The organism is Palleronia caenipelagi, assembly GCF_007004065.1.
Taxonomy (GTDB): Bacteria; Pseudomonadota; Alphaproteobacteria; order Rhodobacterales; family Rhodobacteraceae; genus Palleronia; species Palleronia caenipelagi.
On the sequence record NZ_VFSV01000017.1, the window covers coordinates 1 to 54200 of the forward strand.

At 62.7% G+C, this 54200-nt stretch carries 60 protein-coding genes, 3 tRNA genes and 5 pseudogenes (1 of these 68 running past the window's edge); 29 read left to right on the top strand and 39 right to left on the bottom strand.

The window, feature by feature from the left end:
- Nucleotides 1–175 (bottom strand): annotated as a pseudogene (locus tag FEV53_RS10855) (IS5/IS1182 family transposase); the annotation flags it as partial.
- A 114-nt stretch (nt 176–289) separates the two neighbouring features.
- Here FEV53_RS10855 and FEV53_RS10860 point away from each other — a divergent pair.
- A pseudogene (locus FEV53_RS10860) lies at nt 290–676 on the top strand (transposase); the annotation flags it as partial.
- Nucleotides 677–1099: 423 nt separating this feature from the next.
- Here FEV53_RS10860 and FEV53_RS10865 read toward each other — a convergent pair.
- A tRNA-Ile gene (locus tag FEV53_RS10865) sits at nt 1100–1176 on the bottom strand.
- 44 nt (nt 1177–1220) lie between these two features.
- Nucleotides 1221–1607: a hypothetical protein gene (locus FEV53_RS10870; RefSeq protein ID WP_142834837.1), complete on the bottom strand. Its 387-nt coding sequence runs from the start codon at nt 1605–1607 to the stop codon at nt 1221–1223.
- Between FEV53_RS10870 and purM the strand changes: the two genes are divergently transcribed.
- From purM to rnd, 3 genes are all read left to right on the top strand, one after another.
- On the top strand, nt 1600–2646 hold the full coding sequence (purM, locus tag FEV53_RS10875) for a phosphoribosylformylglycinamidine cyclo-ligase (RefSeq protein WP_142834838.1): 1047 nt from the start codon (nt 1600–1602) through the stop codon (nt 2644–2646). The two genes, FEV53_RS10870 and purM, sit on opposite strands and share 8 nt — an antisense overlap.
- Nucleotides 2643–3230, top strand: coding sequence for a phosphoribosylglycinamide formyltransferase (gene purN, locus FEV53_RS10880; RefSeq protein WP_142834839.1), 588 nt, complete (start codon nt 2643–2645; stop codon nt 3228–3230). The genes purM and purN overlap by 4 nt, the downstream gene beginning before the upstream one ends.
- Nucleotides 3231–3341: 111 nt before the next feature.
- Entirely contained in the window at nt 3342–4502 is a 1161-nt protein-coding gene (gene rnd / locus FEV53_RS10885) for a ribonuclease D (RefSeq protein ID WP_142834840.1), read from the top strand.
- Between the two features lie 14 nt (nt 4503–4516).
- On the opposite strand, the gene FEV53_RS10890 is transcribed toward rnd, so the two are convergent.
- Entirely contained in the window at nt 4517–4921 is a 405-nt protein-coding gene (locus tag FEV53_RS10890; protein WP_142834841.1) for a hypothetical protein, read from the bottom strand.
- A gap of 132 nt (nt 4922–5053) precedes the next feature.
- Here FEV53_RS10890 and FEV53_RS10895 point away from each other — a divergent pair, with 132 nt between their 5' ends.
- Complete coding sequence (locus FEV53_RS10895) at nt 5054–5458, top strand: SufE family protein (RefSeq protein ID WP_142834842.1); 405 nt, start codon at nt 5054–5056, stop codon at nt 5456–5458.
- A 3-nt stretch (nt 5459–5461) separates the two neighbouring features.
- Here the strand turns inward: FEV53_RS10895 and FEV53_RS10900 are convergent, their stop codons facing one another.
- From FEV53_RS10900 to FEV53_RS10905, 3 genes are all read right to left on the bottom strand, one after another.
- On the bottom strand, nt 5462–6034 hold the full coding sequence (locus FEV53_RS10900; RefSeq protein WP_246100787.1) for a DUF1638 domain-containing protein: 573 nt from the start codon (nt 6032–6034) through the stop codon (nt 5462–5464).
- A 62-nt stretch (nt 6035–6096) separates the two neighbouring features.
- Nucleotides 6097–6255 carry a hypothetical protein gene (locus FEV53_RS21500; protein WP_246100788.1) on the bottom strand — a complete coding sequence of 53 codons (159 nt, stop codon included), beginning with the start codon at nt 6253–6255 and terminating at the stop codon, nt 6097–6099.
- Nucleotides 6256–6419: 164 nt separating this feature from the next.
- Nucleotides 6420–7124, bottom strand: a complete 705-nt coding sequence (locus FEV53_RS10905) for a corrinoid protein (RefSeq protein ID WP_142834844.1) — start codon at nt 7122–7124, stop codon at nt 6420–6422.
- A 133-nt stretch (nt 7125–7257) separates the two neighbouring features.
- Here FEV53_RS10905 and FEV53_RS10910 point away from each other — a divergent pair, with 133 nt between their 5' ends.
- Nucleotides 7258–8343 carry a PA0069 family radical SAM protein gene (locus FEV53_RS10910; protein WP_142834845.1) on the top strand — a complete coding sequence of 362 codons (1086 nt, stop codon included), beginning with the start codon at nt 7258–7260 and terminating at the stop codon, nt 8341–8343.
- 19 nt (nt 8344–8362) lie between these two features.
- Here FEV53_RS10910 and bmt read toward each other — a convergent pair whose 3' ends face one another.
- The gene (gene bmt, locus FEV53_RS10915; protein ID WP_142834846.1) at nt 8363–9376 is read right to left on the bottom strand and encodes a betaine--homocysteine S-methyltransferase; all 1014 of its coding nucleotides are present in this window, start codon (nt 9374–9376) and stop codon (nt 8363–8365) included.
- Nucleotides 9377–9501: 125 nt separating this feature from the next.
- The gene (locus FEV53_RS10920; RefSeq protein ID WP_142834847.1) at nt 9502–9810 is read right to left on the bottom strand and encodes an ATPase inhibitor subunit zeta; all 309 of its coding nucleotides are present in this window, start codon (nt 9808–9810) and stop codon (nt 9502–9504) included.
- Nucleotides 9811–9928: 118 nt separating this feature from the next.
- On the opposite strand from FEV53_RS10920, the gene purC reads away from it, so the two are divergent.
- From purC to FEV53_RS10935, 3 genes are all read left to right on the top strand, one after another.
- Nucleotides 9929–10690, top strand: coding sequence for a phosphoribosylaminoimidazolesuccinocarboxamide synthase (gene purC / locus FEV53_RS10925; protein ID WP_142834848.1), 762 nt, complete (start codon nt 9929–9931; stop codon nt 10688–10690).
- Between the two features lie 58 nt (nt 10691–10748).
- Nucleotides 10749–12152: a UDP-N-acetylmuramoyl-L-alanine--D-glutamate ligase gene (murD, locus tag FEV53_RS10930; RefSeq protein ID WP_142834849.1), complete on the top strand. Its 1404-nt coding sequence runs from the start codon at nt 10749–10751 to the stop codon at nt 12150–12152.
- A gap of 137 nt (nt 12153–12289) precedes the next feature.
- Nucleotides 12290–12547 (top strand): hypothetical protein, encoded by a 258-nt coding sequence (locus tag FEV53_RS10935; RefSeq protein WP_142834850.1) that lies wholly within the window; start codon nt 12290–12292, stop codon nt 12545–12547.
- Nucleotides 12548–12784: 237 nt separating this feature from the next.
- Here the strand turns inward: FEV53_RS10935 and FEV53_RS10940 are convergent, their stop codons facing one another.
- Together FEV53_RS10940 and FEV53_RS21505 are read right to left on the bottom strand one after the other, a co-directional pair.
- Nucleotides 12785–13450, bottom strand: coding sequence for a DUF6338 family protein (locus FEV53_RS10940; RefSeq protein WP_142834851.1), 666 nt, complete (start codon nt 13448–13450; stop codon nt 12785–12787).
- Nucleotides 13451–13656: 206 nt separating this feature from the next.
- Nucleotides 13657–14049, bottom strand: a complete 393-nt coding sequence (locus FEV53_RS21505; protein ID WP_425465482.1) for an NAD(P)/FAD-dependent oxidoreductase — start codon at nt 14047–14049, stop codon at nt 13657–13659.
- On the opposite strand from FEV53_RS21505, the gene FEV53_RS20845 reads away from it, so the two are divergent.
- On the top strand, nt 14048–14197 hold the full coding sequence (locus tag FEV53_RS20845) for a hypothetical protein (protein ID WP_185962168.1): 150 nt from the start codon (nt 14048–14050) through the stop codon (nt 14195–14197). The genes FEV53_RS21505 and FEV53_RS20845 overlap by 2 nt on opposite strands.
- 12 nt (nt 14198–14209) lie before the next feature.
- A complete protein-coding gene (locus FEV53_RS10950; protein ID WP_142834852.1) occupies nt 14210–14437 on the top strand; it encodes an IS3 family transposase in 228 nt (75 codons plus the stop codon).
- A 96-nt stretch (nt 14438–14533) separates the two neighbouring features.
- On the opposite strand, the gene efp is transcribed toward FEV53_RS10950, so the two are convergent.
- Entirely contained in the window at nt 14534–15097 is a 564-nt protein-coding gene (efp, locus tag FEV53_RS10955) for an elongation factor P (protein WP_142834853.1), read from the bottom strand.
- A 213-nt stretch (nt 15098–15310) separates the two neighbouring features.
- On the opposite strand from efp, the gene FEV53_RS10960 reads away from it, so the two are divergent.
- Nucleotides 15311–15628 carry a DUF6280 family protein gene (locus FEV53_RS10960; protein WP_142834854.1) on the top strand — a complete coding sequence of 106 codons (318 nt, stop codon included), beginning with the start codon at nt 15311–15313 and terminating at the stop codon, nt 15626–15628.
- A gap of 95 nt (nt 15629–15723) precedes the next feature.
- Here the strand turns inward: FEV53_RS10960 and FEV53_RS10965 are convergent, their stop codons facing one another.
- Genes FEV53_RS10965 through FEV53_RS20850 form a run of 4 tightly spaced genes read right to left on the bottom strand, consistent with a single transcriptional unit; the run spans nt 15724 to nt 18677 of the window.
- Entirely contained in the window at nt 15724–16623 is a 900-nt protein-coding gene (locus FEV53_RS10965; protein WP_246100789.1) for an alpha/beta fold hydrolase, read from the bottom strand.
- 49 nt (nt 16624–16672) lie between these two features.
- Nucleotides 16673–17590 (bottom strand): homoserine O-acetyltransferase MetA, encoded by a 918-nt coding sequence (metA, locus tag FEV53_RS10970; RefSeq protein ID WP_142834856.1) that lies wholly within the window; start codon nt 17588–17590, stop codon nt 16673–16675.
- Nucleotides 17591–17646: 56 nt separating this feature from the next.
- Complete coding sequence (locus tag FEV53_RS10975; RefSeq protein ID WP_142834857.1) at nt 17647–18513, bottom strand: ATPase; 867 nt, start codon at nt 18511–18513, stop codon at nt 17647–17649.
- An 8-nt stretch (nt 18514–18521) separates the two neighbouring features.
- Nucleotides 18522–18677 carry a hypothetical protein gene (locus tag FEV53_RS20850; protein WP_185962169.1) on the bottom strand — a complete coding sequence of 52 codons (156 nt, stop codon included), beginning with the start codon at nt 18675–18677 and terminating at the stop codon, nt 18522–18524.
- Between the two features lie 236 nt (nt 18678–18913).
- Here FEV53_RS20850 and FEV53_RS10980 point away from each other — a divergent pair, with 236 nt between their 5' ends.
- Complete coding sequence (locus FEV53_RS10980) at nt 18914–19675, top strand: hypothetical protein (RefSeq protein ID WP_142834858.1); 762 nt, start codon at nt 18914–18916, stop codon at nt 19673–19675.
- On the opposite strand, the gene murC is transcribed toward FEV53_RS10980, so the two are convergent.
- From murC to ftsW, 3 genes are read right to left on the bottom strand one after another with little or no spacing between them, the layout of a single operon-like run.
- Nucleotides 19665–21068, bottom strand: a complete 1404-nt coding sequence (murC, locus tag FEV53_RS10985) for a UDP-N-acetylmuramate--L-alanine ligase (protein ID WP_142834893.1) — start codon at nt 21066–21068, stop codon at nt 19665–19667. The two genes, FEV53_RS10980 and murC, sit on opposite strands and share 11 nt — an antisense overlap.
- Nucleotides 21069–21097: 29 nt before the next feature.
- Complete coding sequence (locus FEV53_RS10990; RefSeq protein ID WP_142834859.1) at nt 21098–22216, bottom strand: UDP-N-acetylglucosamine--N-acetylmuramyl-(pentapeptide) pyrophosphoryl-undecaprenol N-acetylglucosamine transferase; 1119 nt, start codon at nt 22214–22216, stop codon at nt 21098–21100.
- A gap of 1 nt (nt 22217) precedes the next feature.
- Nucleotides 22218–23384, bottom strand: a complete 1167-nt coding sequence (gene ftsW / locus FEV53_RS10995; RefSeq protein ID WP_142834860.1) for a putative lipid II flippase FtsW — start codon at nt 23382–23384, stop codon at nt 22218–22220.
- Between the two features lie 150 nt (nt 23385–23534).
- Between ftsW and FEV53_RS11000 the strand changes: the two genes are divergently transcribed.
- Entirely contained in the window at nt 23535–24731 is a 1197-nt protein-coding gene (locus FEV53_RS11000) for a BaiN/RdsA family NAD(P)/FAD-dependent oxidoreductase (RefSeq protein WP_142834861.1), read from the top strand.
- Nucleotides 24732–24920: 189 nt separating this feature from the next.
- Nucleotides 24921–25749, top strand: a pseudogene (locus FEV53_RS11005) (IS5 family transposase).
- Nucleotides 25750–25843: 94 nt separating this feature from the next.
- Here the strand turns inward: FEV53_RS11005 and ygfZ are convergent.
- Nucleotides 25844–26596 (bottom strand): CAF17-like 4Fe-4S cluster assembly/insertion protein YgfZ, encoded by a 753-nt coding sequence (ygfZ, locus tag FEV53_RS11010; RefSeq protein WP_142834862.1) that lies wholly within the window; start codon nt 26594–26596, stop codon nt 25844–25846.
- A gap of 105 nt (nt 26597–26701) precedes the next feature.
- On the opposite strand from ygfZ, the gene FEV53_RS11015 reads away from it, so the two are divergent.
- The 3 genes from FEV53_RS11015 to FEV53_RS21885 all read left to right on the top strand — a co-directional run bounded on the left by FEV53_RS11015 (nt 26702) and on the right by FEV53_RS21885 (nt 28789).
- Nucleotides 26702–27892 (top strand): pyridoxal-phosphate-dependent aminotransferase family protein, encoded by a 1191-nt coding sequence (locus FEV53_RS11015; RefSeq protein ID WP_142834863.1) that lies wholly within the window; start codon nt 26702–26704, stop codon nt 27890–27892.
- A gap of 250 nt (nt 27893–28142) precedes the next feature.
- Nucleotides 28143–28475 (top strand): alcohol dehydrogenase catalytic domain-containing protein, encoded by a 333-nt coding sequence (locus FEV53_RS21880; RefSeq protein ID WP_425465483.1) that lies wholly within the window; start codon nt 28143–28145, stop codon nt 28473–28475.
- Between the two features lie 5 nt (nt 28476–28480).
- Nucleotides 28481–28789, top strand: coding sequence for an MDR/zinc-dependent alcohol dehydrogenase-like family protein (locus FEV53_RS21885; RefSeq protein WP_281283482.1), 309 nt, complete (start codon nt 28481–28483; stop codon nt 28787–28789).
- Nucleotides 28790–28826: 37 nt separating this feature from the next.
- Here FEV53_RS21885 and FEV53_RS11025 read toward each other — a convergent pair whose 3' ends face one another.
- On the bottom strand, nt 28827–29936 hold the full coding sequence (locus FEV53_RS11025; RefSeq protein ID WP_142834864.1) for a pyridoxal phosphate-dependent aminotransferase: 1110 nt from the start codon (nt 29934–29936) through the stop codon (nt 28827–28829).
- Nucleotides 29933–33091: a valine--tRNA ligase gene (locus tag FEV53_RS11030; RefSeq protein ID WP_142834865.1), complete on the bottom strand. Its 3159-nt coding sequence runs from the start codon at nt 33089–33091 to the stop codon at nt 29933–29935. Before FEV53_RS11030 ends, FEV53_RS11025 begins: the two co-directional genes overlap by 4 nt.
- A gap of 211 nt (nt 33092–33302) precedes the next feature.
- Here FEV53_RS11030 and FEV53_RS11035 point away from each other — a divergent pair, with 211 nt between their 5' ends.
- The gene (locus tag FEV53_RS11035) at nt 33303–34370 is read left to right on the top strand and encodes a DUF2235 domain-containing protein (RefSeq protein WP_221931609.1); all 1068 of its coding nucleotides are present in this window, start codon (nt 33303–33305) and stop codon (nt 34368–34370) included.
- Between the two features lie 2 nt (nt 34371–34372).
- Here FEV53_RS11035 and metF read toward each other — a convergent pair whose 3' ends face one another.
- Complete coding sequence (gene metF, locus FEV53_RS11040) at nt 34373–35230, bottom strand: methylenetetrahydrofolate reductase [NAD(P)H] (RefSeq protein WP_142834867.1); 858 nt, start codon at nt 35228–35230, stop codon at nt 34373–34375.
- 96 nt (nt 35231–35326) lie between these two features.
- Here metF and FEV53_RS11045 point away from each other — a divergent pair, with 96 nt between their 5' ends.
- Complete coding sequence (locus FEV53_RS11045; protein WP_142834868.1) at nt 35327–36232, top strand: LysR family transcriptional regulator; 906 nt, start codon at nt 35327–35329, stop codon at nt 36230–36232.
- 72 nt (nt 36233–36304) lie between these two features.
- Nucleotides 36305–37093, top strand: coding sequence for an inositol monophosphatase family protein (locus FEV53_RS11050; RefSeq protein WP_142834869.1), 789 nt, complete (start codon nt 36305–36307; stop codon nt 37091–37093).
- On the opposite strand, the gene FEV53_RS11055 is transcribed toward FEV53_RS11050, so the two are convergent.
- The 6 genes from FEV53_RS11055 to rpsF all read right to left on the bottom strand — a co-directional run bounded on the left by FEV53_RS11055 (nt 37084) and on the right by rpsF (nt 40494).
- Nucleotides 37084–37452 (bottom strand): GFA family protein, encoded by a 369-nt coding sequence (locus tag FEV53_RS11055; protein WP_142834870.1) that lies wholly within the window; start codon nt 37450–37452, stop codon nt 37084–37086. The two genes, FEV53_RS11050 and FEV53_RS11055, sit on opposite strands and share 10 nt — an antisense overlap.
- Nucleotides 37449–38171: a rhomboid family intramembrane serine protease gene (locus tag FEV53_RS11060; RefSeq protein WP_142834871.1), complete on the bottom strand. Its 723-nt coding sequence runs from the start codon at nt 38169–38171 to the stop codon at nt 37449–37451. Before FEV53_RS11060 ends, FEV53_RS11055 begins: the two co-directional genes overlap by 4 nt.
- 40 nt (nt 38172–38211) lie before the next feature.
- Nucleotides 38212–39159: a lytic transglycosylase domain-containing protein gene (locus FEV53_RS11065; protein WP_142834872.1), complete on the bottom strand. Its 948-nt coding sequence runs from the start codon at nt 39157–39159 to the stop codon at nt 38212–38214.
- A 120-nt stretch (nt 39160–39279) separates the two neighbouring features.
- Nucleotides 39280–39882 carry a 50S ribosomal protein L9 gene (gene rplI, locus FEV53_RS11070; protein WP_142834894.1) on the bottom strand — a complete coding sequence of 201 codons (603 nt, stop codon included), beginning with the start codon at nt 39880–39882 and terminating at the stop codon, nt 39280–39282.
- A gap of 18 nt (nt 39883–39900) precedes the next feature.
- Nucleotides 39901–40128: a 30S ribosomal protein S18 gene (gene rpsR / locus FEV53_RS11075; RefSeq protein ID WP_009805008.1), complete on the bottom strand. Its 228-nt coding sequence runs from the start codon at nt 40126–40128 to the stop codon at nt 39901–39903.
- 15 nt (nt 40129–40143) lie between these two features.
- Nucleotides 40144–40494: a 30S ribosomal protein S6 gene (gene rpsF, locus FEV53_RS11080; protein WP_142834873.1), complete on the bottom strand. Its 351-nt coding sequence runs from the start codon at nt 40492–40494 to the stop codon at nt 40144–40146.
- 263 nt (nt 40495–40757) lie between these two features.
- On the opposite strand from rpsF, the gene FEV53_RS11085 reads away from it, so the two are divergent.
- A complete protein-coding gene (locus tag FEV53_RS11085) occupies nt 40758–41330 on the top strand; it encodes a YceI family protein (RefSeq protein ID WP_142834874.1) in 573 nt (190 codons plus the stop codon).
- Nucleotides 41331–41604: 274 nt separating this feature from the next.
- On the opposite strand, the pseudogene FEV53_RS11090 reads toward FEV53_RS11085, so the two are convergent.
- From FEV53_RS11090 to FEV53_RS11110, 5 genes and pseudogenes are all read right to left on the bottom strand, one after another.
- Nucleotides 41605–41730, bottom strand: a pseudogene (locus FEV53_RS11090) (IS5/IS1182 family transposase); the annotation flags it as partial.
- Nucleotides 41731–41781: 51 nt separating this feature from the next.
- Nucleotides 41782–42153, bottom strand: a pseudogene (locus FEV53_RS11095) (hypothetical protein); the annotation flags it as partial.
- Between the two features lie 233 nt (nt 42154–42386).
- Nucleotides 42387–42462: transfer RNA gene (locus FEV53_RS11100), tRNA-Ala, on the bottom strand.
- A 20-nt stretch (nt 42463–42482) separates the two neighbouring features.
- Nucleotides 42483–42558: transfer RNA gene (locus tag FEV53_RS11105), tRNA-Ala, on the bottom strand.
- Between the two features lie 89 nt (nt 42559–42647).
- Nucleotides 42648–42971, bottom strand: coding sequence for a TIGR02300 family protein (locus FEV53_RS11110; protein ID WP_142834875.1), 324 nt, complete (start codon nt 42969–42971; stop codon nt 42648–42650).
- A gap of 106 nt (nt 42972–43077) precedes the next feature.
- Here FEV53_RS11110 and FEV53_RS11115 point away from each other — a divergent pair, with 106 nt between their 5' ends.
- From FEV53_RS11115 to FEV53_RS11135, 5 genes are all read left to right on the top strand, one after another.
- Nucleotides 43078–43776: a M48 family metallopeptidase gene (locus tag FEV53_RS11115; RefSeq protein WP_246100790.1), complete on the top strand. Its 699-nt coding sequence runs from the start codon at nt 43078–43080 to the stop codon at nt 43774–43776.
- 50 nt (nt 43777–43826) lie between these two features.
- Nucleotides 43827–44498, top strand: a complete 672-nt coding sequence (locus FEV53_RS11120; protein ID WP_142834876.1) for a GntR family transcriptional regulator — start codon at nt 43827–43829, stop codon at nt 44496–44498.
- Nucleotides 44499–44668: 170 nt separating this feature from the next.
- Nucleotides 44669–45322, top strand: coding sequence for a protein-L-isoaspartate O-methyltransferase family protein (locus tag FEV53_RS11125; protein ID WP_142834877.1), 654 nt, complete (start codon nt 44669–44671; stop codon nt 45320–45322).
- Entirely contained in the window at nt 45319–46743 is a 1425-nt protein-coding gene (locus FEV53_RS11130) for a TolC family outer membrane protein (RefSeq protein WP_142834878.1), read from the top strand. Before FEV53_RS11125 ends, FEV53_RS11130 begins: the two co-directional genes overlap by 4 nt.
- 84 nt (nt 46744–46827) lie before the next feature.
- Nucleotides 46828–47148, top strand: a complete 321-nt coding sequence (locus FEV53_RS11135) for a hypothetical protein (protein WP_142834879.1) — start codon at nt 46828–46830, stop codon at nt 47146–47148.
- Between the two features lie 391 nt (nt 47149–47539).
- On the opposite strand, the gene FEV53_RS11140 is transcribed toward FEV53_RS11135, so the two are convergent.
- Nucleotides 47540–50011 carry a penicillin acylase family protein gene (locus tag FEV53_RS11140; protein ID WP_142834880.1) on the bottom strand — a complete coding sequence of 824 codons (2472 nt, stop codon included), beginning with the start codon at nt 50009–50011 and terminating at the stop codon, nt 47540–47542.
- Between the two features lie 94 nt (nt 50012–50105).
- Between FEV53_RS11140 and FEV53_RS11145 the strand changes: the two genes are divergently transcribed.
- The gene (locus FEV53_RS11145) at nt 50106–50984 is read left to right on the top strand and encodes an NAD(P)-dependent oxidoreductase (RefSeq protein ID WP_142834881.1); all 879 of its coding nucleotides are present in this window, start codon (nt 50106–50108) and stop codon (nt 50982–50984) included.
- Nucleotides 50985–51029: 45 nt separating this feature from the next.
- Here the strand turns inward: FEV53_RS11145 and FEV53_RS11150 are convergent, their stop codons facing one another.
- Entirely contained in the window at nt 51030–52169 is a 1140-nt protein-coding gene (locus tag FEV53_RS11150; protein WP_142834882.1) for a glycine cleavage T C-terminal barrel domain-containing protein, read from the bottom strand.
- A 214-nt stretch (nt 52170–52383) separates the two neighbouring features.
- Here FEV53_RS11150 and trmB point away from each other — a divergent pair, with 214 nt between their 5' ends.
- Nucleotides 52384–53103 (top strand): tRNA (guanosine(46)-N7)-methyltransferase TrmB, encoded by a 720-nt coding sequence (gene trmB / locus FEV53_RS11155; RefSeq protein WP_142834883.1) that lies wholly within the window; start codon nt 52384–52386, stop codon nt 53101–53103.
- 4 nt (nt 53104–53107) lie between these two features.
- Here trmB and FEV53_RS11160 read toward each other — a convergent pair whose 3' ends face one another.
- From FEV53_RS11160 to rimK, 3 genes are all read right to left on the bottom strand, one after another.
- The gene (locus tag FEV53_RS11160; protein WP_142834884.1) at nt 53108–53467 is read right to left on the bottom strand and encodes an SUF system Fe-S cluster assembly protein; all 360 of its coding nucleotides are present in this window, start codon (nt 53465–53467) and stop codon (nt 53108–53110) included.
- A 197-nt stretch (nt 53468–53664) separates the two neighbouring features.
- Nucleotides 53665–53985: a hypothetical protein gene (locus FEV53_RS11165; protein WP_142834885.1), complete on the bottom strand. Its 321-nt coding sequence runs from the start codon at nt 53983–53985 to the stop codon at nt 53665–53667.
- Nucleotides 53986–54111: 126 nt separating this feature from the next.
- A protein-coding gene (rimK, locus tag FEV53_RS11170) for a 30S ribosomal protein S6--L-glutamate ligase (protein ID WP_142834886.1) crosses the window boundary here: on the bottom strand, nt 54112–54200 show its final stretch. Its footprint extends 1306 nt past the window's final position; 89 of the gene's 1395 nt are visible here — the last part of the coding sequence; the start codon falls outside the window, past its right edge; it ends in the stop codon at nt 54112–54114.

The window sequence follows — 54200 nt, forward strand, 5'->3', positions numbered from 1 at the left end:
TCGGCGTGGCAGGGCGACCGGTCTGCGACAGGAACAACCCGGCCCGTTCCCGCTCGAACACCTCCCGGTCGATCAGAGCGGCGAGCTTCACCAGTTCGTGGCGCATGTCGATCATCCCGACCCGTCGCGCGCGCAGCAGATCATCCTGCTCCGGGGAAGGCTTTCCGGGCTTCATATCGCAGCTCGAAATTGCAGGGGTCCGGCTGCAAAAATACCAAATGCTGCGCCTGAAACCTGACGGAGACACTGTGTTATATCGCAAAAACAATGGGATGGGTGTTGTTCAGGGCGAACCAATTATCCTGACCCGAACCGGGGGGCGACGGGCAAGGTCACGGCCCGCTACCGCGCACTAAAAGACGTCTGGCAGGCGTGCCCCTCGAAAGCCAGATGCTGCCCCAACGCCGATGCCAGACAGATCACGCGCGAAGAGCATGAAGACGCCCGCCAGGTCGCCCGGGATCTGGCTGAGACCGACGACTATGTCATCGCGATGAAGCTGCGAAAGAAAGTCGAGATGCTCTTTGCCCACCTCAAACGCATCCTCGGGCTGGGACGACTTCGATTACGCGGCCCATGCGGCGCTAGCGACGAATGCCTCCTCGCCGCAACAGCCCAGAACCTCCGCAAACTCGCCAAGATCTTCCCCGCACCGCAGCATCTGCGGGAAGCCTGATCAGAAAAGGCACTCGCGCCGTCCTCAGATCGACTGTTTCTGCGCTCGCAATGCGTTGTTTTTTCGCAGAATCAGCCAATAGCTAGTGCTCCCGTGGATGGCCTCCTTCGCCCCGAGGCCGGGCTTGAGTGACGGAGAATTCGGCACGCTGACAGAATAGCTGCAGATAGATAGAACGGATCTGGCGAGACGAATCGTCTCTGAGGACCGGCCGCTGGCGGTCGGGTTGAACCGGCGTAATGGGACGGTGGGGCGGTGCTAGCCTAAATGGCTCGGCAGATCCGTGTGGCCCGTTCACAGAATTATTGGATTCGGCCTTCAAATTGGTGGGACACGGTTCTTTTATGCCATTGAAATATAACGGGCATATAGTGGTCCGCGCAAAATATTAAGATATTGATATTGGACCAGAAAATAACCTTTTGGTAGGCCCGGAGGGACTTGAACCCCCAACCAAAGCGTTATGAGCGCTCTGCTCTAACCAATTGAGCTACAGGCCCGCCTCCTCACGGGTTAGCAGAGCCTTTCGCCACATGGAAGACGCTCAAAGAGGCATTTCGTCGGTGACATCCATTGGTTCGACGCTGGCCGTCGCGTTGGCGGTCGGTTGGGTGCCGTCGAGCCCAAGGATCTGCGACAACAGCGCAAACTTACGCTGTTCGTCATCAGTGAAGGTCGACGGGTCATTGTCGATCTCGGCGAGCGTGCGGACGTCGTCTGCGCTCTGTACTTCCAGAATATCGGATTGCGCAAATGCGGCGGTGGGCAGGCAAAGAGCTAAAGCAAAGAGTGCGGGTTTCATGGCAGTGATCCCTGGTTGGTCTATGCCTTCAAAACGCCACATTTGCGGTTTGGTTCCCTCGCCTGTTGCTGATTTTTTGTCCGCGCTGTAACGGAGCCGGGACAGCGACAGGAGAACACCGATGGCCAAAGAGTCCGAAGGTCTGAGCTATGCCGAGGCCGGCGTCGATATCGAAGCGGGCAATTCCCTTGTGCGGCGGATCGGCCCCGCTGCAGCCCGCACCGCGCGGAGCGGGACCATGGACGGGCTGGGCGGCTTTGGCGCCATGTTCGACCTGAAGGCTGCCGGCTATGAGGACCCGATCCTTGTGTCCGCCACCGACGGGGTTGGGACCAAGCTTCGCATCGCTATCGATACGGGCGAAGTGGCGGGCGTCGGTATTGATCTCGTCGCCATGTGCGTGAACGATCTGGTGTGTCAGGGCGCCGAACCGTTGTTTTTCCTCGACTATTTCGCCACCGGCAAACTCGATGTGGACGAAGCGGCGAAGGTTATCGAGGGGATTGCCGAGGGGTGTCAGACCGCCGGGGCCGCGCTGATCGGGGGCGAGACCGCCGAAATGCCGGGTATGTACGGGGCGGGTGATTTCGATCTGGCTGGCTTTGCCGTGGGTGCCATGGAGCGCGGTGGACACCTCCCGAGCAGCTTGGCTGAGGGTGACGTGATTATCGGCGTGGCGAGCAACGGGGTCCATTCCAACGGCTATTCGCTTGTTCGTCGGATCGTTGAGCATGCAGGGCTGGGCTGGGACTCGGATGCACCGTTTGGCGAAGGATCGCTGGGCGCGGCCTTGCTTGCGCCGACCGCCATCTACGTGCAGCCTGCGCTGGCCGCCCATCGGGCCGGTGGCGTCCGCGGCTTCGCGCACATCACCGGCGGTGGTTTGACGGAAAACCTGCCGCGCGTTTTCCCCGATGGGCTGGGGGCACAGATCGACCTGTCGAGCTGGGATCTGCCGCCTGTCTTCCGCTGGCTCGCCGAGGCCGGCGGCGTGGCAGAGGCCGAAATGCTCAAGACCTTCAATTGCGGCATCGGTTTCTGCGTTGTGGCTGACCCGGACCGGGCGGAGTCGATCATCGCGGGTTTCGCCGAAGCGGGCCATGATGCCCGGGTCATCGGGTCAGTGACCGGAACCGAGGGCGTCGCATATGAGGGGGCGCTGTTGTGAAACGCGTCGCCATCCTGATCTCTGGAGGCGGGTCGAACATGCTCCGACTCGTCGAGAGCATGGAGGGCGATCACCCGGCGCGCCCCTGTCTGGTGCTGTCCAATGATCCTGAGGCGGGTGGTCTGGCCAGGGCTGAGGCTTTGGGGGTGCCGACAGCAGCAGTGGACCATCGCCCGTTTGGAAAAGATCGCGCAGCATTCGAGGCAGCCTTGTCCGGACCGCTGGAGGCCGCTGCGCCGGACCTGATCTGTCTGGCGGGCTTCATGCGAATTTTGACGCCGGGATTTGTCTCGAAATGGGCCGGGCGGATGCTGAATATCCACCCATCTCTGCTGCCGAAATATACAGGGCTCCATACCCATGCCCGCGCCATCGCGGCCGGAGATACCGAGGCGGGCTGCACGGTTCATGAGGTTACCGCCGATCTGGACGAAGGCCCGATCCTCGGGCAGGCGCGCGTGCCGGTGCAACCGGACGATACGCCCGACACACTGGCCGCGCGGGTGCTGACTGCTGAGCATCGTCTGTACCCCGCCGTGTTGCGGCGTGTGGCCGGGGGGAACCGGGAGCTGCTCACCCTCTGAGCGAAAGCAGTGGCGCGAACACGCCAGCCCATCGGAACTTGGCCGCACAGCCTTCCTTTCGTCCCGCCGAGGATTTATCAGAGCGGGAACATAAGGAGGGCCGCGCGCGCCATGATCACCATCACCAAGACCGAAGATCTTGCACGCTTTTGCGAGCGGGCTCGCAGCCAGCCATATGTGACAGTCGACACGGAGTTTCTGCGCGAGCGGACCTATTATTCCAAACTCTGCCTCGTCCAGCTGGCCATTCCCGGGAACAGTGAAGAAGACGCGGTCCTGGTGGACCCTCTGGCCGGGGATCTGTCGCTGGAGCCGCTTTACGAGCTCTTCCGCGACACCTCGGTGGTCAAAGTCTTCCACGCGGCGCGGCAGGATATAGAGATCTTCGTCCACGACGCCCATGTGGTGCCCGAGCCGCTTTTCGACACGCAGGTCGCGGCGATGGTCTGTGGCTATGGCGAGCAGGTCGGCTATGAGACCCTCGTCCGCAAGATCGCCAAGGCGGAGATCGACAAATCCTCTCGCTTTACCGACTGGTCTCGTCGCCCCCTGACCGACGCCCAGAAGACCTATGCGCTGGCCGATGTGACCCATCTGCGAAAGATCTACGAGCATCTGGCGAAGACCATCGAGACCAATGGCCGGACCGCCTGGGTCGATGAGGAGCTGGCGGTTCTCACCGATCCGCAGACCTATATCACCCGTCCCGAAGATGCGTGGAAACGGGTCAAGACACGGACGCAGACGGGCAAGTTCCTGGCTCTGGTGCGTGAGCTTGCGGCGTTCCGCGAAGGTTACGCGCAGGCGCGCAACGTGCCCCGCAGCCGGGTCTATAAGGATGATGCGCTGGTCGAGCTCGCCTCGGTCAAGCCGCGCAGCATGAAGGATCTGGGCCGCTCTCGGCTGCTGCTCCGTGAGGCGCGGCAGGGAGAAATCGCCGAGGGCATCCTCGCCGCCATCGAGCGCGGTCTGGCCGTCAAGCCAGAGGACTACCCGGAGACGCCCCGCTCGAAGGCCCAGTTGCAGGTTAATCCGGCTCTGGCCGATCTCCTCCGGGTGCTTCTGAAGGCGAAGGCCGAGAGCGCTGGTGTCGCACAAAAGCTCATCGCTACGGCGCCGGAACTCGATGAGATGGCCGCCGGGAACCGGGACCTCCCGGCGATGACGGGCTGGCGCCGCAAGGTGTTCGGAGAGGATGCCGAGCGGTTGATCGATGGAAAAATCGCTCTGGCGGCCAAGGGCAGCGATGTAGTGGTGCTCCGGATCGACTGATCCGGGCTGCCCTGTCAGCGACGGACAGCCTGTGCGTTGCGGGCGGCCGAGACGCGGATCTCCCGCACTCCGATCAGGTTTTGATTGCTGACCACGGTGGCCACGGTGACCTCGCGTGACCGCGGGGTGGACACGCGGGTCGCCTCGACGGGTTCTCCGATTTCGAAAACGTAGCTGAGGGTCGACGGGTCGCCATCTGGCAACGGAACCAGCGCACCGCTGTGATATCCCTGACGATCGGCCAGCCCGGTGGCCCGGATAACCGCACCCGAGGGCGTCTGGGACACGGCGAGGGTCTGGATCTCCGCAATCAGCGTGGCGCTTTCGACCGGTTCGCTGGTCTCGTTTCCGCCGATCCCCAGCGTCGCGCACCCCGCCAGCGCCACTGCGCTCAGTGTTCCGATAACAATGCCGCGCATGTGGCGTCCTCACTTCGTTCCGATCTCTGGTCTCCGGGTTAGCGCATCGCCGCAGCAGAGAAAAGCGCCCCGTCCCCGGTTGCACAGCCTGCGCCGCCCGCCTAATTGCAGAGCATCTGAGGGAGACCCGAGATGGCCAGCGCTGCGTTCGAAGAGATTGTCGACACTTTTGCCTTTCTGGACGATTGGGAAGATCGCTATCGTCACGTGATCGAAATGGGTCGCGATATGCCGCCGCTCGATGACGCCCTCAAAGTTCCGGCGACCAAGGTCGAGGGCTGCGCAAGTCAGGTCTGGCTGGTCCCGGATGTCACCGGCGAGACCTTCACCTTTCAGGGCGATTCGGACGCGATGATCGTCAAGGGGCTGATCGCCATTCTGCACGCGCTCTATGCCGGGCAGCCGGTCGCTGAGGTGCATGGGATCGACGCTGAGGCGGAACTTGCACGGCTGGGGCTGAACGATCACCTCTCGTCGCAGCGCTCGAACGGGCTGCGGGCGATGGTGGACCGGATCCGCAACGTCACCGCGCGCTAGGCCTCAGGCATCCTGCAACGCGGGCACCAGGTCACCATAGCCGGTCTGCCGCCGCTCAAAGGCGAGACCCAGCCGGTCCGCCGCCGCCTGGGCGGCCTCAGTCAGTTTTGGATCGTCGGTCTGGGCCAGATAGACCAGCTTTTCGTAATTCCCGAAATAGATGTCCCGTAACTCCGGGTGGCGATCCAGTCCGAGGGGCCGCGTGACAAAGGCGTCGAACTGCCGGGCCAGAAAATCAGTCAGGTAGAAGGCGGCGATTTCGTCCTCAGCCACCGCGTCGAACGTCTCGACACCGCTGAAAAACGCGTAACAATGGGCGCCGGGCAGGCGTGTTGCGCCGGTCTCCGCGCACACGCGATCAATCTCTCCGCCCGTACCACAATCGCCATAGCCCACGATAATTCGATCGTAGTTAGGCTGATGCTTTGCGATCGCCGCACGCAGGGCAGGAGCGATGCGATCGGGTGTATTATGGAGGATCGCAGGGAGGCAGGCGAGATCCAGATGATCCAGCCCGTTCAGACGGATCAGCGCCATGACTTCGCGCGCGATGGCGCCACAGGCCAAAACCAGCACACGACCTTGACCTCTTGGCGCGAGACCGGATTCCGTCAGAGCCGCGTCGGTCGCAGGGGCCGTTACTTCCGGTAGAGCCAGCGTCCCGTCACGGCCGACGCTGCCAGAGCCGGGACGAACCACAGGATCGGATCCAGAAGCGCTCCCGCTTCGGAGGCTGCGAACAGTGTGGCGCCTGCTGCGGCGACGATTGCCACTAGCAGAATCAGGAGACGGATCATGAGGCGTTACCATTATTCGTGTTCTTACCTGCGAAGATGGCTAAAAAATCGAATTTAATAAACTATCCTGACGGATGGATGTCAGCGAGTTTGGACAGGTTTTGACAAAAAAAGAGGGGCAATCCTGCCCCTCTGTCCCGATCTGCCGGGTTTGATCGTGCCGGTCAGGAGGCTGTCATCTGGTTGTGGCGCCGCTTGATGAAATCCTTGGCCATTTCCACTGCCACGGCAGCATCGCGGCAGTACCCGTCCGCGCCGATGGCTTTGCCGAACTCTTCATTCAACGGTGCGCCACCCACCAGCACGACGTAATCATCGCGCAGGCCCTTTTCGACCATCGTGTCGATCACGACTTTCATGTAAGGCATGGTGGTGGTCAGGAGCGCGGACATTCCGAGAATATCCGGCTGCTCTTGTTCAAGCGCCTCCAGGTAATTCTCGACCGGGTTGTTGATCCCGAGATCGACCACCTCAAACCCGGCGCCTTCCATCATCATCGCCACGAGGTTCTTGCCGATGTCATGGATGTCGCCCTTCACCGTGCCGATGACCATCTTGCCCATGCGCGGTGCACCTGTCTCGGCCAGCAGCGGCTTCAGAATCGCCATGCCTCCCTTCATCGCGTTGGCCGACAGGAGCACCTCGGGGACGAACAGAATGCCGTCGCGGAAGTCATTCCCGACAATGGTCATACCGGCCACAAGGGCTTCGGTCAGGATCCGATAGGGCGCCCAGCCCCGTTCGAGAAGGATATTCACCCCTTCCTCGATCTCCGGCTTCATCCCGTCATAGAGGTCGTCCATCATCTGTTCGACGAGTTCCTCGTCATTCAGTTCGGACAGGATCAGATCTTCTTCTTCGTCTGACATCGCGTCACTCCCTCACGCGCAGTTCCCTGCGCCCTATTCCGGTTTCTCTCACGATCGCGGCCAATTTGCGACCATATGCCGTCTTTTCTCGACGGGTCTTGCAAATGTTCCTGATGTGTTCCATTTTATTTCAATGACTCAGGCAGATTTCAGCCGAAAAAGAGAGGCGTCTTTCGCTGGTCGCGCGACTGGTCTCAATCCGGTTTCCCGCTTTGAGATTCTCGACCGTGCGCCGGTTGATGACGGCTGGCATCGCGAAGAGCCGCCACCCATCCGGACTGCAGTCACCGAAGAGCGGCCGCGCAGCATGATCACCCGCAACAGCTCGCCCGATATCGGGTTTGACCGGTCTCTGAACCCTTATCGCGGGTGCGAGCACGGATGCATCTATTGCTTTGCGCGGCCGGGTCATGGGTATCTGGGGCTGTCGTCCGGGCTTGATTTCGAGACGAAGCTCATCGCCCGCCCTGATGCGCCGGAGGTGCTGGAGCGAGAGCTGCGCAAACTGTCCTATACGCCCGCGCCCATTGCGCTGGGGACCAACACCGATTGTTACCAGCCCATCGAGCGGGACCGCCGCGTGACGCGCGGGATTCTGGAGGTCTTGCAAAGGTTTCGACACCCGCTGATTCTCGCGACGAAGGGCGCGCTCGTCGAGCGCGACATCGATATTCTGGCGGAGATGAGCGGCGCAGGGCTGGCCTCGGTCGGGATCGGCGTGACGACGCTGGACCGGGATCTGGCGCGGCGCATGGAACCCCGCGTACCCGCGCCTCAGCGGCGGCTGCAGACCATCGAGCGTCTGGCACGTGCGGGTGTGCAGGTGAGGGTCATGGTCTCGCCGGTGGTGCCGGGCCTGACCGATCCCGAGGTCGAAGCGATCCTGACCGTCGCCCGTGACGCGGGTGCCACCAGTGCGAGCTGGGTCATGCTGCGCCTGCCCCATGAGGTCGCGCCGCTTTTCGAGGACTGGCTCGACACGGAACTGCCGGGCCGTGCGTCCAAGGTGCGGGCACGTCTGCGCGAGATGCATGGCGGCGCGCTGTACTCGGCGCGATGGCAGCACCGGATGCGCGGTGAAGGGCTGCATGCCCAGATGATCGCCAAGCGCTTTGCCCTCGCCACGCGGCGCTTGGGGCTCGCCACAGGTATGCCCGCGCTGCGCTCCGACCTGTTCGAGCGCCCCCTCGGAGACGCGCGGCAGCCGTCGCTGTTCTGACAGCACGTCCATGGCGATCTCAGCCCCGGCGACGCCCGCGCCGTTCACGCTTGGGGCCCGCATCGTCGCCGGTCCCGTCACTGGCTGAGGAAAACCCGCCGAGCTTCGCCGCGATCTCGTCAAGGCCCGGCCGTGCGCCCTTGGGACGAGTCTCCAGCGCTGCGCGCATGGCAGAGAGGTGCTCGGGCGTGGTGCCGCAGCAGCCGCCGATGATCTGCGCGCCGCAATTGCGGGCCAGTTCGGCATAGTCGGCCATCACCTCGGGCGTGCCGTCATAGTGGATGTGGCCTTCGACATACTTCGGGATGCCCGCATTGCCCTTGGCGATCACCGGCCGGTCGGCTCCGGCCTCGGTAAAGCCCAGAACGGTGCGCAGCAGATCAGACGCGCCGACGCCGCAATTGGCCCCGAAGGCGAGCGGACCGGGGTCCATTTTGCCCACGAGTTTCACCATCTCGGCGGAGGTGGTCCCCATCATCGTGCGCCCTGCAGTGTCGAAGGACATGGTGCCACACCAGGGCATCCCGGCGCGCGCGGCGGCCTCGGCGGCGGCGCGGTATTCCTCGGGGGCGGAGATCGTCTCGACCCAGAGCACATCGGCCCCACCGTCCTTCAGACCTTCGGCCTGCTCGTGGAAGATCTCGACAGCGTCATCATAGGTCAGCGCGCCGAGCGGCGCCATGACCTCGCCGGTGGGACCCATGGAGCCCGCGACGATCACAGTCCGGCCCGCTTTGTCCGCGATTTCGCGCCCCAGTTCCGCGCCTGCACGGTTCAGCTCGCGCACGCGGCTCTGGGCATCATGGAGCTTCAGACGGGCGGCATTGCCGCCAAAGGTGTTGGTCAGGAACAGATCCGAGCCCGCCTCGACGGGGCCGGAATACAGTGCCCGGATTTTCTCCGGCGCGTCCACATTCCACAGTTCCGGGCTGTCGCCGGAGCTCAGCCCCATGTTGAACAGGTTCGTTCCGGTCGCGCCATCGGCGAGAATCCAGTCACGTTCGGCAAGCATTGTTGAAAGCGCGTCTGCCATGGGAGGTCCTTTTATCTGACCAAAGCCCATTGGCAGAGAGGGGCGGGGACCGCAATTGCGGATTTCTCATGACGATCTTGCGGTCCGCCGCATGTTTCTCAGACGCCGTCGCGCCAGAGGCCCGCTCAGTTCTCGGAGGCGGTCTCGGCCTCGACCTGGACGAGGAACTCGTTGGCCTTGTTCGACACCTCTTGCTCGGTACAACCGCTGGTGGCGATCACTTCGCTACGGAAGGCGGCGGGGCCGTTGGCGGTGTATTCGAGCTTCGTCAGGCGGTGGATTTCCTTCAGCGCCTTGTTGCCCGTCAGACCCGCCTTGCGCGCGGCCCATTCGGCGAGGCGGCGGTTGGCCATAGCCTGAAGCAGCAGCCGCGTATCTTCGTCATGGGCCCACTTCGCTTCAAACGCGCGCTCACGGTCGTCAAACAAACTCATCCGGTTCTCCTTCGTTTTGTGCAAGCTATGCGCGGTGATGGCCGGGGCGCAAGGGCCAGTTCTTGCCCGGTTCCGCCGATTGGCCTATAGGCGGGATCGAACACAAGAGGGGGCCAGCATGGCGCGCCGCAAGAAGATTTACGAAGGCAAGGCGAAGATCCTGTATGAAGGCCCGGAACCGGGCACAATCGTGCAGTATTTTAAGGACGACGCGACCGCGTTTAACGCGGAGAAAAAGGCGACCATCGAGGGCAAGGGAGTTCTCAATAACCGCCTGAGCGAATTCTTCATGACCGGTTTGACTCAGATCGGCGTGCCGAACCACTTCATCAAGCGCCTGAACATGCGCGAGCAACTGGTGCGTGCCGCCGAGATCATCCCGCTGGAAGTGATCGTGCGCAACTTTGCCGCTGGCTCGCTGTCCAAACGTCTCGGCATACCGGAGGGCGAGCCCCTGCCGCGACCGATCATCGAGTTCTGCTACAAGGACGACGCGCTGGGCGATCCGCTGGTGGCCGAGGAGCATATCATCGCCTTTGGCTGGGCCAGTCAGCAGGATCTGGACGACATCGTGTCGCTGGCGCTGCGGGTGAATGATTTCATGTCCGGCCTGATGCTGGGCGTCGGCATCAAACTGGTGGATTTCAAGATCGAGATCGGGCGTGTCTGGGACAATGATTATCAGCGTCTGCTGGTGGCCGACGAGATCAGCCCGGATTCCTGCCGCCTCTGGGATATCGAGACGGGTCAGAAGCTGGACAAGGACGTGTTCCGCCGGGATCTGGGCTCGCTCTCGGATGCCTATACGGAGGTGGCGCGGCGGCTGGGGGTCTTGCCCTCGAATGTGACTCACACGACGAAGCCGACTCTGATCAACTGATATCTGCCCGCGGGTCAGTGGGTATTTTCGAACACAAAGAAGCAGGGGCGGGGCGGCGATGATACCGGTCTATGGTGTGGCAGGTCGGCAGGTCGCCGTGCTTGGGTTGGGCCGGTCCGGCCTGTCGGCTGCGCGGGCTATCGTGGCGGGTGGCGGCACGGCAGTGTGCTGGGATGATGGCGCTGAGGGCCGCGCGCGGGCGGAGGCGGAAGGGTTCGAGATCCGGGACCTCACCCGGGGCGGCGCATTTGAGGGTGTAGCGGAGCTGGTCGTTTCGCCCGGGATCCCGCATCTCTACCCCAAACCGCACCCGGTGATCGAGGCGGCGCTCGCCGCAGGCGTGCCGGTAGATAACGATATCGGCCTGTTTTTCCGATCTCTCGGGGGCGAGGCGGGATTGCCGCGGGTGGTGGCGGTGACGGGTTCGAACGGGAAGTCCACTACTTCGGCGCTGATCGCCCATATCCTGCAAGAGGCGGGTCGCCCGGTGCAGTTGGCGGGCAATATCGGGCGCGGGGTTCTCGACCTCGACGTGCCGGGTGAGGGCGATGTGGTGGTGCTGGAGCTGAGCTCCTACCAGACCGAGCTTGCCCGGGCGCTGACGCCGGATGTGGCTGTTTTCACGAACCTTTCTCCGGATCATCTGGACCGGCATGGCGGCATGGGCGGCTATTTCGCGGCGAAGCGCAGGCTCTTTGCCGAAGGCGGGCCGGACCGGGCTGTGATCGGCGTCGATGAGGTCGAGGGACGGTTCCTGGCGGGGCAAATGACGGAGGGGTTCGGGGATGATCGTGTGATTCGGATCTCGGTCGAGCGCAAGCTGCCGGGGCCGGGCTGGTCGGTCATCGGACGCAAAGGTTTCCTCTCCGAATCGCGCAAGGGGCGGCAGGTGGCGTCTGTCGATCTGCGCGATGTGGCGGGCTTGCCGGGCTCGCATAACCACCAGAACGCCTGTTCGGCCTATGCCGCCTGCCGGTCGCTGGGACTGGCGCCGCGGGTGATCGAGGCGGGGCTGAGGTCCTTCAAAGGCTTGCCCCACCGCTCGCAACTCGTGGCCGAGCGGGGTGGGGTGCGGTACGTGAATGACAGCAAGGCCACCAATGTGGACGCGGCGGCCAAGGCCCTCCAAGCCTTTGAGTCCATTCGCTGGATCGCCGGCGGCCTGGGCAAGGACGGCGGCATCGCCGCGCTGGAGCTGCATCTGGGCAGCGTCGCCAAGGCCTATCTGATCGGCCATTCCGCGCGGGAGTTCGCGGTGCAGCTCACCTCGGTGCCGGTGGAGATCTGCGAGACCATGGAGGTCGCCGTGGCCCGCGCCGCCGAGGAAGCCCAGCCCGGCGACGTGGTCCTGCTGGCGCCCGCAGCGGCAAGCTTTGATCAATATCCCGATTTCGAGAAGCGTGGCGAGGATTTCATCGCCCGCGTCGGGGCGCTGTCGCCGCAGGCCATTTCGGACAAATAACCCGGCGCTGTTGTACGCCATTTGGCAATTTAACCCCCGATTTTGGACACATCGCCGCGCGGGGCTGCGCGCGGTGGGGTGAGGGGCGGTTAGGGGGGCTGGGGCAGAGTGGGAGCACCTGAGAGAGGAGTGCGCCCATGCTGCCCAAATTCCGCCAGATGCCCGTGAGCCTGTTTCGGGACCGGATGGCCTTTAACCTCGACTGGGTGAAGGCCGAGGAAGGGCATCTCTACCTGACCAACCACGGCACCCCGCAGGTCGCCATCGTCCCGATCCGCCACGCCGCGATGCTGGATGACGTGGCCGCCTATTCGGTGCGGGAGATGCGCCGGAGGGAAAGCGAGCTGATCGCCTGCTGGCGCCAGATGCGGGAGGCGATGGGGTATGAGGGGTGAGGGGGGCATAGTTCCACGGAGGGGCAAACGAATGCGCATCGGGCCGTGGTCAGCCGAAGAGATGTCGATGCTGCAACCAAATCGAGAGCAACGGTGCTGCCGCGAACGTGCCTTCAATGTATCGTTCTTAAACTCGAACGTTATTTAGCTGGTTTGGCTGGTTTGGTTGGTTTTGGTGCCGGTGGTCGTGTCTGAATTTTCGAAGTGGTGTTATGCCCTCCTTTGATTATGCCACCGTCACGTATCACGACCGTTTTTGTTGGTTTCTGCTTTGACATCTTGTTGTCCTCCTTCCTCAAATGGAAACTCAATCCAGATATTAGATTTGGGACGAGAGATATAAAGGTGCGGTGTTCGTGTCACTTCGATACCTTCCTCGTCATACACTATCACCTCCCGGAGCAGAAGTTCTCTCTGATCGTCGTTTTCTGAGTACGTGCTTACCCAGCCGGCAAAGATATATCCATTTTCTATGTCGCGAAAATGCACATATTCGACATGTGGCGCAACGGAGTTCATCGTGAAACTCCAAACGTCCTCATCCCCGTACCGTCGGGTTGCCCCAATTTTATGCAGAAATCGCATCAGTAAGCGATAGCGAACTGCCCAAAGCCATACAACCGAGAGCGAAAAAGATAAGGGAATGGACCAAGCGATCTCATCTTGTAGAGGCACAATGTCGATCTTGCCAGAATCGCCAGCAAGAGAAGTAACTCCAAAATCTCTACCGCAAAGAAAGTATATCAAAAACAATGCTGAGTATGTTGCTATACCAAAAAGAAATGCGCGAATGATTAAGGTTGTTTGTTGCGGCTTCTGTCCAGCCCCATATTTCGCGTCAACGTTTGCCCATATGATGCCAGGCATGAAGACGAGGGCAAGTTGAGCTAATGCGAGGTTCAATTTGCATACCTCAAAGTAATCACAGTTTCATGTGGCGTTTCCTTTGGTTTGGGTACGGAGGTATGGATCGAGTATCAAGAGCGCAATGTGTCGAGCTCTGTCGCGGCAACAATTCCATCGAGGTAGTTGACCAATATGGTGCCAGTGTCCGCCCTGTTTGGGCTGGGCGGACGCGTGCCTGTCACTGGCGTGACAGGTGTTTGGGATCAGGATGGCTTGGCGTCTCTGATCGCTGTTCCCGCCGCCCAGCCCGATGACCACGCCCACTGAAAATTGTAGCCGCCGAGCGAGCCGGTGACGTCGACGGCTTCGCCGATGGCGTAGAGGCCGGGGAGGTGGCGGCTTTGGAGGGTTTTGGAAGAGAGCCCGTCTGTGGCGATGCCGCCGGCGGTGACTTCGGCGGTGCGGTAGCCTTCGGTACCCGCGAGGGTGAGGTGCCAGTCGCGGAACTGCGCGAGGATCTCCGACAGGGCCTGATCGGACTGGTCGCCCATGCGGGTCGTGCTGGCCTGCGGCAAGCGGTCGGCGATGAGGCGCTGGGGCAGGTGCGGGGCAAGGGCGGTGGTGAATGCAACCCGCGAAATCGTAGGCTGGTCCATGGCCAAACATCTGAAAGCGGCGCGCTCCTGCGACACGCTCCGAATGGCTCTGGATCGGCGGGGCCCGGTCCCGGGGCTGATCCTGCATTCGGACCGCGGCGTGCAAAATGCCAGTGGCGACAACCGCAAGATCATATATCGCGCATAGCTGATCCAATCGATGAGCCGCAAGGGTCAGTGCCTCGATAACGCCCCGATGGAGAGCTTCTTTTCTTCGCTGAAGAAGGAGCTGGTCCATCGCCATCGGTTCGGACCCCGGAAACAGGCCAGGGTCGCGATCTTCGGGTACATCGAGGTCTTCTACAACCGCCAACGCCGCCATTCAGCCATCGGATACCAGACACCGGCACAGGCGTTCACAGAAATGAGTTGGAAAATGGCCGCGTAGGATCAACAATCACACTGTCCGGAAACCGGGACGAAGATCACAAAGACGCGCCCACCTTTCGGCGGACGCGTCGGTGGTCATGAAACTGGAGAGAGATCAGGCGCGCTCGGAATATTCCATGGTCTCGGTGTTCACGACGATATCCTCGTCCTGACCGACGAAGGGCGGCACCATGATGCGCACGCCATTGTCGAGCACGGCAGGCTTGAAGGAATTGGCCGCGGTCTGGCCTTTGACCACCGGCTCGGTCTCGACGATCTTGCAGGTGACTTTCTGCGGCAGCGTCGCGTTCAGCGCCTCGCTCTCGTAATATTCGATCTGGATCGTCATGCCGTCCTGTAGGAACGGACGGCGATCGCCGAGGATGTCAGCGGGCAGCTCGATCTGCTCGAAGGTCTCGTTATCCATAAAGACCAGCATCCCGTCGGTCTCATAGAGGAACTGCTGGTCCTTCTGCTCGAGCCGCACGCGCTCGACCTTGTCGGCGGAGCGGAATCGTTCGTTCAGCTTGGACCCGTTGCGCAGGTTGCGCATCTCGACCTGAGCAAAAGCGCCGCCTTTGCCAGGCTTCACATGGTCGACCTTCACCGCGGCCCACAGACCGCCGTTATGCTCCAGCACGTTGCCGGGGCGAATCTCATTACCGTTGATCTTGGGCATGGAATGACGTCTCACGGATTGAAGAAGTGGATAGCGCGCCTATATCGCTCGGGAGAGTGTGGCGCAACAGGGCGCGCCTGCCATGCAGTCGCCCCTCAGAGCCATGCGCCTAACACAACACTGCCATGCTGAATTGGCACACCTATAGCGCTCACAACCCGTCATAAGGGGCGCCACCACAAAAAAGTAAAAACAAGAATAAAAGGACTTCGAATGGTAGACTTCGTTGATGCAACCGCTTTCACGCACGAACAGGGTAACCGCGCCCGCAAGCTCTTCGCTGCGGTGGTGTTGGCCGCGCTGGACGATGCCATTGCGGATGACAAGAAATACGGTAACGGACCCGAACAGATCGCCCGCTGGGCGCGGTCACGGGATGGCCGTGAAGTGCTGAGCTGTGCCGGCATCGACCCCAATGAGCGGGTTGTGACCGGTCTTATGGAATTCGTTCGCAAAGGCGTGCGCACCTCGGTGGCGCTGTCCCGCGAAGAGAGCGAACGCCGCAACGCCGCGCAGGCCGAAGCCGCCTGACGCCAGCCTCCCCACCACGTCAAATACGAAAAACCGCAGCCCCGCGCTGCGGTTTTTTGTTACAGCATCCCGATAGGACGAACGGTTGTGCTCCCTCAGATCCCTGCGCGGCGAGCGGCGCGTTCGATGGCGGCGGTCACCTCTTCGGTGGCCACATGGTGCGGCATATGACCGATACCGTCGAGCCGGGTCAGGTGGGCGCTGTCGACCTGCTCAGACAGGGGTTCTGAGTGCACATGGATCGGCACGATCGCGTCTTCGGTCCCGTGGACCAGCTCGATGGGCAGGGTCAGCGAGGGGTAGCGCCGGGACATAGAGACCACATGGGGGCGCAGATTGGTGATCTGACGGGCATTCGCGCGCACCGATTGCGTCCGCAGGGTGAGGTCCACGCCGATGTGGTCCGCATAGCCCTCGGGGGCGGGTTGCGGATGGAACACGCGTTCGATCTTTGAAGCGACCCATGGCTCTGACGCGAATGCCGCAATCAGCGGGGCAACGGCTGCACCGCCCAGCGCGGTCCCGTTCACGGTGTAAAGCGCGCCCAGTCCGCCCGGCCAGGGCTGCGTGGCACCGGCCAGCGCAACCACCGCGGCAGGGTCGTGATTCAGAGCCCAGCCCATGGCAACAGATCCGCCAAAGGAATGACCGACCACGATCTCATCCCGCACGCCCAGCTCCGTCGCGGCGCGTTTCAGGAGCGCAGCCTGATCTTCCGGGCCTTCGGCGCGGGTGTCGAACGGTCCTGACAGCTCGGGATGGTGATCCGTATAGCCCAGCCCCGGACGGTCGAACACCGTGACCGTGTAGCGGTGGGTCAGATGATCCAGAAAGCCGAACGTCCAGTCGCGGATGTTGCCGCTGGCGCCGTGGATGAGCACCAGATGGGGACCCTCACCCGCCTGCACGTAGTGGACCTTGCGCCCCTCGATCTCGACGAAATCACCCAGAGGCGGCCACTGGGCCTCGGCCCTCTCCGCGCGGCGGGCGGCCATACGGCCTACTGCCAGCGCGCCGGTGGCCGCCAGAGCTGCTGTTCCAATACTACGTGCCGATTTTCTCGATATCATAGTGCGTTGACTGGTAAATCTCGTTGATCCAGTTCAGATATAGGAGGTGGCCATGGCTCCGCCAACGGTTGAGCGGAGCTCTCGTTGGGTCATCCTCGGGAAAATAGTTCGCGGGGACTGATATCTCGGTGCCACCGGCCAGATCCCGCTCATATTCCTGCTGCAACGTGTCGTCGTCATATTCGAAATGGTTGAACACGTAGAGCGCGCGATGAGTCGGATCGTCCACCAGAGCGGGTCCCGTCAGATCCGACGACAGGATCGTTTGCAGCCCCGGTGCCTGATCGATGTCCTCCTGCCGCATTTCTGTCCAGCGAGAGACGGGGATCACGCATTCATCTGAAAACCCGCGCAGATAAGGCGAGGCAGGCGCCAGATTGCGGTGCCGGAAACAGCCGAAAAGCTTGGCGTCCAGCATATGTTTCGGCACCCGGTGGAAATGGTAAATCATCGCCATGCCGCCCCAGCAGACACCAAAGGTTGACTGAACATTGGTCTGGGTCCAGTCCATGACCTCGCAGAGCTCGCCCCAATAGGTGACGTCCTCGAAATCAAGATGTTCGATGGGAGCGCCTGTGATGATCAGCCCGTCGAATTTCTCGCCCTTCACCTCGCTGAAGGGGCGGTAAAACTCTTCCATATGCTCGGCAGCGGTATTGCGCGTCTGGTGCTCGGACATGCGGATCAGATTGAGGTCGATCTGCAAGGGTCCGGCCCCGATCAGCCGTGCAAACTGGATCTCGGTCTGGATCTTCTTCGGCATCAGATTCAGCAGGCCAATTTTCAGAGGCCGGATATCCTGACGCGCCGCCTGCCGCTCGCCCATCACCTGTACACCCTCGCGCTTGAGAACGGAGAAGGCGGGCAGGTTGGAATGGAGCTTGATCGGCATGGGGGTCCTTTCTGATGAACAGCCGAGATAGGGTTCGGCGGGCGCCTCGGCAAGCGTCAGGCGTCGCGGCTTCTGTCGAGGGCCATCGCGATGAGATCGGTGAAATCGCCCTCGGTCTTCACCGCGCTCACCTCGTCGGCGGAGACTGTCACACCGCGCCGGGCCATGGCGGCGTAACGTGGCTGCCGGTGGGCCAGAGCCCGGGCAAAGGTCCAGCGGATGAACGCGTTGGGATCAACACCACCGGGTTCCTGCCCGGTTTCCGACAGGTAGTCCGACCACGCCGAGAGCAGGAAATCCCGCTGGTAATACATGGGCTTAGGCTCTTTGTCGAAGCGCCGGATCAACTCGTCCGTATGCGCCTCGGAACCCTTGATCCAGACCATGAGCAGCGATTTCTCCAGCACCGACAGGACCGGATCATCCGGGTCTTCCGGGTCGACGACTTCGCAGATCGACCCCGACGTGTCGCAGACGAAATGGGGGTAGCCATAGAGGTCCTGCGCCCGCTCGATGAAATGCGGCGTGTCGCGCATGGCCAGAGTCTCCGCCTCCAGATGCTGGTCCTGCCGCCGCAGGTAATCCTCAAAGGGCAGCCCGCCGCGGGCCGGATCGCCGGGCTTGCCCAGATAGCTGGAGAGCGGGGCGAGATTGTCAAAGGTGATGTTCGACGCGACGTAGATCGAGTCGGACATCAGCAGGTCCCGCAGCATGGGAACCTGCATGGCACAACGCTTGAACTCGTCAGCGATATGCTCGCCCATGTAGCGGGTGCCGATGCGGTAATCGACCGAGTAGTGAAACCACGTCCCGCTGTCGCGCAACATGTTGGAAAGATAGGTCTTGCCGAGGCCCGACATGCCGAACAGCATGACTCGCTTCGAGGGCGCCGCGCGCCAGTCGTGGGAGGTGCGGTAGATCATGGGCTTTCTTAGCCCGCACGAACGGGCTTTGAAAGTGCGCGCATTCGCGGCACGGCGATCCGAGGCGCGATCAATTCGAAGTCCGCGAAATCTGGCGGCAACAGCGTCTCGCCCCGCACCGGGGCGCCCCGCACGATGGCCACGGGCAGGACCCGCGCGATCACGAGCAGCCCGGCTCCGCCCCCATAAGTCCACTTTATGTCCCGAAATACCCCGGGGGAGCGGCCCGGAGGGACGCGGGGGCAGCGCCCCAAAACACCCTGCCACACCCGCTCAGGTCATTCTGTCCCATGGAAACCACTCCCATTCGGAATAGGTTGTCGCCCCCGCTCTCAGCCCGCACACTCAACCTCTGCATAGACCAAAAATCCGATACACCGCCCCAAAGCAGGAGCTACCCATGTCACACCCGACGCCAAAACGCATTGTCCTGATCGTCGGAAGCGGCCCCGATGCGGCCCGGTGCCAGAATTGGGCGCGCGGACCGTTCAGCCGTATCGTCGCCGTCAACAATGCGTGGCGGTTGCGGGGCGACTGGGATGACCACATCGCCCCTGACGACTTCCCCGCGGAAAACGCGCCGCAGACACTGACCCACGGGCAGCGGCGGATCGGGTCAGACACCTACGTTCCGGCCAATAACGCCTATGGCGGGGTGTTCTACGCGGGCGGGACCATGGCCTTTACCGCCGGCTACTGGGCGCTCCATGCGCTAAAGCCTGACGTCATGGCGTTCATCGGCTGCGACATGGTCTACCCCACCACGGGCAAAACCCATTTCTACGGCAAAGGCACGGCCGACCCGCTGCGTCGTGATCCCAGTCTGCGGAACCTCGAAGCGAAATCCGCGAGGCTACGGCTCATCGCGGCGGGCAAGGGCTGCGCCTGCGTCCGGCTTTCCTCAGGCGAGAGCCGGTTGCTCTTCCCCTCGGCCACGCCCGACGATCTGCCATGGCTTTCCAAACCCAACCGAACCGTCCCCGGCCTTGCGGAGATCCGGGCGGCAGAGGACCGGCTGGGTTATGCAGTGCCTTCGGGGCGTTACTGGACGGAGGCCGACCGCTTCGACCCCTGCGAGACCGACGCGCTCGACCAGCGCTGGCTCAGCGCTTTGCAGGATTGGAGTCGCCTGACGGGCGACGGAATGGCGCTCAGCGCGTGAGGCGTTCCGCAAGCCCGTAGGCCCAGGCGCTGATCGTCCCGGCGCCAAGGCACACGACCATGTCCCCCGGCCCGGCCTGCTCGCGGACCAGCCGTTCGAGGTCCTCCTCCGACACAACAGCCCGTGCGTGGCGGTGACCGTGGCGGATCAGCCCGGCCACCAGATCGTCGCGGCCCGCGCCCTCGATGGGGTCTTCGCCAGCGGCATAAATGTCGGCAATGCCCACCACATCCGCCTCGTTGAAGCAGGCGCAAAACTCCTCGAACAGCGAGTGCAGCCGGGTAAAGCGGTGCGGCTGGTGGACCGCGATCACGCGGCCGCTGGACGCCTGACGGGCGGCCTTGAGCACGGCGGCGATCTCTACCGGGTGGTGGCCGTAATCGTCGATGATCGTCACGCCATTCACCTCACCCACGCGGGTAAAGCGCCGGTTCACGCCACCGAATTTCGCCAGCGCCGCGCGGATCTCGTCGCGGCCCATGCCCAGATGCCGGGCCACGGCCACCGCCGACAGGGCGTTCGACACGTTATGGTCGCCGGGCATCGGCAGGGTGCAGCCCTCGATCACCAGATCCTCGGATTGCAGGTGGATGTCAAAATGGGCCACGCCCGCTTCGTAGCGCAGGTTCACTGCGCGTACATCAGCCTGAGCGTTGAACCCAAAGGTCACCACGCGGCGGTCGGTGATCTTGCCCACCAGCGCCTGAACCTCATGGTGATCGGTGCAGCAGACGGCGAGCCCGTAGAAGGGTATATTCGAGACGAAATCGAGGAAACCCTGCTTCAACCGCTCGAAATCGCCCCAATGCTCCATATGCTCCGGGTCGATATTGGTGACGATGGCGATGGTGGCGGGAAGGCGGTTAAACGTGCCGTCGCTCTCATCGGCCTCGACCACCATCCAGTCGCTCTGCCCCATGCGGGCGTTCGAGCCATAGGCATGGATCACGCCGCCATTGATGACGGTCGGGTCCACCCCGCCCTCGTCCAGCAGCGCGGCGACCATCGTGGTGGTCGTCGTCTTGCCATGGGTGCCGCCTACGGCGATGTTCGATTTCATCCGCATCAGCTCGGCCAGCATCTCGGCGCGGCGCACCACCGGCAGGCCGTGCAGACGCGCAGCGTCCAGTTCGGGATTGCCCGGCTTGATCGCAGACGAGATCACCACCACCTCGGCGCCCTCAAGGTTCTCGGCCTTCTGACCGACGAACACTTTCGCCCCGAGACGCTCGAGCCGCTCGGTGATCTTCGAGCCCTTCAAATCGGAGCCCTGCACCTGATAGCCGTAGCTGAGCAGCACCTCGGCGATGCCCGACATGCCGATGCCCCCGATCCCGACAAAGTGGATGGGGCCCATATCCGTGGGCAGCTTGGTGGCGCGGACGGCAGTCATGGCGAACTCGGCTCGGCTGTTAAAATCTCTCACTGCATGTCTCCGCTCGGGGCTTGATTGTCCAGACCGGCGAGGTGTTCCACCAGATTCGCGAGCCTTTCGGCGGAATCCGGCTTGCCGGTCGAGAGGGCCGCATGCGCCATCGCGGTGGCGGCCTCGGGTTGGGTCAGGATGGCCGTGATCTGCTCGGCCAGCGCCTCGGGGGTGAACTGGCTCTCGGGGATCACCACGGCGGCATCGGCACGGGACAGACCCCGCGCATTGGCGGTCTGATGATCCGCCGCAGCCGCCGCAAAGGGCACCAGCACCGAAGGCCGCCCGATCACCGACAGATCTGCAATGGTGGACGCGCCGGAGCGGCAGACCACCAGCTGCGCCTCTGCCATGCGGGACGGCACGTCGTCGAAGAACGGCTGCACCTCGGCGTCGATCCCGGCCTCGGCGTAGAACGCGGTCACCCGCGCCTCATCCTCGCCCCGCGCCTGATGGGCGACGCGAAGATTGCGCCGCAGCCCCCCTGGCAGGGAGGCGATCGCCGCAGGCACCACATCCGACAGGATCCTCGCGCCCTGAGACCCGCCAATGACGAGGATCGACATGGGGTAATCGCCGGGCGGAATGTAGGGCGCCGCCGCCCGCTCGCGCACCGCCGCGCGCACCGGGTTGCCAATCTCCATGCCCTCGACGCCCTCCGGCAGCTCCGTGGGCCAGGTCCCACAGGCGACAGTGTCGACCCGTTTGGCAAACACTTCGTTGACGCGGCCCAGCACGCCGTTCTGTTCGTGGATCAGGCGCGGCACTTTGTGTAGCGTCGCTGCGGTCAGCGCCGGGATGGACGGATAACCCCCGAACCCCGCCACCACTGCAGGCCGGTCCGCGCGCATCCGCCGCCATGCCGTCGCCACACCACCCGCGATGCGGACCGGCACCACGGCCTTGGCCAGCGGCCCGCCCCGGGCAAATGTCGCGCTCGCCACCTGATCAATCGCCACCGCCTCGGGGAAGCCCCCCGCATAGCGCGCGCCCCGCGCGTCGGTGGACAGCCGCACCCGCCAGCCGCGCGCCAGCAATTCTTCGGCCAGCGACTGGGCCGGGAACATGTGGCCGCCGGTGCCCCCGGCAGCGATCAGGCACAGCGGTGCGGTCATCTCAGCGCTCCCTCCGCATCAGGATATCTCCGATCTCGCCCTGTGGCCGCGAGCGGGTGAAGGCCAGCAGCATCCCCGCCGCGATCCCCGTAGCGATGATCGACGAGCCGCCATAACTGACAAAAGGCAGCGTCATCCCTTTGGCCGGCAGCAGACGGACCGCCACGCCCATATTGATGATCGCCTGCACCGCGAACATGGCCGCCAGACCCGTGCCCGCGAGCCGGATGAACGGGTCGCGCTCCCGCATCAGCCGCAGAAAGGCGCGGGTGACGATCACCGCATAAAGCAGGATCAGGATCAGCACGAGCATCAGCCCGTATTCCTCAGCCGCCACCGCGATAATGAAATCCGTATGCGCATCCGGCAGCCACCATTTCACCCGGCCCTCGCCGATGCCGACGCCGAAAAAGCCGCCTTCCTGAATGGCATTGGCCGCGTAGCCGAGCTGCGTGCGGGGATCGAGCTCGGGGTCGAAAAAACCGTCGATCCGCCGGGCAAAGTGTTCGGACATGTTATAGGCGACGGTCCCGGCAAAGAGCACGCCCCCCGCCAGCAGCACCAGCACGAGGATCGGCGCGCCCGCGACGAAATAGACGACGCCCCAGCCAAAGAGCACGAGGCTCGCCTGCCCGAAATCCGGTTGCAGCGCGAGGAGGCCGACAATGGCGATGCAGAGCGCGAAACTGAGGGATTTCCCCGGCGGTCCGCCCACCTCCTGGCTGGCGGCCATGAGCCACGCGGCCACGACGATGAAACCGGGCTTCAGGAATTCCGACGGCTGGATCGAGGCAAAGCCCAGCGAATACCACCGCACGGCGCCCTTGCCGAAATCGGTGCCGAGAAAAGGCAGCCCCATCAGCGCCACAAAGGAGATGAGAAACCCGATCACCGCCCAGCGCCGCACGGTTTTCGGCGGCATCATGGTCACGATCACCATGGTCAGGAGCGCGAGTCCGCCAAAAAAAGCCTGCCGGGTCACGTAGTGGAACGGATCCAGCCCGTTGCGCTCGGCCAGCGGCGGCGATGCGGCGAGGCCCAGCAGCAGCCCCATGCCGAACAGCATCGCGATGCAGGCCAGCGACCATTTATCAATCGTGCGCCACCATTTGGGAAGGATCGGCTCACCCGCGCTGATCGGCGCGGAGCCATAGACCATCTCCGTCATAACACTGCCTCTGCCTCAATCGCCCGGTTTTCCGGGTCTGGCTGCAAGGGTAGCGAATCAGCGGCGCCTTGGCCAGATTTTTCCGGATGAGGCGGCACGGCTTTGCCGTCTACCCTTGCGCGCGCGCCCGTCCCGCGACAGACCGTCCCCATGAAAGTCGACACATTGATCCTCGGCGCCGGGGCCGCCGGCATGATGGCCGCCACCCAGACCGGGGGCGCCACCCTCATCGTGGACCATGCCGCCAGGCCCGGCGAAAAGATCCGCATTTCCGGCGGCGGGCGCTGCAACTTCACCAATTATGGCGTCGAAGCCGGGTGCTTTCTCTCCGAGAACCCCCATTTCGCAAAATCCGCCCTCAGCCGTTACACCCAGTGGGATTTCATCGACCTCATCGACCGCCACGGCATCGCCTGGCATGAGAAAACTCTCGGCCAGCTCTTTTGCGACGGCAAGGCCACGCAGATCGTTGACATGCTCCGCACCGAGATGACCCAAGCCGGGGCCGAATTCTGGCTCTCCACCGAGATTGGCGAAGTCCACCATGACGGCACCCATTTCGTCACCACCCTGACCCGCGACGGCCGCCCCCGTCAGGTCGCCGCCCATAATCTGATCCTCGCCACGGGCGGCCTGTCGATCCCGAAAATGGGCGCCACTGGCCTCGCCTATCGCATCGCCCGCCAGTTCGACCACGAGATCGTGCCGACCCGTCCCGCCCTCGTGCCCTTCACCTTCACCGGCGCCGCGCTGGAGCCGCTGGCCGCGCTGGCCGGGGTCGCCGCCCCCGCGCGCGTCACCACCGGCGGGACCAGCTTCGACGAAGCGCTTCTCTTCACCCATCGCGGCCTCTCCGGGCCCGCCGTGCTGCAAACCAGCTCCTACTGGGCAGAGGGCCAGCCGATCCGCATCGACCTCGACCCCGAAGACCGGATCCGCTCCGCCCTGCGCCACACCCGCCAGACCGAAGGCCGCAAGAGCCTCAGCGCCGCGCTCGCCCCCCACCTGCCCCAGCGCCTCATCGCCGCCCGCTTGCCGCAGGCCAGCACGACCCGCATAGGCGACCAGTCCGATCAGGCCCTGTCAGAGATCCTCGCGCAGTTCCGCGACTGGCACCTCACCCCCGCCGGCACCGAAGGCTACCGCACCGCCGAAGTCACCGCCGGCGGCATCGCGACAGACGGGCTTTCCTCGAAATCCATGGAGAGCCGCACCGTCCCCGGCCTCTACGCCATCGGCGAAGCCGTCGACGTCACCGGCTGGCTCGGCGGCTATAATTTCCAATGGGCGTGGTCGTCAGGCTGGGCGGCGGGGAGGGCAATTGGGAAGCGGAGAGTGTCTCCGTAAAGTCGTCGCAGTTGTGCGCTGCGCGCGCGAAAGGCGGGCGCGAACGAAGACAAATGACTATTCGCGTCAGAGATTTTTCTGCTCCGGTATGTGAGGCTGTCGACCGGCATTAAAGGCCTGGCCTTGGGGTCAGGACACATTGATATCAGCTGATCGTTCTGCTTCACCGCATGAAAATAGAGCGGTGACATGTCTGGTCTTTTCTGGCCTTCCGATGCGCAGATGGCGCGGCTGGCGCCCTGCTTTCCGAAATCTCACGGCAAGCCCCGCGTCGATAAGCGACGCTCATTGAGTGGGATTATCTTCATCAATCGCAATGGTTTGCGCTGGCGGGGCGCACCCAGGGAATAAGGCCCTCATAAAACGCTGTACAACCGTTGGAAGCGCTGGAGCGAGAAAGGCATCTTCGCGGCGATGATGATGGGCCTGGCAACCGATTACGGCGAGAGAAAGACTGTGATGATCATTGATGAGGCCAGCGGTGCCATCGGTCCGAACAGACGGCCGAATGATCTCAAGGCCCACCGTACGGCCTCCAGCCTGCGGGTGAAAAAGGGGGGCGTTGACGCTTGATCGGGCGCACAAAGGGCGGGATGAACGCTAGGTTGCATGCCCTGTGCGACAGCCATGGGCGGCCGCTGGAGCTGTTCATCACCGCAGGCCAGGTGAGCTACGGCATCGGCGCCAGGGCTGCTTGCAGCAGCCTGCCAAAGGTCGAATGGTTGCTCGGTGACCGGGGCTAAGATGGCGGCTGGTTCGGAGAAGCGTTAGAAGGCGAGAGGATAAAGGCCTGCATTCCGGGCCGAAAGCAGCGCAAAGAGCCCATCAAACACGACAAGCGTCGATACAAGCGGCGCAACCGGATCGAAATCAAGTTCGGTCGCCTCATTCGTCGAGGGAACACCCCACCAGGGCCTTGCCTGATCCTCCTCATTGGAGGGAGGCTGCCACAAGATATGACCGGTGTCTGAAAGTCTTCCTCTCAGCCACCGCCTTCGCCGCACTCGTCATCTGTTAGCAGTGAAACTCAATGAGTCCTGAGCCTCGCTCGTCCTGGTCCGCATACCCATCATTCGCCTGATGTCTGGGAGAGACGATCCGGGCGTCGGGGATCAGGTTCCGGGCCGGATCAATTGCACCTTGGACTCACCGGCCTGCATCTCTCCGCTCGCCCGGTCGAAGCGCAGCCACGCCAGTGCTTGTCCATCGGCCTGTGTGTAGAGCGTGCCGACCGTGCGCTCTCCGGCGGTGATCTCCGTGCCGACCGGCGCTGTGCCGTCGATCTGCACGGTCGCGAGGCCCTTTTTCAGATCGGTCTTGTGCTTCATGCGGGCGGTGACTTCCTGTCCCACGTAGCAGCCTTTCTTGAAATCGACGCCATTGAGCCGCTCGAACCCCATCTCCAGAATGTAGCTGTCGTTCGGGATCAGCTCGACACCGGCTTGCGGCACCATCAGCCGGATCCGCAGGGCGTTCCAATCCGTCCCGTCACTCAGTGCCTCAGTTCCGATCCTCCGCCAGCCCAGCTCCGGATGACGCGGGTCGGGCAGGGCGCCCTCAGGCGCAGCGCCAGTGCCGCGCGACACGACCAGATCCGTAGGTTCGATCTCTACTTTGCGCCGCAGCCGGTACATGCCGAGCCGTTGGGCCAGCCCCGCGGCCTGATCCGCGCTGACATCGATCAGCAGGCGCTCCGGCTCTGGTATGACAAAGAAATCAGACAGATATTTCCCCTGCGGCGTCAGCAGCGCGGCATAGGTGATTGGGCCTTTGGTGATGTCGTTGCTGACGAGGTCCTGCAAAAACTCCACCCGGTCGGGGCCGGTGAGGGACAGAACGGCTCGGGGGTCTTGGGTCTCGGACATGGGGCCTCGCGTGATCGGTTTGATCCTAGAGGTCGTTGCGCAAACCGCCCGCGTCAAGGGCCGGAGGCAATTGACCGGCCCCGCGGCCCGCGCTAGCGATTTCAAATGAGCAAGTCTTTCGGGCGAGGGTATCTCGCCATTCCCGGCCCCTCCGTTCTGCCTGATCCGGTGTTGCAAGCGATGATGCAGCCGGTGCCAAATATCTATGATCCGGCGCTTGAGGCGATGACCGACACGATCCGCCGCGACCTAAAACAGGTGGCGCGCACGGTGGCGCCGGTGGCGATTTACATCACCAATGGCCACGGCCTCTGGGAAGCGGCGCTGGCCAATGTGACCCGCCCCGGGGACAAGGTGCTGGTGCCCGCCAACGGCATCTTTGCCCATGGCTGGGCCGAGGTCGCGACGAGGATGGGGCTGGAGGTCGAACTGATCGAGTTCGGCAAGCAAAGCGCCTTTGACACCGATCGGATCATGGCAGCGCTGGAGGCGGATCCCGATCACCGGATCCGCGCGGTGCTGGGGGTGTTCGTGGACACGTCGACTGGCATCCGCAATGATCTTGGCGCGCTGGGACAGGCCATGCGCGCCAGCGATCACCCGGCGCTGCTGATCGCGGATTGCATCGCTTCGCTCGGATGTGACCGGTTCGAGATGGATGCGTGGGGCGTCGATATCACGCTGGCGGCCAGTCAGAAGGGGCTGATGTCGCCGCCGGGGGTGGGCTTTCTCTGGGTGAACGCGCGGGCGCAGGCCGTCCGGGAGGGGCAGGAGCAGGTCAGCCCCTATTGGGACTGGCGGCAGAGGCTGAACCCGGAGTGGTTCTACCAGCTCTTTTTCGGCACGGCTCCGACGCAGCATCTCTTTGCCCTGCGCGCGGCGCTGGATTTGTTGATGGCCGAAGGGATCGAGGCCGTCTGGACGCGGCACGCGCGGCTTGCGCGCGCGATCTGGGCGGCCTGTGAGCGGTGGAGTGAGGGCGGACCCCTGAAACTCAACGCGCCGCAGGGCCATCGCAGCCACGCGGTCACGGCGCTGGGTGTGGGCGGCGACGGAGGAGACCGCTTGCGGGCGTGGTGCGAGGGGCAGGGGGTGACGCTGGGGATCGGCCTCGGCATGGCGCCGCTCGGCAGTCCCGAGGCGGCGGGGTTCTTCCGCATCGGGCATATGGGGCATGTGAACGGGCACATGGTCCTCGGCGCTTTGTCGGTGATCGAGGCCGGCCTGACAGCCTGCGAGATCCCCCATGGCGTGGGTGCGCTGGAGGCGGCGACGCGCGTGATCGCGGGGAGGTAGCGTCAGAGCATTTTGCGGTTCGACTGACGTTCCGTAATCCCCTCCCTGGAAAAGGCTGTTATTTCAGGCAGTACACACCCCGGGTCGCACCTTTCACGGGCGCCCGCGCTGACCTCAGGGAAGCAGTTCGTTGAAAGCAGCGCGGTAGTTTGCCGCCAAAGATATTCGTGTCGAAGAGATCGACGAGCCCGGTACGGGCGAGGGAGCAGTCAAAATCCGTGTCGCCTGCACGGGTATCTGCGGCAGCGATATGCACGAATACGTGGCTGGACCGATCGTGATCCCCGTGGATGGAGAGCATCCGCTGACGGGCGGCAAAGCCCCCATTGTGATGGGCTACGAATTCTCTGGCGAAGTGGTCGAGACCGACGCTGGTGTCCCCCGTGTGGACCCCGGCGACGAGGCTGTGGTCGAGCCGATCTACAGCTGCGGCCCTTGCAAGTGTCGGGCATATAACCTCTGCGACATGATTGGCCTGCACGGGCTGTCTGGCGGGGGCGGGGGCTTTTCAGAGCATACGGTCGTGCGGGAGAATATGGTTCACCAACTGACCGGCGGCGGGGGGATACGTCATTTGAGGTGACCGGGGTGCCGGTGGTTCTCACACAGGCCATCGCGTCCACGAAATCGGGCGGAGAGACGGTGATCGTGTCCCTGTGGGAAGCCGATCCGGGGCTGCCGGCCAACCTCGTCGTGCTGAATGAAAAGACCGTGAAGGGAACGATCTGCTACCGGGATGTCTTCCCGGCGTTGCTGGACCTGATGCAAAAGGGCTACTTCCCGGCCGACAAGCTGGCCACCAGCAAGATTGCTTTGGGAGATATCGTCGAGCAGGGGTTTGAAAAGCTCCTGAGCGATCGCAGCCAGATCAAGATCCTCGTCGATCCTAAGGCCTGATCCAGCGGACGGGCCGGCCTGAGCGGCCGGCCCGACGTCATGTCTGGGCGCGCTGGAGCGCGCCGGGCAGTTCCTGGGCGAAGAGATCCATATCCGCCTCGGTCCCACAGGAGACCCGGAGGCACCGGTCGAGGGGCGCCACGCCGGGCATGCGGACAAAGATCCGCGCCATATGCAGTTCCCGGACCATGGCGCGGGTGAAGTCTCCGTCCCGGCCCAGATCAATGGCGACGAAATTCGTTTGGGAGGGCAGGGGACTGAGCCCGTTCTCCGCAGCGATTTCAGCGATCCGGTCGCGGCTCCCTGCGATCTGAGCGCGTACTTTGTGCAGCCAGTCCTGATCGGCCAGAGCCGCACGCGCACCTTCCTGTCCGATGATCGAGACCCCGAAATGGTCGCGGATCTTCGAGAACTGGGCGATCATTTCCGCATCGCCGATGGCATAGCCGATGCGTGCACCCGCGAGGCCATAGGCTTTGGAGAAGGTCCGCATCCGGATGACCCGCTTGTCTGATGTATCAAGCGGTGGGAAGAGCGACGGGTCGGCGCATTCGAAATAGGCCTCGTCCAGCACCAGCAGCGTGCCTTCGGGGATTGCCTCGATCATCCGCTGGATCGCGCTGGCGTCGTGCCAGCTGCCCATGGGGTTGTCGGGGTTGGAGATGTAGACGAGCTTGGGTCTGACCGCGTGCATTTGCGCGATGAGCCCTTCGGGATCCTCGTGATCGTCGCGATAGGGCACGGTCACCAGCTCTCCGCCGGAGCCCGCCACGTGGTAGCTGAAGGTTGGGTAGGCGCCCTTTGAAGTCACCACCTTGTACCCCGGGGCCACGGTCAGGCGGACCAGTGTCCCGAGGAGCCCGTCGATGCCCGCGCCGATCACGATGTTCTCGGCACCCACCCCGTGATGCTGCGCCAGCTCGTGGCGCAGGTGGAAACACTCCGCATCGGGGTATTTCCACGCCTCGGCAGCGGTGCGGGACATGGCCTCGATGGCGCGCGGAGACGGGCCGAAGCCCGACTCGTTGGCGCCGATCCGCGCCTTGATCGTCACGCCGGTCTGCCTCTCCAGCGTCTCGATGCCCACGAAGGGCACCGTGGCGGGCAGGGCCGCAATGAGCGGCGTCAGGCGCGGATCGTGGCTCAAATCTCGGCCAGACGCGCCTCGGCGGCGGTCAGCCGGGCGCGCTCCTCCTGCTTTTGAGCCAGCAGCTCTTCGGTCTCGGCCACCACATCTTCCGGCGCGGAGGCGCGGAATTTGGGGTTCTTCAGCCGGCCCTCAAGACCGCCGATATCCTTGGCGAGCTTGCCCAGCGTCCTTTCGATGCGGGCCTTCTCGGCGTCCACGTCGATGATGTCCGCCAGCGGGAGGGCAAAGGCGCCGCCGGGCACGGCGAGGGTCACGGCGCCCTTGGGCGGCTCGGCCACTTCGGTCAGGCTCTCGATGCGGGCCAGACGCTGGATCAGAGCCGCGTTACGCTGCCAGTAGCCCCGGCCCGCCTCGTCGAGTTCCAGTTGCAGCAGCGGAGCCTTAAGCGCGGCGGGGACGTTCATCTCGCCCCGTACCGAGCGGATTTGCTCGATCAGGCCGATGACCCAGCCCATCTCCGCATCCGCCGTCGCGTTCGCCAGATCTGCGCCGTACTCAGGCCAGGGGGCGTGGACGAGGCGCGTATCGCGCTCTGCCTGCCCCCAAAGTTCTTCGGTGATGAAGGGCATGAAGGGGTGCAACAGAACCAGACACTGGTCGAGAACCCAGCCCATCACCGCGCGGGTCTCGGCAACGGCGGCCTCATCCTCAGAGGCAAAGAGGGGCTTGGCCAGTTCCAGATACCAGTCGCAGACCCGGCCCCAGACAAAGGCATAGAGCGCATTGGCCGCGTCGTTGAACCGGTACTCGGTCAGTGCCGAGTGCACCGAGTCGCGGGTGCGGCCAAGCTCGCCCAGAATCCAGGCATTGGCGGCCTGAACGGGCGCTTGGGGGCGGGCGACGCCGTGGGTGACGCCGTTCATCTCTGCGAAACGGAAGGCGTTCCAGATCTTCGTGCCGAAGTTCCGGTAACCGGCGACACGGCTCTCGGACAGCTTCAGATCGCGGCCCATGGCGGCCATGGAGGTGAGCGTAAAGCGCACCGCGTCCGCGCCATACTGGTCGATCAGGTCCAGCGGGTCGATGACATTGCCGAGCGATTTCGACATCTTGCGGCCTTTTTCGTCCCGCACGAGGGCGTGGACATAGACCGTGTCGAAGGGCTTCTCGCCGACCATGGCGTATTGCATCATCATCATCCGGGCGACCCAGAAGAAGATGATGTCGAAGCCGGTCACGAGGACCGAGGTTGGGAAGTATTTCTGCAGCTCCGGTGTGTTATTCGGCCAGCCGAGCGTGCCCAGCGGCCAGAGACCGGAGGAGAACCACGTGTCGAGCACATCCGCGTCCTGCCAGACAGGATAGACGAGCTGGGTCGGGTCCTGCGACAGGTTGTACTCGGCCAGCGAGGCGGCGAAGGCGTGGATCGCGGCCTCGCGGTCCTCGACCTCGACCACTCGCGCCACATGGAGCGGATGGGGCAGGCCTGCATTGTCGTCGCGGAACGCGTCGATGACCTGCCCGAACTCCGGCGCACAATGGTGGCGGGTGCCCGAATGCACCAGATGGTCCCAGGTCAACAGCGAAAGGAGTTCCACCTCATCCAGCGCCTGGTTGCCCTCGTCGTCATGGAAGCTCGACGTGTGCAGGTCGAGCCCATACCAGACCGGAATCCGATGTCCCCACCAGAGTTGCCGCGAGATGCACCACGGCTCGATATTCTCCAGCCAGTGGAAATAGACCTTGGCATCGCGCTCGGGCAGGATCTTTGTCCCGTCCGTGGAGCCGTCCGCGCGGGTTTGCCCGATGCGCACGGCGTCGATGGCGGGGCCGACAATCTGGTCGGTATCCACGAACCACTGATCGGTGAGCATCGGCTCGATGACGACTTTGGACCGGTCGCCGAAGGGCTGGGTGATGGTCTTGGCCTCGACGAGGGGCACCAGCGCTTCGGGGTCTTCGGCCTTGGCGGCCTGCTTGCCCAGAACGGGGTTGTCGGCCCGCGTCATGACGGCAAGCCCCTCCTCGGTGATCGCGGCGATGACCTGCTTGCGCGCTTCGAACCGATCAAGCCCGCGCAGCTCCTCGGGGACGAGGTTGATGCGGGTCACGTCGGATGGCGTGGGCACTTCGCCGCGGGCGATCTGCCCGGCCTGAAGCGCGGACTCTTCATAGGACAGCCCGTCGGTGCGCATCTGGCCCTTCGTGTCCATCAGCGCATAGAGCGGGATGCCGTTCCGCTGTGCGACGCCGTAATCGTTGAAGTCATGGGCGCCGGTGATCTTCACCGCGCCGGAGCCGAAATCGGGATCCGGGTAGTCATCAGTGATGATCGGGATCAGGCGGCGGTGTTCTTTGGGTCCGACCGGAATTTCGCAGAGTTTACCGACGATTGGCGCGTAACGTTCATCTGACGGGTGAACCGCAACGGCGCCGTCGCCCAGCATGGTTTCTGGCCGGGTCGTGGCGATGGAGATGTAATCGCGCTCTTCGGTCAGGACGATATTTCCGTCCTCGTCCTTCTCCACATAAGTGTAGGTCACGCCATCCGCGAGCGGGTATTTAAAGTGCCACATATGACCCGGCTGGTCGATATTCTCGACCTCCAGATCGGAGATGGCGGTTTCAAAGTGGGGATCCCAGTTCACCAGCCGCTTGCCGCGATAGATGATGCCGCGATTGTAGAACTCGACGAAGGTCTTGATGACGGCGGCGTGAAAATCCTGCTGCCCGTCGCGCGCATCCGGATCGCCCGGCGCACCGCCCATGGTAAAGGCTTCACGCGACCAGTCACAGGAGGCGCCGATACGCTTAAGCTGGCCGATGATCGTGCCGCGGGATTTGCTTTTCTGTTCCCAGACGCGAGTCAGGAACGGCTCGCGGCCCATCTCCGTCCGGCTGGGTTCGCCATTGGCGGCCATGTCGCGCTCGGTCACCATCTGGGTGGCGATGCCCGCATGGTCGGTACCCGGCTGCCAGAGCGTGTCTACGCCCTGCATTCGCTTCCACCGGATAAGAATGTCCTGCAACGTGTTGTTGAACGCGTGGCCCATATGCAGCGCGCCGGTGACGTTCGGGGGCGGGATCATGATCGAGAAGGTCTCGGCCCCGGCCTTGGCATTGGCGCCGGCGGCAAAGCACCCCTCGCGTTCCCAGATTTCGTAAATGCGGCTTTCGGCGCTCTGGGCGTCGAAATTCTTCTCCATGGGCATGGGCTATCCTCGTCTGAGCTTGGGGTAGGCATAGCCAATCGGGGCGGGGAGGGAAACCCGCCTGCGTACCGATCAAAGATGAATAAAACCCTCGGTAACGCACCCATAAGGGTATCTTCAAAACCTCGCGAGACCCTCAGATACTACCACAATGCTGACACCATTGTGTGGCACACTGGATGGAAGCACGTGGGGTGATGCTATGGGGTTTATGGGACAATTCAGGCAGATGGGCCGCTGGATCGGGCGGCCGATCCTGACGCGGACCACGAAACGGGCGGCGAGGCATGGTCCGCGGACATTGGTGGTGACGCTGGATGGCACCATGTCCTCGCTGGAGCCGGGGGATGAAACCTCCATCGGTCTGATCTGGAAACTCCTGACCGAGGAGGGGTCGCCCTCGGACATCGTGACCTACTATGAGCCGGGGATCCAGTATTCAAGTTGGAGGCAGCTCCGGGATGTGATCGAGGGGAAGGGCATCAACCAGCAGATCCGGCGCACCTATGGCTGGCTGGCCTCGCGTTATCGGCCGGGGGACCGGATTTACCTCTTTGGCTATTCGCGGGGCGCCTATGCGGTGCGCTCGCTGGCCGGGCTGATCGATGATGTGGGGCTGTTACGGCGGGACGTGGCGACGGACCGTAATGTGGTGCAGGCCTATCGGCACTACCGGATGCAGTCCGATGCTGAGCTGCGCGCGGTGTTCCGGCGGCTCCACTGCCATGAGGCGGTGCCCATCGAGATGATCGGCGCCTTTGACACGGTGAAGGCGCTGGGGATGCGGGGGCCGCTGCTTGGGCCGCGCAATACGATGGAGACGGATTTTCACAATCACGGTGTCGGTGGCTCCGTCCGTCGTGCCTATCACGCGCTGGCGTTGCAGGAGCGGCGCGTGGCCTATGACCCGATCCTGTGGTGTCCGGATCGTGACTGGGACGGGATCTGCGAACAGGTGTGGTTCCGTGGCAGCCACGGCGATGTGGGCGGGCACCTGTCGGGTAGTATTGGCTCTCGCCCGCTGGCGAATATCCCGCTGGTGTGGATGCTGGACCGTGCGGAGCGGTCTGGTTTGATCCTGCCCGCGGGCTGGCGCGCGCGGTTCGGGTGCGACGTGGACGCGCCGTCTTGCGGGATGAATCAGGGTTTCGGAAAATTGCTTCTGGCGCGCAAACCAAGGGTCGTTGGCATGGAGCCGAGCGAGCGGCTCCATGTGACCGCAGCCCATGCCGGGGGACCGGGCTACGATATGGGCATCGAACCCAACCTGATCGCCTGAGATCAGGCGACCTGGTCCAGTTCCGGCTCCGGGGCCAAACCCAGTGCGTGAACGACGTCACGGGTCAGATGCGGCTTGTTCAGGGTGTAGAAATGCAGCTTGTCCACGCCCTCGGAGATAAGCTTGTCGCACAGTTCCACGCACAGGGCGGTGGAGAGCAGCTCCTGCCGGTTGTCGCGCTCGGCGGTTTGATAGGCGTCGTCGAGCCAGCCCGGGATCTCCATGCCGCAGGCTGTCGCGAATTTCCGCACACCCTTCCAGCTCTCGATCGGGAGAATGCCCGGCACAATGGGCGCGTCGATGCCTGCCGCCGCGCAACGGTCGCGGAAGCGCAGGAAAGTGGCGGGGTCAAAGAAAAACTGCGTCAGGGCTTCGCTTGCGCCTGCATCGACCTTGCGCTTCAGCCAGTCCACATCGGCCTGAGCGGTCAGGCTGTCGGGATGGCGGTCGGGATAGGCGCCGACGCGCAGGGTAAAGTCCCCGGTCGCGGCCAGAGCCTCGATCAGTTCGATGGAGGAGGCGAAACCGTCCGGGTGCGGCGCGAACGCCCCGCCGCCCGGCATGTCGCCCCGCAACGCCACCAGATCGGTGATCCCGGCCTCGGCATAGCTGCGGGCGATCTCCAGCGTCTCGTCGCGCGAGGCATCGACGCAAGTCAGGTGTGCGGCGACCCGCAGGCCGGTGGATTTGTTGATCGTCGTCACCGCTTCATGGGTCAGTTGCCGCGTGGTGCCGCCTGCGCCGTAGGTCACCGACACGAAATCGGGGCAGGTGGGCGCCAATGCGTTAATGGTGTCCCAGAGGCGGAAGCAGGCTTCGAGCGATTTCGGCGGAAAGAACTCGTAGGAAATGCGGGTCATCTTTTGCGGTCTCCGAGATGCGTTGACCTCTTGTCCCACGCAGCGCGGCGTGAGACAAATTCATAATCTCGAACAAGATCATGAGGCGGAGCACATATGCATATCGAGTTCCGGCATCTTCGGACGATCAAGGCAATCCATGAAGCGGGGGGGCTGGCTCGTGCCGCAGACCGGCTGAATATCACCCAATCTGCCCTGAGCCATCAGGTGAAAAACCTTGAGGATCAGGCGGGTGTCGAGCTGTTTGTCCGGCGCTCGAAGCCCCTGAAACTTTCTGCCGCTGGCCATCGGCTGCTCCGCGCCGCCGAACGGATCCTGCCCGAGATTGCCGCGCTGGAGGCGGAGTTTGCGGGGCTTCTGGCCGGTCGGACGGGGCGGCTGCACATCGCCATCGAATGTCACGCCTGTTTCGACTGGCTGCTGCCGGTGCTCGAACAGTTCCGCCACACCTGGCCGGATGTCGATGTGGATATTCGCCCTGGGCTGGCCTTTGATGCGTTGCCAGCGTTGGGGCGGGAAGAGGTGGATCTGGTGGTCTCCTCCGATCCCGAAGAGCTGTCGGGCGTGACCTTCACTCCGCTGTTCGACTACGAGCCGGTTTTCGTGGTGGCCGATACCCATCCGCTGGCGGCCAGGCCCTTTGTCACCGCCGAGGATTTTCGGGATCAGACGTTGATCACGTATCCCATGGCGCCCGAGCGGCTGGATGTGTTCACCGAACTTCTGAACCCCGCTGGTGTGTCTCCTCTGGCGGTGCGGCAGGTGGAGCTGACGGCGATGATCCTGATCCTCGTGGCCAGCCAGCGCGGTGTGGCGGTCTTGCCCGACTGGGTGGTGCGCACGACCCGACGTCCCTCCGACATTGTCACCTTGCCGATCACCGAAGGGGGGCTGACCCGCAGGCTCTACGCAGCGACCCGCAGTGACGAGACGGATCTGCCTTATATGGCGCATCTGCTCAGGCTGGCGCGGACCGAACCTTTGAAACTCATGCGGGGGTGATCCTCCAGATGGAGTGTTGGCAAAGCCCGCACATCGGCCTATAGGCCCGGGACCGGACCGAAGGACGATGACATGCAGGGCAGCGCCAATCTCAACATCATGATCAAGGCCGCGCGCGCGGCGGGGCGCAAACTGGTGCGCGACTTCCGCGAGGTGGAAAATCTTCAGGTTTCCGTGAAGGGCGCGGGCGATTTTGTCAGCCGTGCAGACACCGCCGCCGAAGAGACGATCCGCGAGATCCTGACCGAGGAACGGCCGAATTACGGCTGGCTCGGCGAGGAGAGCGAGCCGGTCGAGGGCAAAGACCCGACCCGCCGCTGGATCGTTGATCCGTTGGACGGTACGACGAATTTCCTTCACGGCCTGCCCCATTGGGCGGTGTCGATTGCGCTGGAGCATAAGGGCGATATCGTCGCGGGCGTGATCTTTGACCCGGCCAAGGACGAGCTGTACTGGGCCGAAAAAGGGCAGGGCGCGTTTATGAATGACATGCGGATGCGCGTGTCCGCCCGGAGCAAGATGATCGAGTCGATCTTTGCCACCGGTCTTCCTTGGGGCGGTCGTCCAGAGCTGCCACCGACGATCCGCGATCTCGGTCGCCTCCTGCCTGCTACTGCGGGGGTTCGGCGGATGGGCGCTGCCGCGCTCGACCTCGCCTATGTGGCCGCCGGTCGCTACGAGGGGTACTGGGAACGCGGTGTGAATCCGTGGGACGTGGCGGCGGGGATGCTTCTGGTGCGAGAGGCCGGGGGTTTTGTCGAGCCGCTGGCGGGCGAGGACATCTTTGCCTCCCGCACCATCATCTGTGGCAACGGCAATATCTTCGACCCATTTGCCAAGATGATGCGCGACTATTCCTGACTGTCGGACGGGTGATGTCGCCCGTCCACCCACGGGATTGGCTCGAACTCCCGGATAGTGACGCCGTCGATACAGGCTGCGTTCAACCCGTATTCATTCGGGTTTGAGCGGCGTCTGTGATGGGTGTAAATCCCGCATACCGAGCAGAAATAATGCCGCGCGGTCTTTGTGCCCCATTGGTAAAGTGTGAGCTTGTCCGCCCCCCGTACCACTTCCACATCGCCGACCGCGGCTGAGACAGGGGCGGCTTGACGGCGGGAGCAGTAGGAACAGTCGCAGCGTCGGAGCGTGTTCATCCCGTCCGAAAGAGTCGCGCGCAGTTCCACGGTGCCGCAATGGCAGGTCAGTCTGACGGTCATTTCCGGTGCCTCACTTTCGGGATCGAGCTCAGCCGCTCGGGGTAGCGCGCCTGCGGGTTTGGCGGACGGCCCGAGGTGCGGGACCAGAACCCGGTCCCGCCGAGCTTCAGAAACACAGGTATGGTCATTAAGAGACCCGCCACAAAGCCGCCCGCATGGGCCCAATAGGCGACGCCACCCTCCATGACGGAAACCGCCGCTCCGAGGGTCAGTTGCAGGGCGAACCAGACGCCGAGCACGATCCAGGCGGGGACCGGGATGACCTTGAAGATGATGACGATGATCAGCAGCACATCGACCCGCGCCTTGGGGAATAACAGCAGATAGCCCCCCATGACGCCTGCGATGGCGCCGGATGCGCCGACCATGGGAATGGGCGAGCCCGGCGACATCAGGTTCTGGGCGAGCCCCGCTGCGATGCCCGACAGGAGATAGAAGCCGAGGAAGGGCAGATGCCCCATCTGGTCCTCCATATTGTCGCCAAAGATCCACAGAAACAGCATGTTGCCTGCCAGATGCAGCAGCCCGCCATGGAGAAATTGGGATGTTACGAAGGTTTCGGGGGCTGAGACCACGGGGATCAGCGCCCAGGTTTCGAGAAAGCCGGGCGTTTCCAGCAGGCCCGCTGTCAGGACATAGATCACCACATTCAGAGCGATCAGAGAGCGGGTGATATGGGGCGTGGTGAGGGACGGGTTGTTGTCGCGGATCGGGAACATGTCCCATGAGTGACCCGGCTGGGACCCGCGCGCAAGGCCCTCAGGGGCCGCTGACCTTGCAGAATGCGCTGGCGCGTTGCAGCGCGCGGCACAAGCCGAGCGCCTCGTCGCGGCTGTCCACGGCGATCCGGGCGGTCAGACGGCTCAGGCGCGCATTGCCCAGCCGTCCGTCAACGATCTGGATTTCCCGACCGCCAATGATCCCGCCGTGTTTCTGTCGAATCTGACCTACAAAGCGCTGCACGGTTGCGCGCCGCCGACCGGCCGCCACGACGACGCCCCAGGGTGAGACCGAGGGCTTGAAGGCATTGACGGAGCGTGTGGCCGCTTGCTTGCGGCAGGCCTCCTGAAAAGGGGAGCCTTTCGCGAGGGCGAAATCTACATCGGGCGGGCGGCCATCGAGCCAGTCCATGGCGCTGAAGCCAGTGATCCTGTTCACGTAGCTCCGCGTCTCACCGGGCAGGATTCGTCCCCAGCGCACGAAATCCGCGGCGCGGCCCTCGCCGGAATTATAGGCCGCAGCGGCCAAACCCTCATTACCGAATTCCGAGATGAGCTCCGCCAGATAATCGGCGGAGGCCATGATCGCTTCAGCAGGGTTGAACGGATCTTCGAGGCCCCGCAGCTCGGCTGTGCCGGGCATGAACTGAGCGATCCCCTGCGCGCCCACCGGACTTACGGCAGCGGCATCGAAGAAGCTCTCCTGCCACAGAAGACGCGCCAGAAATCCGCTGTCGATCCCATGGTGGTCCGCTGCGCGCTCGATGACGGTGCAAACATCGTCTGTGTAGCTTTTCAGGTGGATGCAGTGGGTTCCATCGGTGGTACACCGTTGCTGAGCCGGTCTGGGCAGTGGGCGCGTTCTGGGGATCTGAGCCGCTGCCGGTATGCTCGCCAGAACCAGATCGGCGGGCGTCGGGGTCGGCTCCTCCTCGGCCTGACCGGCCGTCGTCAGCATACAGAGAAAGAAAGCAATCAGAACGCGCATGAGGGCAAATCTAGGCTGTCCGCATGTGTCTGACCAGCCCGACCGTTCACTGTCGGGGCAAAAGAAAAGGCCCCGCTGCAAAGCGAGGCCTTTCCAATATGTTGCGGTGACAGACTTGCCTCAGGCGGAGGGCTGTTCGTCGTCGGTGCCCGATTCGTCGTCCATCGCGGCGCCGCCAATATCGTCGAACAGCTCCTGGATTTCGAACTCGGCAGCCGCTTCTTCTTCGCTGGCCAGTTCCTGGATGGTCTTGCCCTGCTTTTGCAGCTCGGCTTCTTCCATCGAACGGGCCACGTTCAGCTCAACATCGGCCTGAACCTCGGGGTGCAGGGTGATGTGCGCCTTATGCAGGCCCAGGTCCTTGATCGGCGCAGCCAGCGATACCTGACGGCGTTCGACGGCGAACCCGGCCTCATTGGCGGCCTCGGCCACGTCACGGGTCGACACGGAGCCGTAAAGCGCACCGGCATCGGAGGCGGCGCGGATCACGATGAACTGCTGGCCTTCGATGCGGTCGGCCAGAGCCTGCGCTTCGGCGCGGGTCTCGGCGTTACGTTCTGCCAGCTGAGCTTTCTGCTCTTCAAAAGCCTCCACATTGGCCTTGGAGGCCCAGAGAGCTTTCTTCTGCGGCAGCAGGAAGTTGCGGGCGTAGCCTTCCTTGACGGAGACGACCTGGCCCATCTCACCCAGCTTGGCGACGCGCTCGAGGAGAATGACGTTCATTGCCATGGATCTCTCTCCTTACTTCACAGCGTAGGGAAGCAGGGCGAGGAACCGGGCACGCTTGATGGCGCGGGCCAGTTCACGCTGCTTCTTCGCGGAAACGGCGGTGATACGGGACGGAACGATCTTGCCACGCTCAGAGATGTAGCGCTGGAGCAGTTTCGTGTCCTTGTAGTCGATCTTCGGCGCATTCTCGCCCGAGAAGGGGCAAACCTTGCGGCGGCGGAAAAACGGTTTGGCAGCCATGTGCGGAACTCCTTCTTAGCGGCGCGGACGGCGATCGTCGCGATCGCGCTTCTGCATCTGGATCGAGGGGCCTTCCTCGTGTTCGTCCACCTTGATGGTGAGAACACGCATCACGTCCTCGTGAAGGCGCATCAGGCGCTCCATCTCCTGCACGGCTTCCGACGGGGCGTCGGTGCGCAGGTAGGCATAGTGGCCCTTGCGGTTCTTGTTGATCCGGTAGGCCATGGTTTTGACACCCCAGTACTCGTGATCCACGAGCTTGCCGCCGTTGTCGGACAGCACGGTGCCAAAATGTTCGATCAATCCCTCGGCCTGCGTGTTGGACAGGTCCTGACGGGAGATGAAGACATGCTCATAAAGCGGCATGGACATTTCCTGTTTTTACAGGCGCATTTCATAGCCGGGGATACCCTTCCGCACCCCGTCACGAGAGACTGCGCCGATTGCGTGTGTCGCGGAAGTTCGCGGCCTCTAGCGTCTTTCGCCCGCTGGCGCAAGGGCGCAGCAACGGCGATCACCCGCCACGCGTCGCGTTCTGTGCAAAAACGCTCAGAGATTGTTCAAATGCTCGCCATTGTTTCGGAGGCAGGGGCGCTTACATCGGTGACACACTCAACAGGGAGTATCCCATGAAACTGCTTCTGTCTGCCGCCGTTGCCGCTGCCGCCCTCGTCGGGGCCGCTCAGGCTGAGCCGGTGAAATACGAGCTTGATCAGACCCACAGCGAGATCCTGTTCCACTGGAGTCATGGCGGTTTCTCGACCACCCGCGGTCTGTTCCTTGGCTTTGACGGCGAGATCATGTTCGACAAGGACGAGCCGGCCAATTCCAGCGTCATGATCACCGTTCCGGTGGCAGACGTGCTGGCGAACGGCAAACTCAAAGAGCACCTCAGCTCCGCAGACTTCTTTGGTGACAACTGGGCCAGCGATGTGACCTTCACCTCCACTGCTGTGGAAGTGACCGGGGAAAACACCGCGAACATCACTGGCGACCTGACCCTGAACGGCGTGACGAAGCCCGTTGTGCTGGACGCCACACTCAACAAGAATGCGGAAGGCCCACGCGGCAACGAAGTGGCCGGCTTCTCCGCCACCACGACCGTCATGCGCAGTGAGTTCAACCTCGGCCTCTTTGCCCCCTTCGTCAGCGACGAGTTGCAGGTCGAGATCTCGGTCGAAGCCAGCCCGGCCGCGAGCTGATATAACAACCAACAGAAAAAAGTGGTAACGCACAAACTGGGCCGCCCCGATGATACGGGGCGGCTCTTTTGGTATCGGGGGCCGGCGGCAGGTTTTGTCGCGTCGGCCGGATTACGTTGAACCGCGCAGACGGCTTTGCGCGGGCAACGGTTGCCTGCCGGAGATCGTTTGAGGCCATCACACGTATCATTTTCACAGACAGACTGCGATTGTGACGGGGCGTTGTTGCAGAACTTGGCCCGAAGTGTGTCAGGCCATTACACCTGTCATGCCGAGCGACGCGAATGATCTTGGTGGTGCCAAGGGCGTTGGGGCGGATCATGAGGGCGATGCGGATATGGATTTTCGCGGTCTGGCAGTCGGGGTCTCTGGCGGCGTTGCGCTCACTGAGTGATTTCAGATCGAACCAGAGGTATGGCCATTGTCGGGATGGATGGCGCGACATGGCTCATCGTTGAGGACAGCGATTCAGAGAAGAACGTGTCAGATGGGGGATCGACGGCTGCAATGCATAAAGACCGTTCGTCGCTACAAACGCGCCCCCGGATCGTTTGCCTGACGCCCGAACTCCAGCGGCAACAGTGTGTGCGGCCGGGACGCGACGATCATGGCTTCCTGTTCCGCGCTCAAAACAGTTGAACGCGGCTCTTTCGGACGGGTTTTCTGGTCTTCCACCGTCTGCCGCTTACGCCACTTTGCGACGGTCTTGGGATTGATCCCCAACTCCCGACTCAGCACAGTGATCGAAGTTTGCGTCAGCTCGTATTGCAGCTCTGACGGCGTGCGTGGTCGCGGCGCTCCCATGACGAACTTGTCCCGTTATGCGCTTCCTTCCATTCCCGAGAATGGGTCACACCATCAAGCCGTGGGATCAAACACCTGGCCGCACAGCAGCATCTGGATGGTCGATAGAGTGACAGGAGTGGGCCAATTCGCGTCATGGGCGATCTGCCCACGTATTTGAAGCCTGAACAGAGGAAGAAGTTAATTTTCCAATGAAAAGGCACAATCACCTAACAGAAATGAAATATTACAAAGTGCTTATCAATGGGTTTATGGTGGACCCTAGCGGGATCGAACCGCTGACCTCCTGCATGCCATGCAGGCGCTCTCCCAGCTGAGCTAAGGGCCCGTTATCCAAGCAGTTATACATGGTGGACCCTAGCGGGATCGAACCGCTGACCTCCTGCATGCCATGCAGGCGCTCTCCCAGCTGAGCTAAGGGCCCGGTATGCAAACCAACATCCGGTGTGGCGCGGATGTAGAAGAGGAGGCGGAGGGGTTCAAGCGGAAAAATGACCCCTCCACCAAAGATTTTCAGTCGTCGTTGTCGTCCGTGGAGACGTCCGCAATGTCGTCGAGCGAGACATTATCATCATCGTCATCTTCGAGAACATCGTCACCGAGATCGACATCGGTATCGTCGTCATCGTCGAGCACGACTTCATCATCATCGACCTGATCGTCACGCTGGCTGGCCTTATCAGCCTTGTCGGCGAGCATGGTGCGGCTGTTTTTGCCAGTGTCGAGCACCACCACTTCGCCGGTATAGGGCGAGACGATTGGATCGCGGTTCAGGTCATAGAAGCGCTTGCCTGTGGTCGGGCAAAGCCGCTTGGTTCCCCATTCTTCCTTGGGCATGGGCCCCCCATATTCAGGTTGTCATTTCGGGATCGCCGTCCCCTGCCACAGTGATGTAGGGGTGTCAAAACCTTTGTGAAAGACCCTCACGGACAGGGGAGCGAAAATGAGCAGAGCCGGGCCGGAAGAGATGGTGGAAATCGGAACGCCGCCGGTCATGATACGGATGCGGTCCTCGGCGCGGGCGCGACGGATGACGCTCCGGGTCTCCCGGCTGGACGGAGGGGTGGTGCTGACCCGACCGCGGGGGGTGCGTCTCGCGGAGGCGGTGCGCTTTGCCGAGACCAAGGTGGACTGGCTGCGTGCGCAACTTGCCGATGTCTCTCCCCGGAAGGCTGTGGCTTTGGGCGCGGAGGTACCTGTGGGTGGGGTTGCGCTGCCGGTCGTGACCGGTCGCCCGGGGATCGGAGCGGCGGAGATTCGCGTGCGTGAGCGGCTGCCAGCCGGACCGCAGGTGGAAGCCCTGCTGAAAGGGCTTGCCCGGGAGCGTTTGCGCCGGGCGGTTGATCGACACGGCGCGGTGCTGGGACGCAAGCCGGGTCGGTTGACCCTTCGCGACACGCGATCCCGGTGGGGCTCCTGTACAGCAAAGGGCGATCTGATGTTTTCGTGGCGACTGGTCATGGCGCCAGAAGACGTTCTCGACTACGTTGCGGCACATGAGGTGGCGCATCTGGTACACATGGACCATTCGCCCGCGTTCTGGTCGGTCACCGAGCATCTTTGTCCCGACTGGAGATCCCATCGGCGGTGGCTACGTGACCACGGCACTGGTCTGCATGCGTGGATGTTTCGCGAGGCCTGAGCCATTCACAACGCCTTGACGCCCCGGTCGGCGGGGCGCATCGTCGCCCGATGTTGATCTCGCCCCGCACAGATCCCGGTCCGCACACGCCTGCTCATGAGCGGGTCTACCGGGCGTTGCGGACGCGCATCATGCATGGGGAGCTGGCGCCGGGACAGGCGCTCACCCTGAGAGGGCTTGGTGAGGAATACGCGGTCTCGATGACGCCTGCGCGCGAAGCAATCCGGCGTCTCGTCGCCGAAGGCGCGCTGTCCCTGTCGCCGTCCGGGCGGGTGAGCACGCCGGAGTTGAGCGCCGAGCGGATCGAGGAGTTGGCCGCGCTGCGGTCCCTCCTGGAAGTGGAACTGGCCAGCCGCGCGCTGCCACGGGCGCATCTGGCCCTGATCGAGAGAATGACGACCCAGAACGGCGCGATCTCCGAGGCCGTGGTGCGCCATCAGGTTGTTTCCTACATCCGCCTGAACCTTGAGTTTCACCGGATGCTTTATCTCCGGGCGCAGGCTCCTGCGATGTTGGCGATGGCCGAAACGGTCTGGCTGCAACTGGGGCCCACCATGCGTGGATTATATGGTCGGGTTCGCCGGACGGGTGCGCCGTCAGGTCACCGGCTGATCCTGGCCGCGCTGCGAGCCGGCGATGAGCCGGGGTTGCGTCTGGCGGTGAGACAGGATGTGACCAATGGCTTGCGGGCCATCCTGTCGGGCGACAGCTCTTACACTTGACCCGGCCTTGGGGTTGGACAGGGTCGTGATTGGGTATTTTCAGACAAAAAGATCGACACGGCAGGGGCGGCTTTCGTTTGTGGACGCAAATTGCTGGCGCCGCACCGTTGCCGATCCCGCGGGACTGTGGCAATCCCATCGGGACACAGGATAGCAGGAGCCGGTTCCCGATGGCAGACTTTGCGACACGCCGCCGAATGATGGTCGACACCCAGATACGGCCGTCCGATGTGACGTTGTTTCCGGTCATCGAAGCGATGCTCTCGATCCCGCGCGAGCGGTTTGTACCGAACCGGCTGACGGAAGCCGCCTATATTGGCGAGAGCCTGCCCATTGGTCGGAGCCGGGTGTTTCTCGATCCGCGCACGCTGGCGAAGATGCTGAACGCCCTTGAATTGGCGCCGACGGATCTGGTGCTCGATATCGGGCCGGGCTACGGCTATTCGACTGCGGTCATTGCGCACATGGCGCAGGCAGTCGTTGCGGTGGAGCCCGACGAGCCTCTGGTCGCCGAAGCATCGGCGGCATTGGCCGAGATTGGCGCGGATAACGCGTCGGTTGAGCAAGGCATCGCGGCTGAGGGTCTAGAAGCCCACGCCCCCTACGATGTCATTCTTGTACAGGGTGCGGTTGAACAGATTCCCGCCAAGATCACGGATCAGCTTGCCGAAGGCGGTCGGATCTGTGCAATCTTCCGGGAAGATCATCTCGGTGTTTGCAAGGTAGGGGTGAAAAACCGCGGTGTGGTGTCCTGGCGATTTGCGTTTAACGCGTCGGCGCCGGTCATGCCCGGCTTCGAAACGGTAGCGGAGTTTACATTATGACATTGAGGCGGTTCGCGATTCTTGGCGCTACTGCGCTGACGCTTTCTGTGAGCAGTGGCGTCGCGCGCGCGGAGACCATAGCCGATGCTCTCGTTCTGGCCTACCGCCACTCCGGACTTTTGGAGAAAAACCGTGCTGTTTTGAGAGCCGCGGACGAGGGGGTGGCACAGGCCATCTCAACGCTGCGCCCGGTTATTGACTACGCCGTCTCTGCACAACGGACCTGGGTTTTCCCGAATGATGAGTCGGCTCTGCGCGGGCCTGCCGGGAATGTCATTATTCCCAAGATCGAGAACGAGAGCTTTGACAGTGCCTCGGCCGAGATTACCGCGAGTCTGCTTTTGTATGATGGCGGCGCGTCGCAACTCGCAATCGACGCGGCCAAGGAGACTGTGCTCGCCACGCGGCATGCGCTTGTTCAGGTAGAACAGCAGGTGTTGCTGTCAGCGGCCAGCGCCTATCTGGATGTGCGCGAGGCCATCGCCTTTGTGAATCTGCGCGAAACGAGCCTCAACCTTACCCGCGAACAGCTCCGCGCGTCGCGGCAGCGGTTCGAAGTGGGCGAGAATACCCGGACCGATGTGGCCCTCGCCGAAGCCGACGAAGCTGCGGCGCGGTCGCAACTGGCGGCTTCGCGTGGCGATCTGGAGATCGCCATATCCCGCTATGTCGAGGCCGTTGGGAAAAAGCCGGGTACTCTGCAGCCCGCACGGAAGCAGCAGCCAGCGACCGCAAGCTCGCTTGAGGCCGCCCAGAAAGTGGCGCGCCAGACCCATCCGCGCATTCTGGCGGATATGCGGGAGATCACCATCGGGGAACTGAACGTCCTCCGCGCTGAGGCCGCGATTCGTCCGACGGTGCGCCTGCAAGGCCGGCTTGCCATGGACGAGGACTATCAGGAGACCGCCGATATCGGCATCCGGATGTCCGGTCCGCTCTATCGCGGTGGTCAGATCACTTCGGCCTATCGGCAGGCCGTCGCTCGGCGTGATGAGGCGCGCGGTGATCTTCATGTGACCACCGACAATGTGCTACAGGTGGCATCGCAGGCATGGGCACAGCGTGAGGTTGCGCAGGCGCGAATCCGGGCCGGACAGCTCGAAGTGCGCGCGGCGCAGGTGGCTTATGACGGGATTTCCGAGGAATTACAGCTGGGTGCCCGGACGACGCTCGACTTGCTCGACGCGCGGCAGGATCTGGAGAGCGCGAAGGCGAACCTGATATCTGCCCAGATCGGTGAGGTACGCGCGTCTTATGGCTTGCTGTTTTCGATGGGACTGCTGACCGTCAAACAGTTGGGTCTCGGGGTTACAACCTATGATCCGGCGGCCTATTACAACGCGGTCAAGGACGCGCCGGGCCGAAAAGTGAGTCCGCAAGGGGAGAAACTGGATTCGCTCCTGAAATCCCTTGTGCGCTGATCTTCCAGCCGTCACAATGGAACCATCTTGAGTTGATTGATTTGTGGTATTGTCCACTTTTGAGTGACGAGTTTGGGAGGTTTCATGGCGGAGCTGGGATATAGTGAGCCAGCCGAAGATGTGATCGAACAGATCCGGCGGCTGGTTTCGTCGGTCGATGCGCAATCTTCGGATGATATTTTGGTGCTAAGCCAAGAGATGCGGGTGTATGAGGCGGGTCAGCCGAAGGATAAAATCGCGCCCCACGAGATTGACTTGCAGGACGATGACGCGCTGAGAGGACTTGTCTCCGAGATGGTGCGCGAAGAACTCAGTGGCGCGCTTGGCATGAAGGTGACCCGCAGCATTCGCAAGCTCGTCCGCAAGGAGATCAATGAAGCTCTCGCGGCGCGCGATCTGACCTGAAGCCCGCGGTTTGCTTTCGAGCCTGTTGGGCAAGGAGCTTCATCACGTCTTCGATTCTGTCGGACTGGCTTTTATGACACGATTAGTTCTCACCCTTGCTTCAGTGCGATCTTTAGATCGCGGCTGTCTATCGAGGTTGCCTTCAAAATCGGACCGACTGGGCTGCAAGGCTACGGTCTTTTGTTCGCTCACAAACTGTTGCTCGGCTAGGAGACAACCAAACCCAACAGTTTGATTGGAGAACTCCCGGCCGTGCCGCGCATATAGGCTGGTAACTCTGGACCTGAGCGTGGTGTGTGGAATCGCCGTACGATAAACCAACGTTTGCCAGAGGCGGATCCGTGTAAATCTTTGTCCGTAGTTTGCGACATAGCTCCATCAGTGGCCAGGATTACTCTGCCGGGTTGAGCGTCATCGTTCCCACAGAGCCTGCCCGGGCCAGTACAGGGTCCAGGGTCATCGGGATGTACTCACCCCGTCGCCAGCGTTCTCCGAGATCTTCGTAATGTCGGCTCAGAGGATGGCCGGACTGGCCGGTCGAGATGATGAACAGCGAGGAATCCGGATCGGTGAAGTCATACAACCCGCGATAGGCTCCGCCGTGGACCGTCTCGAAGGGATCCGGCCCTGTGCCACGGGACTTTGATCGCAGCAGGGTGTTGTCGCCTCCGCTGACCGATTGACGCAGGTTGACGAGCCATCCAAGCGCAGGGGTCTCTCCCAGAACCGGGTGCTTGTGCACAGCTTCATGTGCATCCCCCCATCGCAGGGACTCCAGCGCCGGACCATAGCGCTCGGTGAGCCACAGGATGGCATCATCCAGCGCCATGCGGGCGATGTCGCGACAGGTTTCAACCCGCGCCGATTGCACGACGTCGCACCAGACCGCTGCGCCGCCGATGTTGCGATAAACCCGCTCGACAAAGAGCGGCTCAAGATGGGTAAACTCGGCGGCAAGGGGACCGAGCTCATCCTCGATCAACCGGGTTTGCAGCGCGCGCATCCACGCCGCGTAGATCAGTGGCTCGGGGAGGTGTTCGTACATCTCTCCATTCCAGTTCGCCATAAGATCCAGCGCCTTCTGGCGTTGCGCCTCGGGTGTGCCTTTGGGTGCGGCTTCGCCCACATACCACAGATCGGATCCGACCAGCGGCAAGAGCGTGCGCGCTGTAAAGCTCACCGTGTCGAGCTGCGCGCCCATAAAGCTCTCGCGCGTGTGGACCTCGCGCTCCTGCATCAGCCGCTGCCAGCGTTGGACCCGCTGGCTGTCGCCCCAATGGTAGGAGACATGGTTCGGAAAGGGCCGGTCCACGGTTTTGTTATTGGTGTTGCCAACAATCCCTCCGCGCGGCGCGACGAACTCGGGATTGTCGGCGTAGGGCATGATCCCGTCCCAGCGATTGCGCGCCTCCCAACCCGGGGTCGGCATACGTCCCTTGCTCTCGTGATCGGGGTCGCGGCGCGGGACATGCCCGATAGTTTTCATCGCAATCGTGGACCGGTCGGCGAGGGTCAGATTTTGCGCAGGTCCAACGAACCCTTCGCCGGCAGCGATAGCGTCCCGGACCGTCTCCGCCCGCATGATCTGCATGGCCGCGGTGACCGAAGTGTCTTGTTCGGACAGCACGGTCCACGACAGGGCGGCGACATGGCCCGGTGGTGTGATTGCTCCGAGAGACCAATGGCGACCGGGCAGAACCGGTCCGTTTTCGGACCAACGCTGGGTGATGGTGACGGCATCCTCATCCCTGATCCGAAGGATTGAGGTCTCGGTCCGCAGAGGCTTGTAACCGTTGGGTGTCAGCACCTCTTCGGGATTGTCGGGGTTCAGCTTTTCGATGTGAACGTCCTGATCGTCCATCTGCGCGGTGGTAATGCCCCAGCCCAGCCGGTCCGAGCGTCCCACCAGCATCACCGGCAGACCCGGGATGGTGCCGCCGATGACGCCGCCGGTCTCCAGATCCATATGCGCGAGATACCAGATTGATGGGGCTGTCAGTTCCAGATGCGGGTCGCTGGCCAACAGAGTGCCCCCTGTCGCAGAGCGCGATGGTGCAGCGGCCCAGGCATTCGAGGCGCCGGTCAGGTGGCGCGGTTTGACTGGTGAGAACGGGTCGAGCGGGGTCGGAGGTGCAGCGGCGAAGCGAGGCAGTCGCGTCTCGGGAAAGAGGCTCGCATATTCCGGCAGCGCTGCGATCCCCGGCCCCGGCAATTCGGTCAGCAGATCCTCGACCCGGGCGCTGTCCTTGAGCAGAAGAGACAGTCTGGCCTGTAGCACCTCATGGGACGCTTGCCCCGAGAGTTGCAGTCCCATCAGCTTGACGATCGCGATGCTGTCGGCGGGCTGCCAAGGTGCGATGGAGGGGGAAAACAGCCAGAATTCCGGAGCGCCCCGCCCCCTTGCCCCCGCGTTGACCTGATCGAGCCACGCATTCACACCCGACGCATAGGCTTCAAGGGCCGCGCGTGTCTCCGGACTCTGAACTTCCACGGATCGGACCGAGGCCCGGTAGAGGTCGAGGCGACGGAGAAACTCGTCCGTGCGCGCAGTGCGTGACCCAAAGAGCTCCGACAGGCGACCCTGAGCCGTGCGCCGCAGCATGGTCATTTGCCACAAACGATCCTGCGCGTGTGCGAAGCCCAGACCAAAGAACACGTCCTCGTCCCGCTCCGCAAAGATATGGGGCACCCCGGATGTGTCGCGCACGATTTCCACCGGCCCGGATATACCGTCTAGCGTGAAGTCTTCGTCGTAATCGGGCAGGCTGCGCGACAGGAACAGGTAGAGCAGTGCGACCGCCAGGAGGCTCAAGCCCGCCAGTCCGAGAAAGATCCGGATCAGCCAGGAAAACAGTCGTGCCATAGGTGTCTCTCTTCGCGCGTCTCGACCAGCCCTGTTGACGGGCAGGGGGATCCCGTTAACCGTGGCTTAGACAATCCAACGCGGGAGGTGAAGCGTGGCGAAGGTGGCATTTCTGGGACTGGGCGTCATGGGCTACCCCATGGCGGGACATTTGCAAGCGGCCGGGCACGAGGTGACGGTCTATAACCGCACGGCAGCCAAGGCTGAAAAATGGGCTGCGGAGCATGGTGGAGGCCATGCGGCGACTCCCAGGGAGGCAGCTGCGGGTGCAGAGATCGTTTTTTCCTGTGTGGGCAATGACGACGATCTGCGGGAGGTCTGCGCCAGTGAGAACGGCGCGCTCCATGGCATGGCCGAAGGCACGCTTTATGTGGATCACACGACGGTTTCGGCGAAAGTCACCCGTGAGATGGCGGCAGCAGCGGAAGAGCGCGGCGTGACCTTCATCGACGCGCCTATTTCAGGCGGTCAGGCAGGGGCCGAGAACGGCCAGCTCTCGATCATGTGCGGCGGGCCGGAGGCGGCCTATGAATGCGCCGAGGCGATCATGTCCGTCTATGCCAAGATCTGCCGCCGGATCGGCGATACCGGAGCGGGCCAGACCACCAAGATGTGCAACCAGATTGCCATTGCCGGACTGGTGCAAGGTTTGTCCGAGGCGCTGAATTTCGCCGAGAAAGCGGGCCTCGACGGGCGTGCCGTGGTCGAGGTGATTTCGCAGGGCGCGGCGGGCTCGTGGCAGATGATGAATCGCTATGAGACGATGCTCGATGGCAAGTTCGATCATGGCTTTGCGGTGGACTGGATGCGCAAGGATCTTGGCATATGCCTCGCCACCGGCGACGAGATTGGTGCGAGCCTGCCGGTCACTGCGTTGGTCGATCAGTTCTACAAAGACGTGCAGGCCATGGGCGGCAATCGCTGGGACACGTCGGCGCTGATCGAGCGTCTGCGCAAGCTGTCCGCCAGCTAAGTGAAAAACCGGCAGCGCGGATGTGCCGCGCTGCCGTAGGAAGAATCAGGCCGCAGCCAGACGCTTTTTCGGATCGTAGAAGGGGCGCTCGGCCACTGTCGCAGTGGTGGGGCCGGAGGGCAGAACGACCTCGACCGGGGTGCCGATCTCGGCATGCTCCACTGACACCATGGCCAGCGCGATGTTTTTCTTCAGGCGCGGCGAGTAAACGGCCGAAGTGACTTTGCCGATTTCCGCACCCTCACGGTTGATCGTCCAGAACGTCGTGTTCGGGCCCTTCAGCGGATCGGCGTCGATGATCAGACCGACCTGCTTGCGCGTCACGCCCTCGTCATGGATTCGCTGCAACGCGGCCTTACCGATAAACTCAGCCTCCATATCGAGATTGACCAACCGACCCAGACCCAACTCGTAAGGGTTGGTGTGGATGTCGGCATCGGCATGGTAGGAGAGCATACCCCCCTCGATGCGACGGATCGACGAGGTGTGGCCGGGCTTCAGCCCGAATTCCATGCCGGCGGCCATGATCGTCTCCCACAGGATGTCCCCATGGGCACTATCGCGCAGGTAGATCTCATAGCCCAGTTCACTGGACCAGCCGGTGCGGGAGACGATGAGCGGAATGCCATCCAACTCCAGCTCGCGCAGCCAGTAATATTTCAGGTCCATAATCTCGTCGCCAAACAGCGCGCGCATGATCTCGCCCGATTTCGGACCCTGAAGCTGAAGGGGGGAGACATCGGGTTCACAGATCTGCACGTCGAGGCCGGAGTGAACTGCGACGCCCTGCGCCCACAGCAGAATGTCGCTGTCTGCGAGGGAGATCCAGAAGTGGTTTTCGGCCAGACGCAGCAGGATCGGATCGTTGAGAATACCGCCCTCGGCATTGGTGATCAGGATGTACTTGCACTGGCCCACGGCCATCTTCGACAGATCGCGGGGCGTCAACATCTGCACGAACTTCGCAGCATCGGGACCCGTGATCTCGACCTGACGCTCAACAGCCACGTCGCACAGGATCGCCTCGTTCACGAGGTTCCAGAAGTTCTGTTCCGGGTCCCCGAAATCGCGCGGGATATACATGTGGTTATAGACCGAAAAGCCCTTGGCGCCCCAACGCACAGTGGCGTCAAAATAAGGTGATTTCCGGATCTGCGTGCCAAAACCGAACTCATCATCGTGCATCTTTCGATCCTCCCATCGAACTCCCGCTAAAATTGAGCGAGGCGTGTCGCGCTGCGATAAACTCCATGGCGCCTTATGACGGCTTTCCGTAGGGGAACTTCGCGATTTGCGACATTTTTAGGTGCAATCCCGGCGAAATATGAGAGCGCTTACATCGAATCGGGTCGCTTAACGGAGATTGCTGCTCCGCCCGAGTTGCGGTAACGCCGCGCCCATGACCGATGAGAGCAGAGAAAAGCACCCGGACGCGCCCTGGCGGAACTTCTATGGCCGGCGCAAGGGGCATAACCTGAAGCCCGCGCAGGAGCGGTATCTGGACGAGGATCTGGCGCAGTTGTCGCCTGGACCCGTGGATTGGGATGTGAACCCTGAGCGGGATCCGCTGGACCTCGATCGCCTCTTCGGGGGCCGGGACGTCTGGCTGGAGATCGGCTTTGGCGGCGGTGAGCACATGGTGCATCAGGCGCAGTCGAATCCCGACGTGGGGATCATCGGCGCCGAGCCCTATATCAACGGCGTGGCGATGCTGTTGGGAAAGATCCGCCGCGAGGGTGTCGATAACCTGCGCATCCATCCGGGCGACGCGCGCGACCTGTTCGACGTGCTGCCCGCAGAGTCGATTTCACGCGCGTTTCTGCTCTATCCGGACCCGTGGCCAAAAGCGCGCCACCACCGTCGCCGGTTCGTCACGCAAGAGCATTTGGAGCCGCTCCACTACGTTCTGAAACCCGGCTCGATCTTTCGTGTGGCGACGGATATTCCCGATTACGTGCGTCAGACCCTGCAAGAGGTTCCAAAGGCCGGTTTCCGCTGGCTGGCGGAGCGACCCTCGGACTGGCGAGAGCCCTGGGGGGACTGGATCTCGACGCGCTATGAGCAGAAGGCCCTGCGGGAGGGGCGTGTACCCCATTATCTGACCTTCGGGCGGGTCTGAGGCCTCACATAAAGCCCAGTTCCAGCCGCGCCTCGTCGGACATCATGTCCATGCCCCAGGGCGGATCCCACGTAATTTCCACATCGACCTGCTTGACGCCGGGCAGAGGCTCGATGGCTTCTGCCAGCCAGCCGGGCATTTCGCCCGCGACCGGACACCCCGGAGCGGTGAGGGTCATGATGACATTCACCTCGTTCTCGTCATTGATCTCGATCGTGTAGACGAGCCCGAGGTCGAAGATATTCACTGGTATTTCAGGATCATAGACCGTCCGGCAGGCCTCGACCACGGCCTCGTGCAGGGGATGGTCAGTGGTGGACGGCCTGATCAGCGGCGCGCCTTCCATGGGGGCTGTTTCGGGCATGATCGGTCCTTTGAACGCTATATCCGACAAGACAGATAAGGCTTTCAGTCGCCCGGGTCCAGATGCCGCAAATGGACCGTGTGCGGTGCTACGGAAAAATCTCTGTGTTCAGCTGCTAGATGCGAGAGTTCCACCGGACCGCGATGAGCCAAGAAGTTGTTGCCCCAACCTTTACTCAGTGTTTTGATTTTTCGTCTTCAACAACTCTCACGACTTCGGTTCAGAACATTACATAAAACCCTTAAATCCTGGCGCGCAATTTCGAGATTCCGCGTGGAATCGTGCCCGGTATCTGTTCCAAAACCAAGCGCCGCTCCTAAATAGAGCCGCACACCTAATAGCTTTCCGCCGGCATATGGGTCGTCATTGTGTGACTCTAAGATGACCTTTTCCAACTTTGCGCATAGCGCCTCTGCTGCGGCAAATAGCCCGGCGCACTCGCCAAAATCGGTCTCCGATTTCTCGACGTGAGAAATGATGTTACTAAGATCTTGAAGCGGTTTCAGATGCTCTGTCATTACTGCTATATCCCTGTACATTAATCACATGCCCGAAGTCGGTATCGAATTCTGAAAATCAAGGCATTTACAACTATTTTGTTTAGGAGATTGGAGCGTGCAGAAATTGTTCCAACAAAGTCGGCGTTATGCCTTGGAGCGACGGGGTTTGCGGATCGGGGCCGGGCGGAGTTTTTTCTCGATCATTTCGTAAAGCGCGCCCGACAGGTTCTTGC

Bases quoted from the DNA above. Each gene is read 5' to 3' on its own strand.
- FEV53_RS10980 (WP_142834858.1), top strand. From the start codon at position 18,914: ATGTCACACCCGACGCCAAAACGCATTGTCCTGATCGTCGGAAGCGGC.
- FEV53_RS10960 (WP_142834854.1), top strand. From the start codon at position 15,311: ATGGTAGACTTCGTTGATGCAACCGCTTTCACGCACGAACAGGGTAAC.
- purM (WP_142834838.1), top strand. From the start codon at position 1,600: ATGGCCAAAGAGTCCGAAGGTCTGAGCTATGCCGAGGCCGGCGTCGAT.
- FEV53_RS11085 (WP_142834874.1), top strand. From the start codon at position 40,758: ATGAAACTGCTTCTGTCTGCCGCCGTTGCCGCTGCCGCCCTCGTCGGG.
- rplI (WP_142834894.1), bottom strand. From the start codon at position 39,882: ATGAACGTCATTCTCCTCGAGCGCGTCGCCAAGCTGGGTGAGATGGGC.
- rnd (WP_142834840.1), top strand. From the start codon at position 3,342: ATGATCACCATCACCAAGACCGAAGATCTTGCACGCTTTTGCGAGCGG.
- FEV53_RS10935 (WP_142834850.1), top strand. From the start codon at position 12,290: ATGCTGCCCAAATTCCGCCAGATGCCCGTGAGCCTGTTTCGGGACCGG.
- FEV53_RS21880 (WP_425465483.1), top strand. From the start codon at position 28,143: ATGCACGAATACGTGGCTGGACCGATCGTGATCCCCGTGGATGGAGAG.
- FEV53_RS11160 (WP_142834884.1), bottom strand. From the start codon at position 53,467: ATGCCCGAAACAGCCCCCATGGAAGGCGCGCCGCTGATCAGGCCGTCC.
- metF (WP_142834867.1), bottom strand. From the start codon at position 35,230: ATGACCCGCATTTCCTACGAGTTCTTTCCGCCGAAATCGCTCGAAGCC.
- FEV53_RS11030 (WP_142834865.1), bottom strand. From the start codon at position 33,091: ATGCCCATGGAGAAGAATTTCGACGCCCAGAGCGCCGAAAGCCGCATT.
- FEV53_RS11115 (WP_246100790.1), top strand. From the start codon at position 43,078: ATGAGCAGAGCCGGGCCGGAAGAGATGGTGGAAATCGGAACGCCGCCG.
- FEV53_RS10975 (WP_142834857.1), bottom strand. From the start codon at position 18,513: ATGATCTACCGCACCTCCCACGACTGGCGCGCGGCGCCCTCGAAGCGA.
- FEV53_RS10950 (WP_142834852.1), top strand. From the start codon at position 14,210: ATGAGCCGCAAGGGTCAGTGCCTCGATAACGCCCCGATGGAGAGCTTC.
- FEV53_RS10910 (WP_142834845.1), top strand. From the start codon at position 7,258: ATGACTCAGGCAGATTTCAGCCGAAAAAGAGAGGCGTCTTTCGCTGGT.
- FEV53_RS11120 (WP_142834876.1), top strand. From the start codon at position 43,827: ATGTTGATCTCGCCCCGCACAGATCCCGGTCCGCACACGCCTGCTCAT.
- murC (WP_142834893.1), bottom strand. From the start codon at position 21,068: ATGACTGCCGTCCGCGCCACCAAGCTGCCCACGGATATGGGCCCCATC.
- FEV53_RS11140 (WP_142834880.1), bottom strand. From the start codon at position 50,011: ATGGCACGACTGTTTTCCTGGCTGATCCGGATCTTTCTCGGACTGGCG.
- FEV53_RS11165 (WP_142834885.1), bottom strand. From the start codon at position 53,985: ATGACAGAGCATCTGAAACCGCTTCAAGATCTTAGTAACATCATTTCT.
- FEV53_RS11055 (WP_142834870.1), bottom strand. From the start codon at position 37,452: ATGACCGTCAGACTGACCTGCCATTGCGGCACCGTGGAACTGCGCGCG.
- FEV53_RS10990 (WP_142834859.1), bottom strand. From the start codon at position 22,216: ATGACCGCACCGCTGTGCCTGATCGCTGCCGGGGGCACCGGCGGCCAC.
- FEV53_RS11110 (WP_142834875.1), bottom strand. From the start codon at position 42,971: ATGCCCAAGGAAGAATGGGGAACCAAGCGGCTTTGCCCGACCACAGGC.
- FEV53_RS10905 (WP_142834844.1), bottom strand. From the start codon at position 7,124: ATGTCAGACGAAGAAGAAGATCTGATCCTGTCCGAACTGAATGACGAG.
- bmt (WP_142834846.1), bottom strand. From the start codon at position 9,376: ATGGCAGACGCGCTTTCAACAATGCTTGCCGAACGTGACTGGATTCTC.
- rpsF (WP_142834873.1), bottom strand. From the start codon at position 40,494: ATGCCGCTTTATGAGCATGTCTTCATCTCCCGTCAGGACCTGTCCAAC.
- FEV53_RS11125 (WP_142834877.1), top strand. From the start codon at position 44,669: ATGGCAGACTTTGCGACACGCCGCCGAATGATGGTCGACACCCAGATA.
- FEV53_RS10890 (WP_142834841.1), bottom strand. From the start codon at position 4,921: ATGCGCGGCATTGTTATCGGAACACTGAGCGCAGTGGCGCTGGCGGGG.
- FEV53_RS10895 (WP_142834842.1), top strand. From the start codon at position 5,054: ATGGCCAGCGCTGCGTTCGAAGAGATTGTCGACACTTTTGCCTTTCTG.
- FEV53_RS11015 (WP_142834863.1), top strand. From the start codon at position 26,702: ATGAGCAAGTCTTTCGGGCGAGGGTATCTCGCCATTCCCGGCCCCTCC.
- FEV53_RS11130 (WP_142834878.1), top strand. From the start codon at position 45,319: ATGACATTGAGGCGGTTCGCGATTCTTGGCGCTACTGCGCTGACGCTT.
- FEV53_RS11135 (WP_142834879.1), top strand. From the start codon at position 46,828: ATGGCGGAGCTGGGATATAGTGAGCCAGCCGAAGATGTGATCGAACAG.
- ftsW (WP_142834860.1), bottom strand. From the start codon at position 23,384: ATGACGGAGATGGTCTATGGCTCCGCGCCGATCAGCGCGGGTGAGCCG.
- metA (WP_142834856.1), bottom strand. From the start codon at position 17,590: ATGCCGATCAAGCTCCATTCCAACCTGCCCGCCTTCTCCGTTCTCAAG.
- FEV53_RS20845 (WP_185962168.1), top strand. From the start codon at position 14,048: ATGGCCAAACATCTGAAAGCGGCGCGCTCCTGCGACACGCTCCGAATG.
- rpsR (WP_009805008.1), bottom strand. From the start codon at position 40,128: ATGGCTGCCAAACCGTTTTTCCGCCGCCGCAAGGTTTGCCCCTTCTCG.
- FEV53_RS11065 (WP_142834872.1), bottom strand. From the start codon at position 39,159: ATGCGCGTTCTGATTGCTTTCTTTCTCTGTATGCTGACGACGGCCGGT.
- FEV53_RS11150 (WP_142834882.1), bottom strand. From the start codon at position 52,169: ATGCACGATGATGAGTTCGGTTTTGGCACGCAGATCCGGAAATCACCT.
- FEV53_RS11060 (WP_142834871.1), bottom strand. From the start codon at position 38,171: ATGTTCCCGATCCGCGACAACAACCCGTCCCTCACCACGCCCCATATC.
- FEV53_RS11045 (WP_142834868.1), top strand. From the start codon at position 35,327: ATGCATATCGAGTTCCGGCATCTTCGGACGATCAAGGCAATCCATGAA.
- ygfZ (WP_142834862.1), bottom strand. From the start codon at position 26,596: ATGTCCGAGACCCAAGACCCCCGAGCCGTTCTGTCCCTCACCGGCCCC.
- efp (WP_142834853.1), bottom strand. From the start codon at position 15,097: ATGCCCAAGATCAACGGTAATGAGATTCGCCCCGGCAACGTGCTGGAG.
- FEV53_RS11000 (WP_142834861.1), top strand. From the start codon at position 23,535: ATGAAAGTCGACACATTGATCCTCGGCGCCGGGGCCGCCGGCATGATG.
- purC (WP_142834848.1), top strand. From the start codon at position 9,929: ATGGCGCGCCGCAAGAAGATTTACGAAGGCAAGGCGAAGATCCTGTAT.
- FEV53_RS21505 (WP_425465482.1), bottom strand. From the start codon at position 14,049: ATGGACCAGCCTACGATTTCGCGGGTTGCATTCACCACCGCCCTTGCC.
- trmB (WP_142834883.1), top strand. From the start codon at position 52,384: ATGACCGATGAGAGCAGAGAAAAGCACCCGGACGCGCCCTGGCGGAAC.
- FEV53_RS10965 (WP_246100789.1), bottom strand. From the start codon at position 16,623: ATGGCCGCCCGCCGCGCGGAGAGGGCCGAGGCCCAGTGGCCGCCTCTG.
- FEV53_RS21500 (WP_246100788.1), bottom strand. From the start codon at position 6,255: ATGATCCGTCTCCTGATTCTGCTAGTGGCAATCGTCGCCGCAGCAGGC.
- murD (WP_142834849.1), top strand. From the start codon at position 10,749: ATGATACCGGTCTATGGTGTGGCAGGTCGGCAGGTCGCCGTGCTTGGG.
- FEV53_RS11050 (WP_142834869.1), top strand. From the start codon at position 36,305: ATGCAGGGCAGCGCCAATCTCAACATCATGATCAAGGCCGCGCGCGCG.
- FEV53_RS10920 (WP_142834847.1), bottom strand. From the start codon at position 9,810: ATGAGTTTGTTTGACGACCGTGAGCGCGCGTTTGAAGCGAAGTGGGCC.
- FEV53_RS11035 (WP_221931609.1), top strand. From the start codon at position 33,303: ATGGGACAATTCAGGCAGATGGGCCGCTGGATCGGGCGGCCGATCCTG.